The organism is Streptomyces sioyaensis, from assembly GCF_004122735.1.
Taxonomy (GTDB): Bacteria; Actinomycetota; Actinomycetes; order Streptomycetales; family Streptomycetaceae; genus Streptomyces; species Streptomyces sioyaensis.
The window spans coordinates 1-57,095 of sequence record NZ_SDIF01000036.1 but is presented as its reverse complement, the minus strand read 5'-3'; the positions used below and the strand labels follow the sequence as shown (position 1 = coordinate 57,095).

48 protein-coding genes, 1 tRNA gene and 3 pseudogenes (1 of these 52 running past the window's edge) are annotated in these 57,095 nt (G+C 71.7%); 25 read left to right on the top strand and 27 right to left on the bottom strand.

Annotated elements, in window-relative coordinates:
• The 8 genes and pseudogenes from EST54_RS35440 to EST54_RS15290 form a co-directional block, all read right to left on the bottom strand.
• Window positions 1-977 (bottom strand): annotated as a pseudogene (locus tag EST54_RS35440) (FAD-dependent oxidoreductase); its annotated part reaches 184 nt to the left of the window's first position; the annotation flags it as partial.
• A 111-nt stretch (window positions 978-1,088) separates the two neighbouring features.
• Window positions 1,089-3,161 (bottom strand): annotated as a pseudogene (locus tag EST54_RS35435) (molybdopterin oxidoreductase family protein); the annotation flags it as partial.
• Window positions 3,154-4,533, bottom strand: coding sequence for an MFS transporter (locus tag EST54_RS15305; protein ID WP_244942525.1), 1,380 nt, complete (start codon window positions 4,531-4,533; stop codon window positions 3,154-3,156). The gene EST54_RS15305 and the pseudogene EST54_RS35435, both read right to left, overlap by 8 nt.
• A 77-nt stretch (window positions 4,534-4,610) precedes the next feature.
• Window positions 4,611-5,435 (bottom strand): PAS domain-containing protein, encoded by an 825-nt coding sequence (locus tag EST54_RS35430; RefSeq protein ID WP_239013161.1) that lies wholly within the window; start codon window positions 5,433-5,435, stop codon window positions 4,611-4,613.
• 196 nt (window positions 5,436-5,631) lie between these two features.
• Window positions 5,632-6,363 (bottom strand): SDR family oxidoreductase, encoded by a 732-nt coding sequence (locus EST54_RS15300; protein ID WP_161989289.1) that lies wholly within the window; start codon window positions 6,361-6,363, stop codon window positions 5,632-5,634.
• Window positions 6,360-6,791, bottom strand: a complete 432-nt coding sequence (locus tag EST54_RS34265) for a hypothetical protein (protein ID WP_161989288.1) — start codon at window positions 6,789-6,791, stop codon at window positions 6,360-6,362. The genes EST54_RS15300 and EST54_RS34265 overlap by 4 nt, the downstream gene beginning before the upstream one ends.
• Before the next feature lie 19 nt (window positions 6,792-6,810).
• Window positions 6,811-7,128: a cupin domain-containing protein gene (locus EST54_RS15295; protein WP_129248167.1), complete on the bottom strand. Its 318-nt coding sequence runs from the start codon at window positions 7,126-7,128 to the stop codon at window positions 6,811-6,813.
• Between the two features lie 273 nt (window positions 7,129-7,401).
• Window positions 7,402-8,187 carry a methyltransferase domain-containing protein gene (locus EST54_RS15290; protein WP_244942524.1) on the bottom strand — a complete coding sequence of 262 codons (786 nt, stop codon included), beginning with the start codon at window positions 8,185-8,187 and terminating at the stop codon, window positions 7,402-7,404.
• Between the two features lie 249 nt (window positions 8,188-8,436).
• On the opposite strand from EST54_RS15290, the gene EST54_RS15285 reads away from it, so the two are divergent.
• Window positions 8,437-10,332 (top strand): helix-turn-helix domain-containing protein, encoded by a 1,896-nt coding sequence (locus EST54_RS15285; protein WP_161989287.1) that lies wholly within the window; start codon window positions 8,437-8,439, stop codon window positions 10,330-10,332.
• A 41-nt stretch (window positions 10,333-10,373) separates the two neighbouring features.
• Here the strand turns inward: EST54_RS15285 and EST54_RS15280 are convergent, their stop codons facing one another.
• Window positions 10,374-11,486, bottom strand: coding sequence for an IS701 family transposase (locus EST54_RS15280; protein WP_129248165.1), 1,113 nt, complete (start codon window positions 11,484-11,486; stop codon window positions 10,374-10,376).
• A gap of 259 nt (window positions 11,487-11,745) precedes the next feature.
• On the opposite strand from EST54_RS15280, the gene ilvA reads away from it, so the two are divergent.
• Window positions 11,746-12,996 carry a threonine ammonia-lyase IlvA gene (gene ilvA / locus EST54_RS15275; RefSeq protein ID WP_129248164.1) on the top strand — a complete coding sequence of 417 codons (1,251 nt, stop codon included), beginning with the start codon at window positions 11,746-11,748 and terminating at the stop codon, window positions 12,994-12,996.
• Window positions 12,997-13,058: 62 nt separating this feature from the next.
• Here the strand turns inward: ilvA and EST54_RS15270 are convergent, their stop codons facing one another.
• On the bottom strand, window positions 13,059-13,748 hold the full coding sequence (locus EST54_RS15270; protein ID WP_129248163.1) for a FadR/GntR family transcriptional regulator: 690 nt from the start codon (window positions 13,746-13,748) through the stop codon (window positions 13,059-13,061).
• A gap of 328 nt (window positions 13,749-14,076) precedes the next feature.
• Between EST54_RS15270 and leuA the strand changes: the two genes are divergently transcribed.
• From leuA to EST54_RS15250, 4 genes are all read left to right on the top strand, one after another.
• Window positions 14,077-15,873: a 2-isopropylmalate synthase gene (gene leuA, locus EST54_RS15265; protein ID WP_129248162.1), complete on the top strand. Its 1,797-nt coding sequence runs from the start codon at window positions 14,077-14,079 to the stop codon at window positions 15,871-15,873.
• Entirely contained in the window at window positions 15,870-16,670 is an 801-nt protein-coding gene (locus tag EST54_RS15260; RefSeq protein WP_129248161.1) for an ABC transporter ATP-binding protein, read from the top strand. Before leuA ends, EST54_RS15260 begins: the two co-directional genes overlap by 4 nt.
• A gap of 137 nt (window positions 16,671-16,807) precedes the next feature.
• Window positions 16,808-18,037, top strand: a complete 1,230-nt coding sequence (locus EST54_RS15255) for an MFS transporter (protein WP_129248160.1) — start codon at window positions 16,808-16,810, stop codon at window positions 18,035-18,037.
• Between the two features lie 85 nt (window positions 18,038-18,122).
• Window positions 18,123-19,010 carry a 2-hydroxy-3-oxopropionate reductase gene (locus EST54_RS15250; protein WP_129248159.1) on the top strand — a complete coding sequence of 296 codons (888 nt, stop codon included), beginning with the start codon at window positions 18,123-18,125 and terminating at the stop codon, window positions 19,008-19,010.
• Window positions 19,011-19,398: 388 nt separating this feature from the next.
• On the opposite strand, the gene EST54_RS15245 is transcribed toward EST54_RS15250, so the two are convergent.
• The 3 genes from EST54_RS15245 to EST54_RS15235 all read right to left on the bottom strand — a co-directional run bounded on the left by EST54_RS15245 (window position 19,399) and on the right by EST54_RS15235 (window position 21,479).
• A tRNA-Pro gene (locus tag EST54_RS15245) sits at window positions 19,399-19,472 on the bottom strand.
• Between the two features lie 12 nt (window positions 19,473-19,484).
• Window positions 19,485-20,213 (bottom strand): integral membrane regulator, encoded by a 729-nt coding sequence (locus EST54_RS15240; RefSeq protein ID WP_129248158.1) that lies wholly within the window; start codon window positions 20,211-20,213, stop codon window positions 19,485-19,487.
• Between the two features lie 339 nt (window positions 20,214-20,552).
• On the bottom strand, window positions 20,553-21,479 hold the full coding sequence (locus EST54_RS15235) for a metallophosphoesterase (RefSeq protein WP_129248157.1): 927 nt from the start codon (window positions 21,477-21,479) through the stop codon (window positions 20,553-20,555).
• Between the two features lie 130 nt (window positions 21,480-21,609).
• On the opposite strand from EST54_RS15235, the gene EST54_RS15230 reads away from it, so the two are divergent.
• The gene (locus tag EST54_RS15230) at window positions 21,610-22,074 is read left to right on the top strand and encodes a GatB/YqeY domain-containing protein (protein ID WP_006604175.1); all 465 of its coding nucleotides are present in this window, start codon (window positions 21,610-21,612) and stop codon (window positions 22,072-22,074) included.
• A gap of 88 nt (window positions 22,075-22,162) precedes the next feature.
• On the opposite strand, the gene EST54_RS15225 is transcribed toward EST54_RS15230, so the two are convergent.
• The gene (locus tag EST54_RS15225; protein WP_129248156.1) at window positions 22,163-24,355 is read right to left on the bottom strand and encodes a transglycosylase domain-containing protein; all 2,193 of its coding nucleotides are present in this window, start codon (window positions 24,353-24,355) and stop codon (window positions 22,163-22,165) included.
• Between the two features lie 382 nt (window positions 24,356-24,737).
• On the opposite strand from EST54_RS15225, the gene EST54_RS15220 reads away from it, so the two are divergent.
• On the top strand, window positions 24,738-25,079 hold the full coding sequence (locus EST54_RS15220) for a WhiB family transcriptional regulator (protein ID WP_006604173.1): 342 nt from the start codon (window positions 24,738-24,740) through the stop codon (window positions 25,077-25,079).
• A 230-nt stretch (window positions 25,080-25,309) separates the two neighbouring features.
• Here EST54_RS15220 and EST54_RS15215 read toward each other — a convergent pair whose 3' ends face one another.
• Both EST54_RS15215 and EST54_RS15210 read right to left on the bottom strand, forming a co-directional pair.
• A complete protein-coding gene (locus EST54_RS15215; RefSeq protein ID WP_129248155.1) occupies window positions 25,310-26,689 on the bottom strand; it encodes an ArsA family ATPase in 1,380 nt (459 codons plus the stop codon).
• Entirely contained in the window at window positions 26,686-27,684 is a 999-nt protein-coding gene (locus tag EST54_RS15210; RefSeq protein ID WP_129248154.1) for an ArsA family ATPase, read from the bottom strand. Before EST54_RS15210 ends, EST54_RS15215 begins: the two co-directional genes overlap by 4 nt.
• Window positions 27,685-27,893: 209 nt before the next feature.
• On the opposite strand from EST54_RS15210, the gene EST54_RS15205 reads away from it, so the two are divergent.
• From EST54_RS15205 to EST54_RS15190, 4 genes are all read left to right on the top strand, one after another.
• Complete coding sequence (locus EST54_RS15205; protein ID WP_003975360.1) at window positions 27,894-28,055, top strand: DUF4177 domain-containing protein; 162 nt, start codon at window positions 27,894-27,896, stop codon at window positions 28,053-28,055.
• Entirely contained in the window at window positions 28,052-28,516 is a 465-nt protein-coding gene (locus EST54_RS15200) for a RidA family protein (protein WP_129248153.1), read from the top strand. Before EST54_RS15205 ends, EST54_RS15200 begins: the two co-directional genes overlap by 4 nt.
• 124 nt (window positions 28,517-28,640) lie before the next feature.
• Window positions 28,641-29,582, top strand: a complete 942-nt coding sequence (locus EST54_RS15195; RefSeq protein ID WP_129248152.1) for an NUDIX hydrolase — start codon at window positions 28,641-28,643, stop codon at window positions 29,580-29,582.
• Window positions 29,579-30,415: an MBL fold metallo-hydrolase gene (locus tag EST54_RS15190; RefSeq protein ID WP_129248151.1), complete on the top strand. Its 837-nt coding sequence runs from the start codon at window positions 29,579-29,581 to the stop codon at window positions 30,413-30,415. Before EST54_RS15195 ends, EST54_RS15190 begins: the two co-directional genes overlap by 4 nt.
• Window positions 30,416-30,452: 37 nt before the next feature.
• Here EST54_RS15190 and EST54_RS15185 read toward each other — a convergent pair whose 3' ends face one another.
• A complete protein-coding gene (locus tag EST54_RS15185) occupies window positions 30,453-31,271 on the bottom strand; it encodes a nucleotidyltransferase family protein (protein WP_129248150.1) in 819 nt (272 codons plus the stop codon).
• Between the two features lie 191 nt (window positions 31,272-31,462).
• Window positions 31,463-32,137 (bottom strand): Crp/Fnr family transcriptional regulator, encoded by a 675-nt coding sequence (locus EST54_RS15180; protein ID WP_006604164.1) that lies wholly within the window; start codon window positions 32,135-32,137, stop codon window positions 31,463-31,465.
• Window positions 32,138-32,580: 443 nt separating this feature from the next.
• Here EST54_RS15180 and nth point away from each other — a divergent pair, with 443 nt between their 5' ends.
• The 3 genes from nth to EST54_RS15165 are packed head-to-tail and all read left to right on the top strand — an operon-like array spanning window position 32,581 to window position 35,634.
• Window positions 32,581-33,639 (top strand): endonuclease III, encoded by a 1,059-nt coding sequence (nth, locus tag EST54_RS15175; protein ID WP_129248149.1) that lies wholly within the window; start codon window positions 32,581-32,583, stop codon window positions 33,637-33,639.
• A 53-nt stretch (window positions 33,640-33,692) separates the two neighbouring features.
• Complete coding sequence (locus EST54_RS15170) at window positions 33,693-34,421, top strand: NUDIX hydrolase (RefSeq protein ID WP_174857444.1); 729 nt, start codon at window positions 33,693-33,695, stop codon at window positions 34,419-34,421.
• Window positions 34,422-34,434: 13 nt separating this feature from the next.
• A complete protein-coding gene (locus EST54_RS15165) occupies window positions 34,435-35,634 on the top strand; it encodes a MarP family serine protease (RefSeq protein ID WP_129248148.1) in 1,200 nt (399 codons plus the stop codon).
• A 66-nt stretch (window positions 35,635-35,700) separates the two neighbouring features.
• Here EST54_RS15165 and EST54_RS35425 read toward each other — a convergent pair whose 3' ends face one another.
• The 7 genes from EST54_RS35425 to EST54_RS15130 form a co-directional block, all read right to left on the bottom strand.
• Entirely contained in the window at window positions 35,701-35,898 is a 198-nt protein-coding gene (locus EST54_RS35425) for a hypothetical protein (RefSeq protein ID WP_129248147.1), read from the bottom strand.
• A 244-nt stretch (window positions 35,899-36,142) separates the two neighbouring features.
• Entirely contained in the window at window positions 36,143-37,081 is a 939-nt protein-coding gene (locus EST54_RS15155; RefSeq protein WP_129248146.1) for an alpha/beta fold hydrolase, read from the bottom strand.
• The gene (locus tag EST54_RS15150; protein WP_129248145.1) at window positions 37,078-37,536 is read right to left on the bottom strand and encodes a phage holin family protein; all 459 of its coding nucleotides are present in this window, start codon (window positions 37,534-37,536) and stop codon (window positions 37,078-37,080) included. The genes EST54_RS15155 and EST54_RS15150 overlap by 4 nt, the downstream gene beginning before the upstream one ends.
• A gap of 44 nt (window positions 37,537-37,580) precedes the next feature.
• Window positions 37,581-38,975 (bottom strand): Na+/H+ antiporter NhaA, encoded by a 1,395-nt coding sequence (nhaA, locus tag EST54_RS15145; RefSeq protein WP_129248144.1) that lies wholly within the window; start codon window positions 38,973-38,975, stop codon window positions 37,581-37,583.
• 306 nt (window positions 38,976-39,281) lie between these two features.
• Window positions 39,282-41,246 carry an acetate--CoA ligase gene (gene acs / locus EST54_RS15140; protein ID WP_129248143.1) on the bottom strand — a complete coding sequence of 655 codons (1,965 nt, stop codon included), beginning with the start codon at window positions 41,244-41,246 and terminating at the stop codon, window positions 39,282-39,284.
• 148 nt (window positions 41,247-41,394) lie between these two features.
• Window positions 41,395-43,731 carry a SulP family inorganic anion transporter gene (locus EST54_RS15135; protein WP_129248142.1) on the bottom strand — a complete coding sequence of 779 codons (2,337 nt, stop codon included), beginning with the start codon at window positions 43,729-43,731 and terminating at the stop codon, window positions 41,395-41,397.
• A 556-nt stretch (window positions 43,732-44,287) separates the two neighbouring features.
• On the bottom strand, window positions 44,288-45,274 hold the full coding sequence (locus EST54_RS15130; protein WP_129248141.1) for an ATP-binding protein: 987 nt from the start codon (window positions 45,272-45,274) through the stop codon (window positions 44,288-44,290).
• A gap of 101 nt (window positions 45,275-45,375) precedes the next feature.
• On the opposite strand from EST54_RS15130, the gene EST54_RS15125 reads away from it, so the two are divergent.
• On the top strand, window positions 45,376-46,233 hold the full coding sequence (locus tag EST54_RS15125) for a Fic family protein (RefSeq protein ID WP_129248140.1): 858 nt from the start codon (window positions 45,376-45,378) through the stop codon (window positions 46,231-46,233).
• Window positions 46,234-46,591: 358 nt separating this feature from the next.
• On the opposite strand, the gene EST54_RS15120 is transcribed toward EST54_RS15125, so the two are convergent.
• Window positions 46,592-47,494: an HAD family hydrolase gene (locus tag EST54_RS15120; protein WP_129248176.1), complete on the bottom strand. Its 903-nt coding sequence runs from the start codon at window positions 47,492-47,494 to the stop codon at window positions 46,592-46,594.
• A gap of 457 nt (window positions 47,495-47,951) precedes the next feature.
• On the opposite strand from EST54_RS15120, the gene ssd reads away from it, so the two are divergent.
• From ssd to EST54_RS15085, 7 genes and pseudogenes are all read left to right on the top strand, one after another.
• Complete coding sequence (gene ssd, locus EST54_RS15115; protein WP_129248139.1) at window positions 47,952-49,154, top strand: septum site-determining protein Ssd; 1,203 nt, start codon at window positions 47,952-47,954, stop codon at window positions 49,152-49,154.
• Window positions 49,151-50,317: a TadA family conjugal transfer-associated ATPase gene (locus EST54_RS15110; protein ID WP_129248138.1), complete on the top strand. Its 1,167-nt coding sequence runs from the start codon at window positions 49,151-49,153 to the stop codon at window positions 50,315-50,317. Before ssd ends, EST54_RS15110 begins: the two co-directional genes overlap by 4 nt.
• A gap of 23 nt (window positions 50,318-50,340) precedes the next feature.
• Window positions 50,341-51,255, top strand: coding sequence for a type II secretion system F family protein (locus EST54_RS15105; protein ID WP_129248175.1), 915 nt, complete (start codon window positions 50,341-50,343; stop codon window positions 51,253-51,255).
• A gap of 275 nt (window positions 51,256-51,530) precedes the next feature.
• A complete protein-coding gene (locus EST54_RS35420) occupies window positions 51,531-52,091 on the top strand; it encodes a type II secretion system F family protein (RefSeq protein ID WP_307825481.1) in 561 nt (186 codons plus the stop codon).
• A 307-nt stretch (window positions 52,092-52,398) separates the two neighbouring features.
• Window positions 52,399-52,605, top strand: a complete 207-nt coding sequence (locus EST54_RS15095; protein WP_239013157.1) for a DUF4244 domain-containing protein — start codon at window positions 52,399-52,401, stop codon at window positions 52,603-52,605.
• Window positions 52,592-52,987, top strand: coding sequence for a TadE family type IV pilus minor pilin (locus EST54_RS15090; protein ID WP_239013156.1), 396 nt, complete (start codon window positions 52,592-52,594; stop codon window positions 52,985-52,987). The genes EST54_RS15095 and EST54_RS15090 overlap by 14 nt, the downstream gene beginning before the upstream one ends.
• Window positions 52,965-53,285: pseudogene (locus EST54_RS15085) on the top strand (Rv3654c family TadE-like protein); the annotation flags it as partial. The gene EST54_RS15090 and the pseudogene EST54_RS15085, both read left to right, overlap by 23 nt.
• Before the next feature lie 93 nt (window positions 53,286-53,378).
• On the opposite strand, the gene EST54_RS15080 reads toward EST54_RS15085, so the two are convergent.
• Entirely contained in the window at window positions 53,379-55,742 is a 2,364-nt protein-coding gene (locus EST54_RS15080) for a DEAD/DEAH box helicase (RefSeq protein ID WP_239013155.1), read from the bottom strand.
• Window positions 55,743-55,904: 162 nt separating this feature from the next.
• Here EST54_RS15080 and bldG point away from each other — a divergent pair, with 162 nt between their 5' ends.
• Window positions 55,905-56,246, top strand: coding sequence for an anti-sigma factor antagonist BldG (gene bldG / locus EST54_RS15075; protein WP_129248135.1), 342 nt, complete (start codon window positions 55,905-55,907; stop codon window positions 56,244-56,246).
• A gap of 111 nt (window positions 56,247-56,357) precedes the next feature.
• Window positions 56,358-56,792: an ATP-binding protein gene (locus EST54_RS15070; RefSeq protein ID WP_006604143.1), complete on the top strand. Its 435-nt coding sequence runs from the start codon at window positions 56,358-56,360 to the stop codon at window positions 56,790-56,792.
• Window positions 56,793-57,095 lie beyond the last annotated feature (303 nt).

The following is a 57,095-nucleotide window of genomic DNA, read 5'->3' as shown; positions in this document are numbered from 1 at the left end:
CGGGGATCGGCGGTGCGGCAGTGCCGGTCGACCAGGAAACCGCCGCGCTCGCCCCGCGCGAGGCCGGCCTGCCCCGCGAGGTCGTCCGCCGGGACGATGCCCGCCGAGAACACGACCAGGTCCGCCTCCAGGACGCTTCCGTCGTCGAGCGCGACGGACCGCACCCCGCCGTCCGGACCGGCCGTGATGCGCGTGACGCCGGTCCCGCAGTGCAGGCGCAGCCCCACATCGGTCAACTGCCGGGCCATGTCCCGGCTTTCGGCCTCGTCGAGCTGCGCCGCCAGGACGCGCGGCGCGCGCTCCACGACATGCGGGCGCATGCCGAGGCCCTGGAGCGCGCTCGCGGCCTCCAGGCCGAGGACACCGCCGCCGATCACCACGCACGGCCGGTCCTCGCCCGCCGCGGCGCGGATCGCGTCGAGGTCCTCGAAGGTCCGGTAGACGAAGCAGCCGGCGCTGTCCCGGCCCGGCACCGGCGGGACGAAGGGGCGCGAGCCGGTCGCGAGGACCAGCGCGTCGTAGCCGAGCACGTCGCCGGCCGCGGTGCGCACCGTGCGTGCCGCGGGATCCACGGCGACGGCGGGACACCCCGGACGCAGCTCGACCAGGGGGTCGGCGAGCAGATCGGCGTCCACCAGGCTGAGGTCCTCGGCGCTCTTGCCGTCCAGATAGGACGAGAGGGAGACCCGGTCGTAGGCAGGACGGCCCTCCTCGGCCAGGACGACCACGCGCCACCGGCCCGTCCGGTCGCGCGAGCGCAGCGTCGCGAGCAGCCGCTGGCCGACCATGCCGTGACCGATCACGACCAGGGTGCCGGGGCCCTCCGCGGGGCCGGGGAACGGGACCGCGGGGGACACGGCCGGCTCCGGCGGCGGCGCGGACCCGTCGAGCTGCCCGATGATGTCCCGCACGTCCAGCACGCACCCGCCGCATCCGGTGGTGGCCCGCGTGGCGGCGGCGAGGCCCGCGACGTCGCGCGCCCCCGCGTGCCACGCCTCCTCCAGCTGCCGCCGCGACACGTTGTTGCACAGACACACCGGGGCCTCCGTGCGCGGGGCCGCCGCCGGCCGCTCGTCCGCGCCCGCGCAGGGCTCCACGCGGACGGCGCTGAGCTTGAACTCGGGCATGCCGCTGCGCGGGTCGAGGGCGGCGCCGGTCAGCAGGTTGGCCCGGCCGTCCCCGGCGTAGTGGAAGGGCGCGAACACCGTGTCCGGGCGCAGGTCGGCCACCAGGCGGGCGCGGGCCAGCATGCTGCCGCGCGGTGAGGTGACCCGGGCGGTCTCCCCGTCGCGCACGCCGAGGCGGGCCGCGGTGTCGGGGTGCAGCTCGACGAACGGCTCCGGCGCGGCGTCGCGCAGCGGGCGCACCCGCCGCGTCTGCGCCCCCGACTGATAGTGCGCGAGAACCCGGCCGGTGGTGGCCCGCAGCGGATAGCCGGGGCTCGGCTCCTCGCCCGGCGGCCCGGCGACGACCGGGGTGAACCGCGCCCTGCCGTCCGGGTGCCCGAAGCCGTCGAGGAACATCCGGGGCGTGCCGGGGTGCCCGTCCTCGGGGCAGGGCCAGTGCAGGGTCTGACCGGCATCGAGACGGTCGTAGCTGATGCCCGCGTAGTCGGCGGTTCCTCCCTGGGAAGCGCGGCGCAGCTCGTCGAAGACCGCGCGGGGCGCGCGCGGGTAGTCCCCGCCGGGGGCGTCGAGGCGTACGGCCAGGCCGTGCAGGACGTCCAGATCGCTGCGTACGCCGCTCGGCGGGTCGAGCAGCCGGCGGCGGCGCAGCACCCGTCCGTCCAGGCCGGTCAGGGTGCCCTCCTCCTCGGCCCACTGGGTCACCGGCAGGACCACATCGGCGAGTTGGGCCGTCTCGGACGGCACGAAGTCCGCGACCACGAGCAGGTCGAGGGCGGCCAGGCGGGCGCCGATGTGCGCCGCGTTCGGCGCGGAGACGACCGGGTTGGTGCCGAAGACCAGGAGCGCGCGCGGCCCGTCGGCGGTGCCGATCGAGTCGAGCAGTTCGTAGGCGCTCGGCCCCGGGCCCGGAAGCCGCTCGGCCTCGGTGCGCCACACCGAGGCCAGGTGGCGACGCGCCCGCGGGTCCGTGATCGAACGGTAGCCGGGCAGCTGGTCGGCCTTCTGCCCCATCTCGCGTCCGCCCTGCCCGTTGCCCTGCCCGGTCAGGCAGCCGAAACCGCTGCCCTCCGTGCCGGGCAGCCCCAGGGCGAGGGCGAGGTTGATGAACGCCGAGACGGTGTCGGTGCCGTCGCGGTGCTGTTCGGAGCCGCGCCCGGTCAGGACGTAGCCGCGGCGCGCCCCGGCGAGCAGACGGACCGCCTGCCGCAGCGTGGCCTCGGGCACCCCCGTGACCTCGGCCACCCGCTCGGGCGTCCAGGCCGCGGCGATCTCCCGGGCCGCGGCGAAACCGGTGGTGCGCGCGCCGATGTACGCCAGGTCCGCGTGCCCCTCGGTGACCGCGAGGTGCAACAGGCCGAGGGCGAGCGGGAGATCGGTGCCGGGGGCGGGCTGGAGATGGACGGCGGCGCGCCGGGCCGTCGGCGTGCGCCGGGGGTCCACCACGATCAGCTCGGGCCGTTCCAGGTGGCGCATGAGCGGCGGCATGGTCTCCGCCGGGTTCGCCCCGGCGAGCAGGACCACGTCCGCCTGCCCGAGGTCGGTCACCGGGAAGGGCAGACCGCGGTCCACGCCGAAGGCGCCGATGGAGGCGGCCGCCGCGGAGGACATGCAAAACCGCCCGTTGTAGTCGATCCGGCTGGTCCCGAGGGCCACCCGGGCGAACTTCCCGAGCAGGTAGGCCTTTTCGTTGGTGAGGCCCCCGCCGCCCAGTACGGCCACCGCGTCCGGCCCGTGGGCCGTGCGCAGCGCGCGCAGCGTCGCCGCGACCCGGTCGAGGGCCTCGTCCCAGCTCGCGGGCCGGGGCTCCGCCTTCCCGTCGCGCACCCAGGGGTGGCGCAGCCGGTCGGTGACGTTCAGGAGCTCGGGCGCCGTCCAGCCCTTCTGGCACAGGCTGCCCTGGTTGACGGGGAAGTCGGGGTGCGGCCTGACCTCCGGTGCCCCGTCCCCGTCCCGGCGCAGCAGGGTGGCGCACTGCAGGGCGCAGTACGGGCAGTGGGTCGCCACCTCCCCCGCAGGGTGACCGTGCTCAGACATGGCTGCCTTCCCGACGCGCGGCGACCGGGCCGGACGCGGCCTGCGGAGTGCGCCGCAGGAAGACCGCCCAGGTCACGGCCATGCACAGGGCGTAGTAGCCGAGGAAGGCGCAGAACGCGGGGGCACCGGTACCCGTGCCGGAGTGGTACGAGAGGCGGAAGGCCGCGTTGACGCCGGCGCCGCCGAGCGCCCCGACGGTCCCGGCGATGGCGATGACCGCACCCGACAGGCGGCGCGCCCGGGCGAAGGCGGGGGGAGCGTCGTGGCCGGCCAGGATCGCCTGCTCCGCCCGGTGGTTGAAGACGGCCGGGATCATCTTGTACGTGGAGCCGTTGCCCAGGCCGCTCAGGACGAAGAGGGCGATGAACCCGGTGGTGAACAGGGCGAAGGAGTGCCGCGCCGAGGCAATCAGGAGCAGTACGGTGCCCGCCGCCATGGCGAGGAAGTTCCAGAAGGTGACCACCGCTCCGCCGACCCGGTCCGCGAGCAGGCCGCCGAGCGGACGGGCGAACGAACCGAGCAGCGGCCCGAGGAACGTGAACGAGACGGCCTCCAGCGGCGTGGAGCCGAATTCGTACTGCAGGACCAGGCCGAAGGCGAACGCGTACCCGATGAAGGAGCCGAAGGTGCCAATGTAGAGCAGGGAGATCCACCATGTGGCGCGGTCGGCGGCGGCCTCCCGTTGCGCGCCCCGCTCGGTGCGCACCCCGGCGACGTTGTCCATCCGCAGGAAGGCGAGGAGGCTGATGACGACGATCAGCGGCAGATAGGCGGCCACGACGTACGCGGGGTGGGTGTCGCCCGCCACCGAGATGACCAGCAGGCCGAGGAGCTGGACCACGGCGACACCGACATTGCCGCCGCCCGCGTTCAGACCCAGCGCCCAGCCCTGGTGACGCAGCGGAAAGAACGCCGTGATGTTGGTCATGGACGAGGCGAAGTTGCCGCCTCCGACGCCGGTCAGCGCCCCGATCACCAGAAAGACCCAGAGATCGGTGCCGGGGCGCTGCACGAAGTACAGCGCGAGCAGGGCCGGTATGAGCAGGAGCGCGGTGGCGAACACCGTCCAGTTGCGGCCGCCGAAGCGCGTCACCGCGTAGCTGTAGGGCAGACGCAACGCCGCGCCCACCACGGTCGGGATGATCACGAGGAGGAACTTCTGCCCGGGGTCGAAGCCGAGACCGATCTGTGGAGTCATGAACAGAACGAGGACCGACCACAGGCTCCACACCGAGAAGCCGACGTGCTCGGAGGCGATCGACACGGCGAGGTTGCGTCGGGCGACGCGCTTCCCGCCGTCCCGCCAGGCCACCTCGTCCTCAGGGTCCCAGTCGGAGATCCACCGTCCCCGGACCGCTGGTTGCGCTGCCACTGCCCACTCCTGGAAGTCGAAAGCCGGTTGGACCCGCCGGGGCGGCCGTGTCCGGCACGGCCGCCCCGGTGACGAGGTCAGAAGGCGAGGTCGAGCGCGGTCACCCGGTCGCGCTTCCGGCCCGGCTCGTTGTCGGGGAAGACGAAGCAGCGGGTGTTCTTGAGCGTTCCGCCCTCGACGTTGGCGGTGGAGAAGATGACGACCGGCACGCGCTCCCCCTTGTTCAGGAAGTCCGCACGGAAGTCGATGATCGGGGCGTCGTCGTCCCAGCGGCCGAGGAAGTCCTCGACGATCTCCTTGTCGGCGTAGATCTGCCGGATGTGGTGGCCCACGTAGCTGTCCGGGGCCTCGGTCGCGCCGACGATCGCGATGTCCTTCCAGTTGGCGTGGGCGACGGTGCCGTCCTCCTCGATCAGGTGGATGGCGACGGGGCAGTGGTCGTAGTACGCCCTGACCAGCGGAACGGCGTCCTCGGTCACGGGCGTGTAGTCCGCGTCGGGCGCGTCGACCCGGGCGATCCATGCCGTAGCGGTCGTCGCCTCCTGCGGGGCCGGCTTGGGGGAGGGGGTGGGGTAGGTCGTCGTGGGGCGCAGCGCCCAGAAGCCGTAGACGGTCCCGTCGGCCTCGCCGAAGCCCAGGTTGGCGTAGCCCTGCGGGAAGTCGGCGTGGGAGAAGGGGACTTCGCGGTTCTCGACGACGGAACGCGAGGCCAGCAGAGCCTGGTAGTCCTCGACGCCGAGGGCCGCGGCGACCTCCGCACCGGGCGCGGAGGCGTCCGGGAGGAGCTGCTTGGCGGCCTTGTTGGCCAGCACCACGCGGCCTTCGCCGTCGGTGACCACCATGCCGGGCGAGGCCCAGTTGAACAGGTCGACGAGCTGCGGGGCGGAGGGGTATGCGGACATGCGTAACCTCACTTGGTCGGGGTGGCGGAGTTCTTTCCGGAGTGCTGTGACTGTCTAATTCCGAGCGAAATCCGAGAGAAAGCCGAGGGAAAACGGCACACGGAATTCGCCGGACGATGTGGAGGCAAAGCCTCCGGCAAGCCCAAAGGGGAGAATCTTCCGGGAAGTTGCAGCCCTTCGGCTTGCAAGCTTTTGGTCAGACAACCTTGCGGCTGTAGTTGAATACCTGGCCCGTGGGACCGTTCGCCGGGAATTCGGCGAGGTCGACAACCCATCGAGCGACGGTGCTCGCGGGCTTCAGCCAGTCGGTTTGATATCCGGAGTTCAGGAGGCCCAGGAAGCGTTCACCGGCGTTCCCCCGCTCTCCCATGCCGCCGACGGTCATGGCGGTGGCAACCGGCCCGGGGCGCACCTCGTTGGCGACGACGCGGTCGTCCGCGAACTCCACGGAACATGCCCGCATCAGCGAGGTCAGGGCCGCCTTGCTCGCCGCGTACGGCCATCGGGACGGCTCGCGGCCATTGGCGGTGCTGGACCCGATGAAGGTCAGCGAACCGCCGCCCCGGCCGCGCAGGAACGGCACCGTGGCCTGCACGAGGTGCAGCGCGGTGGCGACGTTCGAGGCGTAGGCGTCCGCGGCCGACTCCCAGGTCGCCTCCGCCAGCGGGGACGGCGCCGGTGAGGCACCGGAGTTGAGGACGACGGCGCACAGCCCCGCGGTGACCTCCGCGCCGAGGCCGGCGAGAGCGGACCGTACGGCGTCCCCGTCCCGCAGATCGGCACGGAGGTCCAGGTACTCGCCGTGTGCGGCGAGTTCTGCATTGCCGCGGCGGGACAGGCCGACGACCGAGTAGCCGCGGCGCAGGAACTCCTCGGCGACCGCCGCTCCGATACCGGCGGACGTGCCGGAGACCACTGCGCTCTTCATACGGCCTTGCCCCCGACGCTCAGCGCGACGACCCGGGCCAGCAGCCGCATCGCCGCGGACCATTCGACCGGGGTGAGGCCGAGCGTGCCGTTCGGGTCGTACCGGGCGGACAGGAAGCCCGCGTCGCCCGCCGCGCCCTCGATCCGGACGTGGAACGAGGGGGCGTCCGCGGTGGCTTCCGCCGTGCGCTCGGAGGCCTCCGGTGTCGTGCGCAGCGAGACCCCGTCGCATTCGAGGCAGGCGTCGTCGCTGAAGTGGCGGCGGATCAGTTCGAAGGAGATCTCCAGGCGCCGACGGGGTTCCGGCTCCTCAGCGACCCGCTGGAGCAGGGCGCTCGCGGCCTCCAGAACCCGGTCGAGCCGGCGCTTTCCCTGGACGTACTCGAAGACGACGGACACCTGCCCGGCGGGGATGCTCTGCGTACTCACCTGCCTGCACCTCCGCAGCTCAGTCGAACCGCAGGGCGGACGGCACCAGCGAACCCGGCACGAGGTCGAGCCGTCCAGGAGCCGACAGCTCGTACAGGACCGCCCCCTCGTCGCCGACCTGGACGAGGGTGTGGCGCTGCCCGGCCGGAATGAACGCCACGTCCCCGGCCGTCAGTTCGTACTCGGTGCCCTCCGCGACGAAGTGCACCGTCCCCGACGTGACGACGACCCACTGTTCGTTCTCGTGCCAGTGCGGCGTGGTGTCGGTACGGCCCGGCCGCTCGGCGACGACGCGCATGCAGGACATCTTGCTGCCGACCGCGAGACGCCTCGCCATTTTCGTTTCGTCCGGCGGCAATTCTTCGCGCCCGGTCCAGTCGATCTTCACGATCTGCTGCCTTTCTCGGGGATTCTCAAGAAGTTTCCCGCGAAAAGACGGACCGCCCGTTCGGTGTCGCCCTGTGCACTGCGGGAGCAACAGGAACGCTACGGGGATCCGGCCGGACGGCGGTGAATCGTCTTTGTGATCCGTCAACTCCCGTCATGTGCAGCAGATGTGACAGAGAATCCGAAAATCGATTGCGCGCCGGGCGGCCCGGCGTTCTCCCGCTCACAGCGCGGGCGTCACCTCAAGGAGAAGGTGCTCCACCGGATCCTCGCCCTCCCGCACCTCCTGTGAGCGGCGCACCAGCAGCGAACGCCCGCACGACGCGGCGAGGCGTCGCAGCAGGGGCAGGTCGCCGCGGCTGCTGAAGTGCAGCAGAACGGCCCCGCCGGGCGTGGTCCAGTTCCCGGCCTCCGCCAGGAAACGCCGGTGTGCGGCGTATCCGGGATCGACGAAGGCCTGCTCGCAGTCGTTGCGGTAGACGTAGTCCCCGGGGGCCAGCACGTAGTTGGAGCTCCAGAAGACCGTGTCGAAGCGCTCCGCCGGCGGCAGGGCGGCGAACAGGTCGCTGTGCACGGCCCGGACCCGGTCGCCCACCCCGTGCCGTGCGATGTTCAGGCCGGTGTTCCGTACGGCGTGCTCATTGATGTCGGCCGCCACCACCCGGTCGTATCCGCTCAGCGCGGCGAGGACGGAGACGACGCCGGCGCCGGAGCCGATCTCCAGCATGCGGCCCCGGCTCACGGGCGCGGGGCCTGCGCCGAGGGGAGCGGACGGCGCGGACAGGCCGAGGAAATCCAGGGCGAGTTCGGTGCTCGGCGAGAGGTCCGGGGCGAAGACCTCGTCGAGCAGATCCCAGTCGCGGCCGCGCAGGGTGAAGACCCGGGGCAGATCCTGATGCGTGCGCGCGGCCTCGCACCGTGCGAGGGAGCGCACATGGCTGCGCGTGGGCGAGGCGGGCAGTCCCGTAGGCGCGGTGGACAGCTCGTCTGCGGTGGTCGTCTCGGACACAGGAACCTCCGGAACAGTGGGGGCGGAACCGTGGCGGATCTGCCACGTCCTTCACCATCCCGGCACCGGAACTTCCGGGGGGAGGGGCCCAGACAACCGCTCGCGCTCCGGAAGGAGTGGTCACGACACTGTTTCCGAGCGATCTCGAACCGGTCAATTCGCCAGGTGAGACGGGGGTGGACACAGCGTGCGGGAGATCTAGGATCGGCGGACAAGATCGACTGGCCAGAAACGGGGACGCGAGTTGACATGAGGGAGCCCACCGACCTCGACGCTTCGACCTATCTGGAGCTCCTCGCGAGCGAGGCCGCGCCCTCCGCTTTCAGCAGACCGGTTGCTGCTGCACGGGCGGCAGGCGCCCCGGACGAGACGGTGGCCTCGCTGAGGAGAGCGGAGCGCCTCGCGGAGGACGTGCGCAGCCTGTTCGAGAAGCGACGACGGCGGACCGCCGACCTCTCCGTCCTTCTCGACACCGCACGGGACCTGCTGGGCGCCGACGATGTCGAGACGGTGCTGAGAGTCGTCACCCGCAGGATGCGCACGCTGCTCAGCCTCGACATGTCGTACATCGGCCTGCGTGACCCCGCGTCGGGCGGGAACGTGGTGCGGGCGGCCGACGGGCACACCTCGGGGCTCACCCTGGGCTTCCGGATCCCCGACGACGGGGGCCTGGGCGCCTCGGCCAGTTCACACGACGCCCCGTTCAGCACCGCCGACTACCTCGCCGACCCGGACATCCGGCACTCGCCGGACATCGACCGGGTGGTCCAGGCGGAGGGGCTGCGGGCGGTCATCGCCGTGCCGCTGCGCCATCCCGACGGCTCCTCCCTGGGCCTGCTCTACGCGGGGAGCCGCGAGGTGCGCCACTTCGGGTCCGACGAGAACGCGCTGGCCGGCGAGTTCGGCCAGCTCGTCGCGGGGGCCATCGGCAAGAGCCTGAAGCTTCAGCAGATCCAGGCGGAGGTCGACGAACTCCGCGCCGACGTGCGCCGGGCCGAGGACGAACGCGAGGGCGTCTGGCGGCTCAGGGACAGCCAGCGCACCCTGCTGGAACTCGTCCTCGCCAAGGCCGACATCGAACGGTTTCTCGCGCTGGTGGGGCAACTGCTGGGCGGCACCGTGTGGTTCGAGGACCGGGCCAGCGGTGAGTCGTCCGGCGCCGCCCGCCAGGGGGCGGGGCCGGCCCCCGCGGTCCCGACGGGGGACGGGTACAAGGACGAAGCCGTGGCCGAGGAGGGCGACGGCCGCTGGGTCTGCGCCGTACGGGGAGCCGTCGAGTACGGCCGGCTGCTGCTGAGCCGCAAGGACCCGCTCACCGACCTCGAAATCCCCGTCCTGCGCAGCTGCGCGCAGGCGCTGGCGGTCTTATTGCAGAGTCAGGCGGCCGACCCGGAACAGCGGGACCACTTCCTGGACGCGCTGCTCGCGGCCCAGCCCGGCGTCACCCAGCTCGCGATGAAGCGCACCCAGAGCCTCGGGATCGATCTGCGCCGCCCGCACGTCGTGGCCGTGGCCCGGCCGGAGGGCGGCCTGACCGATCAGGACCTGGCCTGGGCGACCGTGCACGCACGGGTGGAAGGCGGACTCAAGAGCCACCGCGGAGATCACGTGGTGCTGCTCCTGCCGGGAGCCGACCCGTCCGCCGTGGCCCAGAGCGTGGCGGACTCCTACCTCTCCGCCACCGGGCAGGTGATCACCGTCGGCGCGGCGGGGCCCGGAACGGACCCCGCCGCGTCTCCCGGTCTGTACAAGCAGGCCATCCGCTGCCTCGACACACTGACCGTGCTCGGGGCGACCGGCCGCGCCGCCTCCCCGAAGGACCTCGGCTTTCTGGAACTTCTCCTTGCCGATGAGCGGGACGTGGAAGGCTTCATCGGCTCGGTCATCGGCCCGCTCCTGGAGTACGACGGACGGCGCTCCGCGGACCTGGTCACGACGCTGGAGGCGTACTACGCCGCCAACGGCAGCCCGACCCGCGCCGGAGAGCACCTGTTCGTGCACGCCAACACCGTCGCCCGGCGCCTGGAGCGGATCGGCGAGCTGCTCGGGGAGCGATGGCAGGAACCGGCCGGAGCCCTGGAGGTGCAACTGGCGCTGCGGCTGCACCGGGTGCGCGAGTCGCTGGGGACCGCGGACACCCCCTAGGCCCTGATCCACCGGACAGACCCTAGGGGTGACGGCCGGCGTCACATGGCGAGCGGGAGCGGCTGCTGCTCCGCCGGGGTCAGCAACGGGCGGTCGTGCCCGGTCAGGACCCGTACGGCGTGTGTCACCGACACCATGGTCATGTGCCGGTGCCAGCCGCTGAACGACCGGCCGCCGTAGTCGCGCAGCCCCGACCCGTCGACCTCGGCGAGTTGGCCGGTCACCTCACCCAGGAGCGCGGCGAGGCGCAACAGGGCGGGGGCGGAGCCCGGCAGATCGGTGAGCCAGCAGCGGCTCAGTCCCGCCCGCGCCTCGTCCCACTCGCCGATCAGGGTCAGCGGCCTCGGCTCGCCGTCCGGGCCGGACGCGGGCCGGGGCATCGCGGTCCCCGGCACCCGCACCTGGACGGTGGCCGCGGTCCGCTGCGGGACGGACGGGTTCACCGGGCGCCGTAGCCGCCGGGTCCAGGCCAGGAGCTCGTGCACCGACACCGGCGACGACGTGGTGCTTCGCCGGGACTGCTCGACGGCGGTCACCGTGGCGGCGCCGCTGATCCGCGCGAGCAGGGGAACGCGGGCGAGGGAGAAGCCGTCGAGCAGTGCGGGCAGCGACGTATGGCGGGCGTCGATGACGACGGGCCGGGGGGAGCCGGAGCGCTGGGACGCCAGGCTCGTGAAGGCCGCCGCCGGCGACTCCCGCTCGGGACCCGGCAGCTCCAGGTGCCAGTCCACCGGTGTCGCCATCGTCGCCGTGGCGTGCCACAGCCCGTACGCGAACTGCCCGTTGACGGTCTGGCCGAGCTCGGGAACGAACCGCCGGTGCACGCCCGCGGAGTCCTTGCCCGCCTTGCGCAGCACCAAGGGGTGTGCCACATAAGCCAGTTGGGGCGCATACCGTTCCACGACGCCGGCCAGCGCCGCGCGCACGGGTTCCCAGTCCCAGCGCGAGTGCGCGATGAAGTGCTGGAAGCGCTGTTCCGCCGACGGGTCACCCAGGCACAGGGCGACGTTCCGGGCCGTTTTGCGGCTGGGTGTCACCGCCATGCCCCGCAGGAACTGCTCAGCGGTTCTGCGCTGATCGCACCTGGAGAGGGAAGCGAATACCTCGGAGCTGAGTTGTGCCAGGAAATCTGCGCTTCTGTGTATGTGATGCATAAGGATCGCCGTGCTCCCGTCTTTCGTTGAAGACGCCCCCGGGGCCACACAAAGCGTCGTCGGTCCGGGCGACCGGCCGTAAGGTGCCTGAGCTCCCGACTTCGGCGAGGACGCGGTGGGGTGGGCAGCGGACCGTTGTGCCCTCGTCTCATCCCTTCGGGCACCGGCGGCGCGGACGTGGTGACGGGGCTACACGTGGCACGTGTCCGCATCGTGGTCGTCGAAATGCCCGTCCAGTACAGCGAGTTACCATCCCGAGATGTCAGCCAAGTTGAACGCGGCGGGTATCGAACAGGCGGCACGGCGGCTGGCGCCGGTGGTGCGCCGCACCGCGCTGGAGGAGAACCCGCGGCTGTCCGCTCTGCTCGGAAACCGGGTTCTGCTGAAGCGGGAAGACAGCCAGATCTGCCGCTCGTACAAGGTGCGCGGCGCCTTCAACCTCATCTCCTCGCTCACCGACGAGGAGCTGCGGCGCGGCGTCGTCTGCGCCAGCGCGGGCAACCACGGCCAGGGCGTCGCCTTCGCCTGCAGCCGGCTCGGCATCCGCGGCCGGGTGTTCGTCCCGTCCAACACTCCGCGCCAGAAGCGGGAGCGCATCGAGGCGTTCGGTGGTGACGCCGTCGAGCTCGTGGTCGTCGGCAGTACCTACGACGAGGCCAGCGCCGCCGCACACTGGGACAGCGAGCACACCGGCGCGGTGTACGTCCATCCCTTCGACGACGTGCGGACCATGGAGGGCCAGGGCACGGTCGCCCGGGAGATCACGCAGCAGGCCGACGGTGCCGTGGACACCGTGGTGGTGCCCGTCGGGGGTGGTGGCCTCATCAGCGGCATCGCCGTATGGCTGCGCGCGCACTCGCCGCGCACCCGTATCGTCGGCGCCGAACCGGCCGGCGCCGCCAGCATGCGGGCCGCCCTGGAGCACGGCGGGCCCGTGGCGCTGCCCGAGCTCGACTCGTTCGTCGACGGGGCGGCCGTGGGCAAGGTGGGCGCGCAGGCGTTCCCGCTGGTGAGGGACTTGGTGGACGAGATCGTCACGGTCGACGAGGGTGCGTTGTGCACCGAGATGCTCGACCTCTACCAGACCGACGGAATCATCGCCGAACCCGCCGGAGCGCTGGCGAGCGCGGCGGCCCGGCAGGTCCTGCCGGGGGCGGGGCCGGGCACGGTGGCGTGCGTCGTCTCCGGCGGCAACAACGACGTGAGCCGCTATGCCGAGGTGGTGGAGCGCTCCCTGGCGCATGTGGGCCTGCGCCACTACTTCCTCGTGACGTTCCCCCAACAACCGGGTGCGCTACGGCACTTCCTCGACGAGGTGCTCGCCAAGGGGGAGGACATCGTCGCCTTCGAGTACGTCAAGAAGAACAACCGGGAGACGGGTCCGGCCCTCGTCGGCATCGAACTGGAGCGTGCGCAGGACCTCGACAGCCTGCTCCAGCGCATGCAGGACAGCCCGCTGACGATAGACAGGATCTCGCCGGGATCCCCCTGGTTCTCCTTCTTCCTGTGAGCCGTCCGTGAGCTCTCCCTGAGCCCGCCGTGAGTGCGCTGAGCCCGCCGTGAGCGCGCTGTTCAGAGGCGCTGGAGGCGGGCCAGGGTCTGCTCCAGCTCGGCCTGGAGGGTGCTGCTGGCGGTATCGGCGTCACCGCGCTCGATGGCCCGCACCAGCGCCTCATGGGCCTCGTCCCCGTGATTCGGCTCGTGGGCCCGCAGATCGAGGATGTCCAGCAGGTCGATCAGCCCGTTGCGCAGCGCGGGGGTGAATTCGACGAACAGGTCGGTGAGGACGGGGTTGTGGGCGCCCGCGACGACTGCCGCGTGCAGGGCGATGTCCGCGTCGACGAAGGCCGCGTCCTCGCCGGCGGCCGCGTCCCGGCGGGCGTCCAGCGCCGTCCGCATGGCCGCGAGGTCGACCTTGGTACGGCGCTGCGCGGACAGCCGCGCGGCCTGCACCTCGATCAGCATGCGGACTTCGTAGATATCGGTGACCGCGGCGTGCCGCAGCCGGGTGGCCCAGTCCTCCTCGGGCTCGGTGGCGATGACGAACACGCCGGCCCCCTGACGCGCCTGGAGCAGGCCGGCACCGGCCAGCGCGCGCAAGGCTTCGCGCACCGTGGAGCGGCCCACGCCGAGGGTCTTGGCCAGGGCGGTTTCGGCAGGGAGCTTGGTCCCGACCGGCCACTGCCCGTCGGTGATCTGGTCGCGTAGGTGCTGGGTGGCCTGTTCGACCAGAGGGCTGGGGCGGAGAGCGCCGAGCGGCATTCCGCTATCACCTCTCAGGTTGTCTGACGATTTTCCGGTGAGTGTACTCGGCGTAACACCGCGCCCAGGCCGACGGGAGGCGCCGTGCACGCCGAACCGGCCCTCTGTGCAGCGACGTTGACGGTGGGACACCTGCGGACGCCCGCACTCCGCCCGCTCAATCTCTCAGGTTGTCTGAGGAGTTGATGGCGGCTACTGTACCCGGCATGTGGCCGCACGAGCTCCTTCTTCTTGGCTGCCGCTGCGGGGCCTGACACGACCGGCACCCCGCAGCGGGGTATCAGGCTGTGCTGGTCGTCAGACGGCCGACCGAGAGACGTTCTGAAACATGGCTTCCTGCGAGACCACGACGTTCCCCACGCTGCGCACGCCCTCCGGTGACCTTCCGGCGGACGCGCCGGGGTGGAATCCGCAGCGACCGAGCGCGATGCCGCACCACCGCTATCAGCCCGTGCACGACCGCGTCGCCCTGCCCCTGGTGGACCGGACCTGGCCGTCCCGCCGGATCGAGCGGCCCCCGCTGTGGGTGCCGGTCGACCTGCGCGACGGCAACCAGGCGCTGGCCGAGCCGATGGACACCGCGCGCAAGCGCCGGATGTTCGACCTCCTGGTCGCCATGGGGTTCAAGGAGATCGAGGTCGGCTACCCCTCCGCCAGCCGGACCGACTTCGACTTCGTACGCCACCTGGCCACCAGCGGGGCGGTCCCCGAGGACGTGACCGTCTCCGTCTTCACGGCGGCCCGCCGCGACCTCATCGACCGGACGATCGCCTCGATCGAGGGCCTCCCGCGCACCGTCGTCCACCTGTACACGGCCACCGCGCCCACCTGGCGGGAGGTGGTCCTGGACCGGTCCCGCGCCGAGGTGCACGGGCTGATCGAGGACGCGGCCACCTATCTGATGCGGCGGGCCGAGGAACGGCCGGGGGCGGACATCCGGTTCGAGTTCTCCCCCGAGGTGTTCAACCTCACGGAGCCGGACTTCGTCCTGGAGGTCTGCAACAGCGTGACCGAGCTGTGGGAGGCCTGCCCGGACCGGCCGGTGATCCACAATCTGCCGGCGACGGTGGAGGTGGCGACGCCCAACGTGTACGCGGACCAGATCGAGTACATGGACCGCCACCTGGCGCGGCGTGCGTCGGTGATCCTGTCCGTCCACCCGCACAACGACCGCGGCACCGGCGTGGCCTGCGCGGAGCTCGCCGTGCTGGCCGGCGCGCAGCGGGTGGAGGGCTGCCTGTTCGGCAACGGCGAGCGGACCGGGAACGTCGACCTGGTCACCCTGGCCCTGAACCTGTACGCGCAGGGCGTGAACCCCATGATCGACTTTTCCGACATCGATGCGGTCCGCGACGTGGTGGAGCACTGCACCCGGCTGCCGGTCCACCCGCGTCACCCCTACGGCGGCGCGCTCGTGCACACCGCCTTCTCCGGCACGCATCAGGACGCCATCGCCAAGGGCATGGCCCAGCACGCCAAGCAGGCCGCCGAGCAGGGCGTCCGTGCGGAAGAGGCCGCATGGGCGGTGCCGTATCTGCCCATCGATCCGGGTGACATCGGCCGCACGTACGAGGAAGTCATCCGCATCAACTCCCAGTCCGGCAAGGGCGGCATCGCCCACCTGCTCCGCACCCATCACGGCCTGGATCTGCCGAAGGCGATGCGCCCGGACTTCTCCCGCACGGTGCAGGAGACGTCCGATGCCGGCGGTCAGGAACTGTCGCACAAGGATCTGTGGGAGCTCTTCCGCACCACCTACATCGCTCCTGCCGAGGACGGCCCGGTCAAGCTGGTCTCCTGGAGCACCGCGGAAACCGGCCCCGGCGCGCACCGGTTCGCCTGCACGCTGGACCTCGACGGCCGGGAGCGCCACTGCCAGGGATCCGGAAACGGACCGCTGTCGGCCCTCACCGATGCCCTGGGTACGGCCGGGATCGCGGTCGACATCCTCACCTACGCCGAGCACGCCACCACCACCGGACCGGGCAGCCACGCCATCTCCTACGCCGAGTGCCGCGTGCGGGACACCACGTGTTGGGGCGCGGGCCTGGACACCTCCCTCCTGGCCGCCTCGGTGCACGCCGTCATGGCCGCCGTCAACCGCGCCGAACGGAGCCGACCGTGAACGCCACCGCCGTACTCCAGGCAGACCACGTCGATCTCGTCCGCGACGGTCAGGCGATCCTGCAAGAGGTCTCGCTGACCGTGCGGCCCGGCGAGCACTGGGCGCTGCTCGGCGCCAACGGCGCCGGCAAGAGCAGCCTGCTCAGCCTGCTGGGCGCCCTCGCGCACCCCACCCGGGGCACGGTGCAGGTCCTGGGCCATGAGCTGGGCCGGGTCGACATGCGCCAACTGCGCTCCTACGTCGGCCACGTGGACCCACGGCATGCGCTGCGCTCGCCCTTGAAGGTCCAGGACGTCGTGCTGACCGGGCTGACCAACACCATCGAACGGGTGCCCCGTTGGAGCCCGACGGCCGAGCAGGTGGCGACGGCCGACCGCCTGATCGCTCTGCTCGGCCTCAGCGACCGCCACGGTGCGCGGTGGCCGACCCTTTCCCAGGGCGAAAGGGGCCGGACTTTGATCGCGCGGGCGCTGATGCCCAGTCCGCGGCTGCTGCTGCTCGACGAGCCCGCCACCGGACTGGATGTCGCGGGCCGGGAGCAGCTCATCGAACGGATCGACACGCTGCAGCACACCTACCCGGAGCTGGCATCGGTCCTGGTCACCCACCACTTGGAGGAGCTTCCGCCGGGCACGACGCATGTGCTGCTGCTGCGCGACGGACGCGCCCTGGCCTCCGGGCCGGTCGATGAGGTCCTGACCAGCGACCAGGTCAGCAAGTGCTTCGACCACCCGATCCGTCTCACCCGCGCCGACGGGCGGTGGAGCGTGCGGACGAACCGCCCGGCCCGACCGTAACCCCGCCGACAGGTGACGTGAGGCGGTGCGCCGACCGGCACGGCACCGCCTCACCCCCGTCGCCGTCGACCGTCCAACCTGCCTGGCCCGCAAGGGCTTGGCTTCACACCGCGGAGAAGGAGAGCAGACGTTTCAGCATGAAAAAAGGACAACTCGGCTTCCTGGCCGGTACGCACATGGTCAACGACCTCTATCAGGGCGCGATCCCCGCGATGCTGCCGTTCCTGATGTCCCAGCGTCACTACAGCTACGCGGCGGTCTCCGGGCTGGCGTTCGCGGCGAGCGGCGTCTCCAGCCTGTTCCAGCCCCTGTTCGGCGTGCTCTCCGACCGCAAGACACGGTCCTGGCTGGTGCCGACCGGGTTCTGCACCGCGGCATTAGGAGTGATGGCGGCCGGGCTCTCCGGGAACTACCTCGTCACCTGGTTGTGTGTGGCGCTGGCAGGCATCGGCATCGCGGCCTACCACCCGCCCGCGACCAGCCAGGCCCGGGCCGCCGGCGGATCCTCGCAGAAGGCCATGAGCATCTTCTCCGTCGGCGGAACCATCGGCGGTGCCCTCGCGCCGACGCTGGTCACCCTCGTCATCGGGGGAGTGGGGTTCGCCGGAAGCTATCTGCTGGCGATCCCTGCCCTGGTCACGGCCCTGCTGTGGGGACTCAAGGGGTCCTGGATGCGAGCGCGGGGCCACACACCGGCCGCTCCGCTGGTCACCGGCGCCTCGGGCAAGGCAGGCTCGGCCGCCAACGGACGGACGGATGACTGGCGTTCCTTTGCCCGCCTGGTGGCCGTCGTCGCCGGATGGTCCATTCCGTACGTCACGGTGACGGCGATGGTGTCGCTGCACGCGCAGCGCGATCTGGGCCAGTCCGCGGCGGCGGGCGCCGTCGTCCTCAGCACCTACACCGCGTGCGGCGCGGTCGGTACCTTGCTGGGCGGCTGGGTGGGTGACCGCTACGGCCGGATGACCTCGGTGCGGGTCGGCTACCTCGTGGCGCTTCCCGCCCTGCTGGGCATCGCCTGGGCCCCGGCGTTCCCGGTCCTGGTGCTGTGCGCGGGGGTGTTCGGCGTGGCACTGTTCCTGCCGTTCGCCGCTCAAGTCACCCTCGCTCAGGACTACTTGCCCAATCGTCCCGGTACGGCGAGTGGGCTGACCCTGGGACTGGCGATGGCGGCGGGCGGCCTGTGCTCCCCGGCGTTCGGCTGGCTCGCCGACGCGAATGGCCTGCCCGCCGTCTTCTACGCACTGCTCGCGGTCTTCGTGGTTCCGGTCGTCATGGCCCTCCGGCTGCCCGAACGCACCCTGAACGTGCCCGACGTGCCCGCCACGCCACCGGCCGAACCCGCACGCACCCACGAGGTGCAGTAGGGCACCCCGTCGGCCGGCCGAGACCTGGAACAGCTCCTCCTGTCTTGACCCCTGGTTTTCCTGTACACCCCTGCGAAGGATTTCTATGTCGAAGACGATCGGTTTCATCGGCCTGGGCACCATGGGCAGTCCGATGGCAGTCAATCTCGCCAAGGCCGGGCACACCGTGCACGGCTGGAACCGCAGCGACGGGAGGAGCGGTCCCCTTCTGGCGGCCGGCGGGCGGGCCGCGGCGTCGATCCGCGAAGCGGTCCGCGAGGCCGACGTGGTCATCACCATGCTTCCGGACTCTCCCCAGGTCGAGGAGGTCTCCTACGGCCCTGACGGAATCCTGGCCCACGCCCGGCGGGGGGCGCTGGTGATCGACATGTCGACCATCGCCCCACGGACCTCGACAGAGCTGGCCCGCAAGGCCGCCGAGCAGGGAATCCGGGTCCTGGACGCTCCGGTCGCGGGCGGCGAAGCCGGCGCGATCGACGGCGTCCTCTCGATCATGGTCGGCGGGGAGGCCGCCGATTTCGAGGAAGCGAAGCCCGTCTTCGAAGCCCTCGGCAGGACCATCGTGCACTGCGGGCCGCACGGCATCGGCCAGACCGTGAAGGCGGCCAACCAGCTGATCCTCGCGGTGAACATCCAGGCCTGTGCCGAAGCGGTGGTCTTCCTGGAGAAGTCGGGCGTGAAGCTCGAAGCGGCCCTCGACGTCCTGGGCGGCGGCCTCGCCGGTTCCCACGTCCTCACCCGTAAGAAGAACAACTTCCTGAGACGTGACTACACGCCCAGCTTCACGATGGGCCTCCACTCCAAGGACATGGGAATCGTCTCCGACACCGCCCGCGCCATCGGCGCCGTCCTCCCCCTCGCCAGCATCGCCGCACAGCTCATCGGCTCCGCCGTGGCCCGCGGCGACGCGGACCTCGACCACTCCGCCCTGCTCCGCGGCGTGGAACTCCTCAGCGGGTACGACGCGCAGTAGCGACAAGCGCCCTCGCGGAAAAGGCCGTTGGCCACCCGCGAGGGCCGTCCCTCGTGCCGTACGGCCCAGGTCCGGTCGTGCCCCACCGGCGGTATCGAGATCGGCGGCCGCAAGCGGCCCTCGGGGTGGGGTGCGCCGACGGGTTCGTCGGGTCCACTAACGGGTTCGTCGGGTCCATGAGCAGTCCCCGGGCGCGAGTTGACGGCCGGATCGGCGAACGCGCGGACGCGGGCCACTGCATGAGATGCGCCCCACACCTTTCCGGCGATCGCATGCGGGGAGACCCCGACCAAGATCGTCTCCCAGCTCTCTCCCAAACGATCTCCGGGAACGGGTCAGGGGCCCGACCCGCTGAGCGGATCAGGCCCCTGACCTGGTGTTCCTTCAGTCGGGGTGGCGGGATTTGAACCCACGACCTCTTCGTCCCGAACGAAGCGCGCTGCCAAGCTGCGCTACACCCCGAAGCAACGAGCTCTACTTTAGCGGACCGATCCCCGTAGGTGAAATCCGGTTCCTGCGGAGCCGGGGAGCGGGCCTGACCTGGTCGATCCCGATGACGATCAAGGGCAGAAGGAAGCCGGCCAGGCCGATGGTGAGCGCGGGGGCGGCGCCGGGGGAAGGGGCGCCGGCGGCCGCGGGGAAGGCGAAGGTGAAGGCGAGGAAGAGCAGGGGGTAGGCCGGCCACTGCCAGGCGCAGGCCGGGCGGAAGCCGCGGGGGGCCGTCAGCAGGAGCCAGTCGGCGAGGGCGGCCAAGGGGGTGACGGCGTAGAGGAGCTGGTGGGAAAGGGCTTGGGTGACGGTGGGGGCGGTGACGTGCGGCAGGGCGAAGGCGGTGGAGTCGGCGGCGGGGAAGGCGTAGTGGAGGAGGGCGGGGAGGAAGAGGAAGGGGAGCAGCGCGCCGGTGAGGCGCGGGCTCAGGGCGCGGCGGCCGGTCCAGGCGCGGTGGGCGGAGCAGGCGAAGACCAGAGCGGCGACGAGGTTGGCCTGCACGGTGAAGCGGGTCAGCAGAGCGGCCGGGGCGGCGGCCCCGCCGGCCGCGAGGAGCAGGCCGGTCAGGGCGGCCGCCGCGATGAGGGCGCGGAAGGCGGCCGCCAGGGGGCGGCGGATCGTGGGGGCGACGGCTGCCGCCGGGGTACGGGCGGCGGCGCCGGCCGGGCCGGTGGCGTGGCGCGTGGACTGCGAGGTCCGGGTGGGGTCGGACATTCCTCCACGGTACGGCGATGATCAATGAGCGGGGGAGTCCCCATCCGGCAAAACTCCGGTCCCAGGGAGCGCGTGGCCGGTTCCGGCACCTCGGCGAGGAGGCGGCAGATCGAGCAGGGCCATAGATCCCGGCCCCCGGACCGCCTCAGCTCCTCGACTGCCGCGGCCCCGGACCGCGTCAGCCCGTCGCCTTCCTCAGTCCCCCGACCGTGTCAGCCCCTCGGCCGTGTCCGCGCCGCCTCGGCCTCGGCCCCTGACGACCGCCACCCGCGCCCCCGCCGGGTCGTTCCCCGAACATCCCCAGGCCGGCCCCTTGAGCCGGACCGTCAGCCCGGCCCCTCAGCCCCGCTCCGTCAGCGTCAGCAGGGTCGCCTCCGGGGGGCAGGCGAAGCGGACCGGGGTGTAGCGGTTGGTGCCGCAGCCGGCGGAGACGTGGAGGAAGGAGGTGTGGTCGCCGGCGGTGTGGGTGGACAGGCCCTTCACCCGGTCGGTGTCGATGTCGCAGTTGGTGACGAGGGCGCCGTAGAAGGGGATGCAGAGCTGGCCGCCGTGGGTATGGCCGGCAAGGATCAGGGGGTAGCCGTCCGCGGTGAAGGCGTCCAGGGAGCGCAGATAAGGGGCGTGGACGACGGCCAGGGAGAGGTCGGCGCCGGATTCCGGGCCGCCGGCCACCTCGGCGTAGCGGTCACGCTTGATGTGCGGGTCGTCCAGGCCGGTCAGGGCGATCTCGATGCCCTCCAGCTTGAGGCGGCCGCGGGAATTGGACAGGCCGACCCAGCCGGCCGCGTCGAACGCGTCGCGCAGGTCCTCCCACGGGTTGTGGACCGCGCCCACCACGGGCGCGTTGCCGTTGAGGCCGTGCCGGCCCTGGGCCCGCTCGATCAGATAGCGGGCGGGGTTGCGCAGCTTGGGTCCGTAGTAGTCGTTGGAGCCGAAGACGTAGGCACCGGGGAACTCCATCAGCGGGCCCAGCGCGTCCAGCGTCTCGGGGACGCCTTCCGTGTCGGAGAGGTTGTCGCCCGTGTTGATGACGAAGTCGGGGCGCAACCCGGCGAGCGACTGCAGCCAGCGCTGCTTCTTGCGCTGTCCGCTGACCATGTGGATGTCGGAGACCTGCAGGACGCGCAACGGCCGCATGCCACGGGGCAGTACGGGCACGGTGACGCGTCGGAGGCGGAAGGAGCGGACTTCGAAGCCGGCGGCATAGGCCAGGCCGGCCGCGCCGACTGCGGTCAGGGTCAGGGGTACTCCGTATCGCGCGCGCATGCATCCATCGTCGCAGAGTCACGGGGGTGGGTGCAGCGCACGGGCGGGCGGGGTCCGCCGGGTGGGGTACGCGGTTGCCCGGGAGGAAATGGCGCGGCGGTTGTCGGCGGGTGGGGGCATACTCGACGGCATGACCACGCTCAAGTCCAAGCTGCAGGACGACCTCACCGTTGCGATCAAGGCGCGCGACGAGCTGCGTTCCTCCACCCTCCGTCTCACGCTGACCGCGATCCAGAAGGAGGAGGTCGCGGGCACCGCGGCGCGCGAGCTGTCCGACGGCGAGGTCGAGAAGATCATCGCGCGGGAGGCGAAGAAGCGCCGGGAGGCCGCGGACGCCTTTTCCCAGGGCGGCCGGGCCGAGCAGGCCGAGCGGGAGCGCGCCGAGGGCGAGGTGCTCGCGGACTATCTGCCCAAGCAGCTGACCGATGACGAGCTGGAGCAGCTGGTCGCGGCCGCCGTGGCGGAGGCCAAGGCCGGTGGTGCCGAGGGCCCGCGGGCGATGGGTGCCGTCATGAAGATCGTCAACCCGCAGGTGGCGGGCCGTGCCGAGGGCGGCCGGGTCGCCGCGGTGGTGAAGAAGCTGCTGGCCGGCTGAGCGGCCGCGGCGGTTCCGCCGGAAAGCCGAGGGGCGCCTCCGTGGTGGAGGCGCCCCTCGGTCGTTGCCGTACGGGTCAACCGGCCGGCTACCAGCCGCCGTTACCGCCGCCCAGAATGTCCGGGAAGCCGGGAATGCTCCAGCCGCCGCCGGGCTTCTTGCCGTGGCCGCGGCCGGGCTTGTGCTTGCCGGGCTGCTTGTCGCCGTCGTCGCCCGGGCTCTTGTCCTTGGCGGGGTCGTCGATCGGGACGGTGGGCAAGCCGGGCGCGGGCCGGCCGTCCAGGGCGCCGGTCATCGCGTCCCGCCAGATGGGGCCGGGGGTGTCGGCGCCGTAGACCTTGTCGTGGGGGACGCCGCCGATGGTGATGTCGTACATCTTGCGCTTGTGCTGCGGGTCGCCGACCCAGACCGCACCGGCCGCGTTCGGGGTGTAGCCGACGAACCAGGCGGCGTAGCGGCTGTCGCTGGTGCCGGTCTTGCCGGCGCTGTCCCGTCCCCTGAGGCCGGCTTCCCTGCCGGTGCCGTCCTCGACCACGCCCTTGAGCAGGGTGTTGATCGTGTCCGCGGTCTTCTTGGACATCGCGCTGCGGCAGCTGGTCTGCGGGACCTTCAGCTCCCGGCCCCGCGCGTCGGTGATCGACTCGATGGCGACGGGGGAGCAGTACTCACCGCCGTTGGCGAAGGCGGCGTAACCGGCGGCCATGGTCAGCGGCGACATCTCCTGCACGCCGAGCGTCATCGACGGCACCTGCTGCAGCGGCTTTCCGTCCGCCCGCTCGATGCCCATCTTCTGAGCCATCTTCACCGCGGGGCAGATGCCCATATCGCTGATCAGCTGCACGAAGTAGGTGTTGACCGACTTCGCGGTCGCCTCCTTCATGCCGTACGGGCCGACCTCTTCCTTGTTCTCGTTCTGGGTGCTGTCGGTGCCCTGCCACTCGCCGTCACAGGTCTGGACCGGGCTCGGATACGGCATCCGGTACGGCGAGGGGTACTCCTGCTCGGGGCTGGTCCCCTGCTCCAGCGCGGCCGCCGCGATCACCGGTTTGAAGGTCGAGCCGGGCTGGTAGCCGGCGCCGCCGCCCATGCGGTGATCGACCGAGAGGTTGATCACGGTCTGGTTCTCGCCGAAGCCGTACGGGCGGGACTGGCCCATGCCGAGGATCTTGCCGGTGCCCGGTTCGACGATGGTGGCGGCGCCGGCCACCGGGTCGTCGTCGTAGACGTGATCGCCGAGCGACGCCTGGATCGACTTCTGGGTCTGCGGATCGAGGGTGGTGCGGATGGTCATGCCGCCCTCGTTCCAGCGCTCCGCACGGATCTTCCGGGTCTTCCCGAAGGACCGGTCACCGAGGAAGACCTTGCGGATGTAGTCGCAGAAGAAGCCGGCGCCGTCGCTGGCGGTGATGCAGCCGTTCTTGGGGCGGCTGACCGCCAGCTTGATCGGCTTCTTGGCGGCCGCGTCGGCCTGCGCCTGGGTGACGTCCTTGAGGTCGGCCATCCGCTGCAGGACGGTGTTGCGCCGCCGGGTGGCTTCCTGCGGGTCGTTGACCGGGTCGTAGCGGCTGGGCGACTGGACGAGGCCGGCCAGCAGCGCCGACTCCTCCAGATTCAGGTCCTTGGCGTGCTTGCTGAAGTAGCGCTGGGCGGCCGCTTCGATGCCGTAGGCCTGCTGCCCGAAGAACGTGATGTTGAGGTAGTTCTGCAGGATCTTCTGCTTGCCGAGCTCCTTCTCGACCTGGATCGCGTACTTGAGCTCTTTGATCTTGCGGCCGATGGTCTGCTGGGTGGCCTGCGCGACCTTGTCCGGGTCGTCGCCCGCCTCCTCGATGAAGACGTTCTTCACATACTGCTGGGTCAGCGTCGAGGCGCCCTGGGAGACACCGCCCGACTGGGCATTCTTGTTGACCGCCCGCAGGATGCCCTTCAGGTCGACGGCACCGTGCTCGTAGAAGCGCGCGTCCTCGATCGCCACGATCGCCTTCTGGATGTACGGCGACATGTCCTTGAGGCCGACGACCGTGCGGTCACGCGAGTAGACCTTGGCGATTTCGCCGCCGTTGGCGTCCAGAATCCTGGTCCGCTGGCTGAGCTGCGGTGTCTTGAGGTTCGCCGGGATGTTGTCGAAACCCTCGACCGATCCCTTGGCGGTGAGGCCGAGGGCCCCGGCTGCCGGGAGCGCGAGACCGGCGAGTACCGCTCCGGCCAGGACGCTGACACCGAGGAACTTGGCGGCCTGCTGCGTCTTGGACAGACCTCCGCCATCGCGCTTCTTAGGCATGAGGGCACCCTACGTTCTCAATCCGCCGGACAGGGGTGCACCTGTTCGTTTAGCCTGTTCTCGGCTGCCCAGCTGAACGGTTACGCGTGAGTTCGTCAACCCCCACTCCTCGCGGACCGCACCCCCACGTGTCCGTGTATGACGACAAAAATCCCGTGCCAGGGCGGTGAAGTGTCCCGCCTTGTGCCCAAAATGCCGTATGCCCTGCGGTCACTCCGTTGGGTGATCTGCCGCATACGCATAGTCCGTTCGGGCCATTCAAGATTGGGCCCGAAGGGGGTGTTGCGCCCTGTCTGCCTTCCGTAACGTCCTCAACTGGCAACGGTGAATATGCCGCTTGCCGCCGTGGGGGAGCCTCGATTCGGGAGAGGACGGCGCCAGCATGAGCTGGGTAACCGACTGGAGTGCACAGGCAGCCTGCCGCACTACCGATCCGGATGAACTGTTCGTTCAAGGGGCGGCGCAGAACCGCGCCAAGGCGGTGTGCACCGGATGCCCGGTGCGCACGGAGTGCCTGGCCGACGCCCTGGACAACCGGGTGGAGTTCGGCGTGTGGGGCGGGATGACCGAACGCGAGCGGAGGGCGCTGCTGCGTCGCCGCCCGACCGTGACGTCATGGCGCAGGCTGCTGGAGACAGCGCGTACGGAATACGAGCGCAGCACGGGCATCCTGTCCGTGGACTGTGAGGACGAGATGTTCGACGAGTTCGCCGCGGTCGGGTAGCCGCGGGTCCGGCCGGGAGAGCCCGGGAACATGGCCGAGAACGTTCGGCCGATGGCTCGGTCCGGTCGTTCCTACGCGGCGTGCCGGTCAGTGTCCTTGGTGCTCCCTGGAGTTGGGGGAGTCGAGAGGCCGGCGTGCGGTTGGTGCGCCCCTTGGATGTGCAGGCGAGGGGCGCCGTGTGGTGGGTGGGTGGCTGGGCTGTTGGGTGACTGGGCCGGCGTACTTACGGCTCAGTCGTCGGTGTCCGTGTCGTCGGTCTCCGTGAGGTTCAGCGCCAGGCGGTCGCCGATGGCGCGCAGTCCCGCGAGGTCATGAACATCGCCGGGCAGTGCGGCGACCTGCGCCACCGGTACCTCGGGATGCAGTGCGGTGAAGCGGTCCCGCGTGCGCCGTTCGCGCGCGAGGACCTGCATGCGTTCGGCATGCAGTCGGAGCAGCCCGGCGGCCAGTTGCGCTGCCGAGGCCGAGGTGGGTGTCACATGCTCCGCCGCGGCGGGGGAGGGGCCGCCGGCGGTACGTGATCCAGCCTTCCCGCCGTCGAGATCCACAATGCCGCCGGTTTCAAGATTATTTTCTGCGCGGGCGGCGGCCGGCGCGTCGGTGTCGTCCCCGGCGTCCGTGCCGGCATCCGCATGGGTGTCCTCCGCCCGCTGGTCGGTCAGGGCCTCCGCGGCGGCCAGTGCGCGCTCGGCGCTGAGTTGGGACGCGCCGCTGCCGTGCACGCGGTTCAGCACCAGGCCGGCCAGCGGCATCTGCTCGGCGGCCAGCCGCTCGACGAAGTACGCCGCCTCACGCAGCGCGTCCCGCTCCGGCGCGGCCACCACGAGGAACGCCGTGCCGGGCGCCTGCAGCAGCCGGTAGGTGGCGTCCGCGCGGGTGCGGAAGCCGCCGAACATGGTGTCCATCGCGGCCACGAAGGTCTGCACATCGCGCAGGAGTTGGCCGCCCATGAGCTTGCTGAGGGTGCCGGTCATCATCGACATGCCGACGTTGAGGAACTTCATGCCGGCCCGGCCGCCGACCTTCGCCGGCGCCATCAGTACCCGGATGAACTTGCCGTCCAGGAAGGAACCGAGGCGCTTGGGCGCGTCCAGGAAGTCCAGCGCGGAGCGGCTCGGCGGGGTGTCGACGATGATCAGGTCCCACTCGTCGTTCGCGCGGAGCTGGCCGAGCTTCTCCATGGCCATGTACTCCTGCGTGCCCGCGAAACCGGCCGACAGGGACTGGTAGAAGGGGTTCTCCAGGATCGCGCGGGCCCGGTCGGCATCCGCATGGCCCTCGACGATCTCGTCGAAGGTGCGCTTCATGTCCAGCATCATCGCGTGGAGTTCGCCGCCCGCGGACTCGTCGACGCCCTTGACCTGGCGCGGGACGTTGTCCAGCTCGGAGATGCCCATGGACTGGGCCAGCCGCCGGGCCGGGTCGATGGTCAGCACGACGACCCTGCGGCCGCGTTCGGCGGCGCGTACGCCCAGGGCCGCGGCGGTCGTGGTCTTGCCGACTCCGCCCGAGCCGCAGCACACCACGATGCGGGTGTGCGGGTCGTCGAGCAGTGTGTCGACCTCGAGCCGCGGGGCCGAGGCGTCCAGCGTCGTGTTGTCCGCGGTCATATGGGCCCCTGTTTCCGCAGGTCTCTCGCCAGGTGGTAGAGCCCGGCGAGGTCCACTCCCTCGGGGAGCAGCTCCAACTCGTAGGTGGGCAGGCCGATTGCGGTCAGTTCGGCGTGCTCGGCGCGCTCCAGCTCGACCCGCTCGGCGTGTTCGCGCGCCTGCTCCAGCAGGGGGTCGATCAGCCGGTCCGCCAGGCCGCCGCGGCGGGCGCCGCCCAGACCGGCCTGGGACAGCGCCTTGGCGACGCCCGTACGGGCCCCGCGGGCGGCGATGTCGAGGTCGCCGTTGTCCAGCAGCGCCGGGCGGGTCATGTTGATGACGATGCCGCCCACGGGGATGCCGGCGGCGCGCAGTTCCTCGACGCCGTCCGCGGTCTCCTGGACCGGCATCTCCTCCAGGAGCGTCACCAGATGCACCGCGGTCTCCGGTGACTTCAGGACGCGCATCACGGCCTGCGCCTGATTGTGGATCGGGCCGATCTTCGCCAGGCCGGCCACCTCGTCGTTGACGTTCAGGAAGCGGGTGATGCGGCCGGTCGGCGGGGCGTCCATCACCACGGCGTCGTAGACGAACCTGCCGTTCTTGTCCTTGCGGCGGACGGCTTCGCACGCCTTGCCGGTCAACAGGACGTCCCGCAGGCCCGGCGCGATGGTCGTGGCGAAGTCGATCGCGCCGAGCTTCTTCAGCGCCCGGCCCGCGCTGCCGAGTTTGTAGAACATCTGGAGGTAGTCCAGGAGGGCGCGTTCGGCGTCGATGGCGAGGGCGTGGACCTCGCCGCCCGCGCGTCTCCCGCTGTCCGACGCCGGAGCCACCGCGATCTTGCGTTCCTCGTAGGGAAGCGCTTCGGTTTCGAACAGCTGGGCAATGCCCTGCCGGCCCTCGACCTCGACCAGGAGGGTACGCCGTCCCTCGGTGGCCAGGGCGAGGGCGAGGGCGGCGGCGACCGTGGTCTTTCCGGTGCCGCCCTTGCCGCTGACGACATGGAGCCTGCTCACGCCAAGGAGCCTAACCAGTCCGCGTCCCGGCTACGCCAGGGATGGCGCCTGGGACACCCCGGAGATCTGCCCGCGGTGCGTCAGGGACGGGTCAGGGATGTGCCGTAGGGGCCGGATGACCGGGCACGTCGACGCCGCGTGGGACGGGTGGTGGCGGCCTGCGGCGGACGGCGTCCACCGCCGCCGTGGACAGGCATTACGCTCGCCCCATGACCAAGTGGGAATACGCGACCGTGCCGCTGCTGGTGCACGCGACGAAGCAGATTCTGGACACCTGGGGCGAGGACGGCTGGGAGCTGGTCCAGGTCGTGCCGGGCCCGAACAACCCCGAACAGCTGGTGGCCTACCTGAAGCGGGAGAAGCAGGCGTGAGTGCGGTAGAAGACAAGATCGCGGCGCTCGGTCTCGCGCTGCCGCAGGTCGTGCCGCCGCTGGCCGCGTACCAGCCCGCGGTGCGCTCCGGCGCCTATGTGCACACCTCCGGCCAGCTGCCGATGGTGGACGGCGCGCTGCCGGCCACCGGCAAGGTCGGTGCCGAGATCAGCGCGGAGCAGGCCAAGGAGCTCGCCGCGACCTGTGCGCTCAACGCGCTGGCCGCCGTGAAGTCCGTCATCGGCGACCTCGACAAGATCCAGCGGGTGGTGAAGGTCGTCGGCTTCGTGGCCTCCGCGCCGGACTTCACCGGTCAGCCGGGCGTGCTCAACGGCGCCAGCGAGCTGCTGGGCGAGATCCTCGGCGACAAGGGCGTGCACGCCCGGTCCGCGGTCGGCGTGGCGGTGCTGCCGCTCGACTCGCCGGTCGAGGTCGAGATCCAGGTGGAGATCGCCGAATAGACCCGTCGTGGAGGCGGTGACGTCCGCCCCGTGTGCCGTGCCCCGGAGGGCCCCGCGTCAGCAGGGGCCCTCCGGCGCGAAAGTGGCCCTCGAACATCCGCGCGCGAACGCATAGCATCCGGCCATGGCGTCCACGACCAATGGCCAGTGGTACCCGCCGGAGTGGCCGGACCGCATCCGGGCCCTCGCGAACGGCGAGCTGACCCCTGCCGCGCCCCGGAGGGCCGCGACCGTCCTGCTGTTGCGGGACTCCGCCGCCGGCGGCCCCGCCGTCCACATGCTGCGCAGACGCACCTCCATGGCCTTCGCCGGGGGTGCGTACGCCTATCCGGGAGGGTCGGTCGATCCGCGCGACGAACGCCCGGTGACCTGGGCCGGCCCCTCGCGCGCCCAGTGGGCGGTCCGCATGGGCGTCGATCCGGCCACCGCACAGACCATCGTCTGCGCGGCGGTCCGTGAGACGTTCGAGGAGGCGGGCGTGCTGCTCGCCGGTGCCTCGGCCGACACGGTCGTCGCCGACACCACGGGCGAGGACTGGGAGGCGGACCGCGCCGCCCTGGTCGCCCACGAGTTGTCCTTCGCCGACTTCCTGGGCCGCCGCGGCCTGGTCCTGCGCTCCGACCTGCTGGGCGCCTGGGCCCGCTGGATCACCCCGGAGTTCGAACCGCGGCGCTACGACACCTGGTTCTTCGTCGCTGCGCTCCCCGAGGGCCAGCGGACGCGCAACGCCTCCACGGAGGCCGACCGCACGGTGTGGATCCGGCCCACGGAGGCAGCCGACGGATACGACCGCGGCGAGCTGCTGATGATGCCGCCGACCATCGCGACGCTGCGCGGGCTCCAGCCGTACGCCTCCGTCGCGGACGCGCTGGCCGCCGCGGAGGCCCAGGACCTGACGCCGGTGCTGGCCCGGGCCCGCCTCGTGGGCGGCGAGATCGAGCTGAGCTGGCCGGGACACGACGAATTCACCAAGCGCATCGCGCAGACGGGCACCGGAACCGGTGCTCCGAGGGAGGCCGACGGCCCCTCGGACCGCCCCGGCCCCTCGGGAGGGACCCCCGCATGACCGATCCGACCGCTCTTCCCGGCCGGCCGCGCGGCGGGGTGCTCTCCGGGCCGGCCACCGCGCGCGCCCACTGCGTGCTGGCCCCGAACCCGTCGCCGATGACGCTGGACGGCACCAACACCTGGATCGTCGCCGAACCGGACTCCGACCTCGCCATCGTCATCGACCCCGGGCCGCTCGACGAGGGCCACCTCCAGGCCGTCATCGACCTCGCTGAGCAGGCCGGCAAGCGCATCGCGCTGACCCTGCTGACCCACGGTCACCCGGACCACGCCGACGGCGCCGCCCGCTTCGCCGAGCTGACCCGTTCGGCCGTACGGGCGCTCGACCCGGCGCTGCGCCTGGGTGAGGAGGGGCTCGACGCGGGCGATGTCATCACCACCGGAGGCCTGGAGCTGCGCGTGGTGCCCACACCGGGCCACACCGCGGACTCGCTCTCCTTCCACCTCCCGGCCGATCGTGCGGTCCTCACCGGCGACACGATCCTGGGGCGTGGCACCACGGTGGTCGCACACCCCGACGGTCGGCTGGGCGACTATCTGGACTCGCTGCGCCGGCTGCGCTCGCTCACCGTCGACGACGGGGTGGCGACGGTCCTGCCGGGCCACGGGCCGGTGCTGAACGATGCCCAGGGGGCCGTGGAGTTCTATCTGGCGCACCGCGCACACCGGCTCGCCCAGGTGGAGACCGCCGTCGAGGCCGGCCACCGTACGCCCGAGGAGGTCGTCGCGAGCGTGTACGCCGACGTCGACCGCTCCCTGTGGCCGGCCGCCGAGCTGTCGGTCCGGGCGCAGCTGGACTACCTGGGCGAACACGGACTGATCGACTGCTGACGCCGCGGGTGTGCCTCCCCGACGGCGAGAGGCTCCGTCAGCGGTCCTCCGGGCGGGGCGCCTTCGCCCCGTGGACGGCCAGATATTCGTCGGCCAGCCAGGGGGCGAGGCCAAAGAGCAGCTCGTCCAGCAGCTCCGGGTGGGCAGCGGGCGCCCGGGCGGCGCGGGCGGCGGCGCGCATCTGCCCGGCGTGCGCTGGGTAGTAGCGGGCGAACACCTCCGCGGACTCGGCGAGGTCACTGGTCCAGCCGCCCCAGCGCGGCATGACCAGAGTGAACCCGGTCCGTACGAGCCGGCGCGTCACGCCCCGGGTCAGCCGGGTGCGCTCGGCTTCCGTGGTGGCCGCCGCGACCCGCTCGCGCAGACCGGGCAGGCTGCGGAAGAGATCGCCGTTGGTCTCCCGGGCGAGGAGCGAGGTGGGGCGGTAGCGGGGCAGCCGGGCGGCGAGATCCGGGCCGCTGAGCGGGGTGCACAGGCAGGCCACGAACCATCCCAGGTCGTGACGTTCCCGCTCGCTCAGCAGGCGGGCCGTGCTGAACAGCAGGATCCCCGCACCGTTGAGCTGCGGAAAGGCGGTGTCGAGCCGGTCCTCGACGGCGCGGGCGGCGGCCTGGTCGGCATCGGTGGGCTCCTCCCGCAGGGCGAGCAGCGCATCGAGGTCGGAGACTCCGGGGACCGCGGTGCCGCGCGGGATGCTGCCGAAGAGATAGCTGCTGTGCAGGCGCTCCGGGCCGAAGTGCGCGCCGAGCCGGGCACCGAGCTCCGCCACGACGGGCACGAACCGCGCGGACACCCGGTCCAGGGACCCTTCCCGTACGAAGCAGCCGTCCTCGTCCAGCCCGGTGCCGTTGGTCATGACGGCACTATGGCGAAGAGGCGGGCGGCGCCGCGAGTGGTTGACGGGCGGCGGGGCGCGGCGAGTGGATCTCGGGCCCGGCTCCGAGCGGACGGTGGCTCCGCGGCGCCGCGACGGCCCAGGGGGCGCCGTCGGCCATGACGAAGGGCCCCGCCGGAGCGGGGCCCTTCCCAGGCAGTACGTGCGCCGGGTCAGCGCGAGCGCTTGGCCAGCCGCTCGACGTCCAGCAGGATCACGGCGCGCGCCTCCAGGCGCAGCCAGCCGCGGCCCGCGAAGTCGGCGAGCGCCTTGTTGACCGTCTCACGGGAGGCGCCCACCAGCTGGGCCAGCTCCTCCTGCGTCAGGTCGTGCACCACGTGGATGCCCTCCTCGGACTGCACACCGAAGCGGCGAGACAGATCCAGCAGGGCGCGGGCCACCCGGCCCGGCACATCCGAGAAGACCAGGTCGGACATCTGGTCATTGGTCTTGCGCAGCCGGCGGGCGACCGCCCGCAGCAGCGCCGTGGCGACCTCGGGGCGGGCATTCAGCCAGGGCTGGAGGTCGCCGTGGCCCAGGCCGAGGAGCTTGACCTCGGTGAGGGCGGAGGCGGTGGCCGTGCGCGGGCCCGGGTCGAAGAGCGAGAGCTCCCCGATCAGCTCGCCGGGGCCGAGCACGGCGAGCATGTTTTCCCGGCCGTCGGGGGAGGTGCGGTGCAGCTTCACCTTGCCCTCGGTGACCACATACAGGCGGTCGCCGGGGTCCCCTTCGTGGAACAGGGCGTCGCCGCGGGCGAGCGTGACCTCTCCCATCGAGGCGCGCAGCTCGGCCGCCTGCTCGTCATCGAGCGCCGCGAAGAGCGGTGCGCGCCGCAGAACGTCGTCCACGAGTTCTCTCCTTGTCGACATGCTCCGGGGGACTGTGGTCCCCATCATGCCGGAATGCAAAACAGTGCGATCAATCACAAGTTTGCCGGACCGGTGCCCCGAGCCATAAGGCAGGGGGCCGATTGGAGTCACGAATCCCGGCGATCAAGCCGGATGTCAGTGGCTGGCCTTACTCTGGCCGAGTGTCCAATACGCCGGTGAGAGCAGAGGACTGGGGGGCCGGGCGGGTGAGCGCAGGGCGTGATTCCGCTGTGGGCGAACAGCCGTCCGGTCGCGCCTTGAGTTCGGATAAACGTAACAAATCGACTCCCGGGGAGTCGGCCGTCCGGAAGCGGCCCGTCCGGCAGCCCGGCGCGTCGAGACCGGCGGCACCGGACACCACCGCACCGACCGCCGCGGAAAAGAGCCCGGCGGGCAAGACCTCGGCAGGGAAGAAGGCCGCCGTGAACGAAACCCCCGAGAAGCCGGCGGCCGCCAAGAAGGCCGTCACCAAGAAGGCCACGGCGAAGAAGGCCGTCGCGAAGAAGGCCGCGCCTGCCGCCGGGCAGGCCCCCGCCCGGACGACCGCGGCCAAGAAGACCACGGCCAAGACGGCCGCCAAGAAGACGGCCGCCAAGAAGACGGCCGCCAAGAAGACGGCCGCCAAGAAGACGGCCGCCAAGAAGACGGCGGCCAAGAAGACCGCCGCCAAGCAGGCCCCCGCCAAGAAGACCCCCGCCCGCAAGCCCGAGTCCCGGGTCGCGATGGTGCGCCGGGCCCGCCGGATCAACCGTGAGCTGGCCGAGCTGTATCCGTACGCCCACCCCGAGCTGGACTTCACCAACCCCTTCGAGCTGCTGGTCGCCACGGTCCTGTCCGCGCAGACCACCGACCTGAGGGTCAACCAGACCACCCCGCGCCTGTTCGCGGTCTGCCCGACGCCCGAGGACATGGCCGCCATCGACCCGGAGCGGCTGGAGGAGCTGATCCGGCCGACCGGCTTCTTCCGGGCCAAGGCGAAGTCGCTGCTGGGCCTGTCCGCGGCGCTGCGCGACCGCTTCGGCGGCGAGGTGCCGGGCCGCCTGGAGGACCTCGTCACCCTCCCCGGGGTCGGCCGCAAGACCGCCAATGTGGTGCTGGGCAACGCCTTCGGCGTCCCCGGAATCACCGTCGACACGCACTTCGGCCGCCTCGCCCGCCGCTTCGGCTGGACCACCGCGGAGGACGCCGAGAAGGTCGAGGCGGACGTCGCCGGGATCTTCCCCAAGAGCGAGTGGACGATGCTCTCGCACCGCGTCGTCTTCCACGGGCGCCGCGTCTGCCACTCCCGCAAGCCCGCCTGCGGCGCCTGCGCCATCGCCCCGCTGTGCCCCGCGTACGGCGAGGGCGAGACGGACCCGGAGAAGGCGAAGAAGCTGCTCAAGTACGAGCTGGGGGGCCAGCCGGGGCAGCGGCTGAAGCCACCGGCCGACTATCCGGGGCAGCCCGCGCCCCCCATGGCGCCCCCGGCGGCCGCCTCGTGACGGCAGCCGTCCAGAGGTGACCGACGATCGACGCCAGGCCTGAGGGGGCGCGGATGAGAAGTGCACGGGAGCAGTGGTACGACGAGGAGGCGGGCATGCGCGGCGCGGAGCCCGGTCGAAAGATCACGGTCTCCGCCGACGGCCTGCCCGAGTGGCTGGCCCCGGTGGCCCGCGCGGCCGACACGATCCAGCCGCGCCAGCTCAGCCGCTTTCTGCCGCCGGAGAGCGGCGGCCGGCAGTCCGCGGTCCTGATCCTCTTCGGCCATGGCCCCCGCGGCCCCGAGCTGCTCCTGATGGAGCGCGCCGGCACCCTGCGCTCCCATGCCGGCCAGCCCTCCTTCCCGGGCGGTGCCCTCGACCCGGAGGACGGTGACGCCGACGGGCCCGGCCCGGTGCGGGCGGCGCTGCGCGAGGCCCAGGAGGAGACCGGCCTCGATCCGGCCGGCGTCCAGGTCTTCGGGGTGCTGCCGCGGCTCTACATCCCCGTCAGCGGCTTCGTGGTGACACCCGTGTTGGGGTGGTGGCGCCGGCCGAGTCCGGTCGGCGCGGTCGATCAGGCGGAGACCGCCCGGGTGTTCACGGTTCCCGTGGCGGATCTCACGGACCCTGCCCATCGGGTGACGTCGCGCCATCCCAGCGGCCACACCGGGCCCGCCTTCCTTGTCGAGAATGCTCTGGTCTGGGGCTTTACGGCCGGAGTGATCGACCGGATCTTGCATTACGCGGGCTGGGAGATTCCGTGGGACCGTGACAAGGCGGTCCCACTCGACTGGCGCTCGTGAGACGGTGGCGAGCGTGAACGTCCTGGACATCCTGCTGCTGGTCGCGGCCGTGTGGTTCGCGATCGTCGGCTATCGGCAAGGTTTTGTCGTCGGCATCCTGTCCGTGATCGGCTTCCTCGGAGGCGGCCTGGTCGCGGTCTATCTGCTGCCCGTGATCTGGAACGAGATCACCGGTGATGCGACACCCGGCTCCTTCGCGGCCATCGCGGCGGTCGCCATCGTCATCGTGTGCGCATCCGTGGGCCAGGCGCTCACCACCCATCTGGGCAACAAACTGCGCCGCCACATCACCTGGTCACCCGCCAGAGCGCTGGACGCGACCGGCGGCGCGCTGGTCAACGTCCTGGCGATGCTGCTGGTCGCCTGGCTGATCGGCTCGGCGCTGGCCGGCACGTCCCTGCCGACCCTCGGCAAGGAGGTCCGCAACTCCAGGGTGCTGCAGGGCGTGTCCCGGGTCATGCCCCAGCAGGCCAGCACGTGGTTCGCCGACTTCTCCTCGGTCCTCGCCCAGAACGGCTTCCCGCAGGTCTTCACGCCGTTCTCCAACGAGCCGATCAACAATGTGCCCGCGCCCGACCCGAGGCTCGCCACCAGCCCGGTGGCGGCACAGGCCAGGCGCAGCATCGTCAAGGTCGTCGGTACGGCTCCCGGTTGCGGCAAGGTCCTCGAAGGCAGCGGCTTCGTCTTCGGCCGGCACCGCGTGATGACGAACGCCCATGTCGTCGGCGGGGTGCGCGAGCCGACCGTCCAGGTGGGCGGCGAGGGCCGCACGTACGACGCCAAGGTCGTGCTCTACGACTGGCAGCGCGATATCGCGGTCCTGGACGTGCCGTCGCTGAGCGCCCCGGCGCTGCGGTTCGCGGGCCCGGACGCGCGCAGCGGCAACAACGCCATCGTCGCCGGCTTCCCGGAGAACGGCGGCTATGACGTCCGCGCCGCCCGTATCCGCGGCCGTATCCAGGCGAACGGCCCGGACATCTACCACCGCGCCACGGTCCGCCGCGATGTCTACTCCCTCTACGCCACGGTCCGTCAGGGCAACTCCGGTGGCCCGCTGCTCACCCCTAAGGGCGAGGTCTACGGCGTCGTCTTCGCGAAGTCGCTGGACGATTCGCACACCGGCTACGCCCTGACCTCCGACGAGATCCGCTCGGACATCGTCAAGGGGCGTACGGCCGAGCAGCAGGTCGACAGCCAGGGCTGCGCGATCTGAGTCCGAGGGAGCGGCACGCCGGGGTGGGGAGCAGGGCTTCCCGCCCCGGCGGCGGGCCCGGATGCGTCAGGTACGGGGATGGCGTAGTCGCGCGCTCATCCAGCGCGCTCTGCGGCGCAGGATCCGCGGGATGCCCATCGGGTGCGCCGGGTCGGGGGACGGTCCGGACCCGAGGTCCGGTGTTCCCCTGTCCTGAGTACTCACTGCAGCGGCACTGCTGCGGCGGTTGCGTGCCACGTCACGGTAGTCGTGCGTCCAGCCCATACCTTCGACTCTGCCCGTGGCCCAAGGTCGGTAACCGCCTCGGGGACCGCCAATTGGCCTATGCGCCGGGCAATTGGCTGTTCGTCATACGAGCGTTCGAGACTGGCGCGGGAGTGCCCCGTTCAGCGGTTCGGGCGGCCCGCTCAGCGGTGCGCGGACGTGCGCACGAACGGTCCGGGAAGGCCGCCTCAACGGTGCGGCCCGGGGCGCGCGTTGCCCCGGGCCGCCGGCCGCACGCGGCTCGTCAGCGGTCCGGTTCCGGATCCTTCAGCCAGTTGATCAGCTCGGTGGAGAACGCCACCGGGTCCTCTTCGTGCGGGAAGTGCCCCAGCCCGTCGAACAGCCGCCAGCGGTACGGCGCCTCGACGTACTGACCGGAGCCGGCCGCGCTGCGGGTGCGCATCACCGGGTCGAGGGAGCCGTGCAGATGCAGCGTCGGCACGCGTACCGGCCGCTTCATCCGGCGATTGAACTGGATCCCGTCGGGGCGGGCCAGCGACCGCACCATCCAGCGGTACGGCTCGATCGAGCAGTGCGCCGTCGAGGGGATGCTCATCGCCCGCCGGTAGACCGCGAGCGCGTCCTCGTCCGGCAGCCGGGGGCCGGACCAGTCGCGGATCATCCGGCCCACCAGCTCCGCGTCGTCCGCCGTCAGCCGGCGTTCCGGCAGCCAGGGCCGCTGGAAGTTCCAGATGTGCGAACTCCGGGCGCTCTGCCGGACGTCGGCGAGCATCGCCGAGCGCCAGCGGCGCGGATGCGGCATGGAGGACACGGCCAGCCGGCGCACCAGCTTGGGCCGCATCACCGCCGCCGTCCAGGCGAGATAGCCGCCCAGGTCGTGCCCGACGAGTGCGGCGTCCGGCTCCCCCAGGGACCGTATGACGCCGGTGATGTCCAGGGCGAGGTTCGCCGGGTCGTAGCCGCGCGGAGTGCGGTCGCTGCCGCCGACGCCCCGCAGGTCCATCGCCACCGCGCGGAAGCCCGCCTGGGCAAGGGCCGGGAGCTGGTGCCGCCAGGTCCACCAGAACTGCGGAAAGCCGTGCAGGAGCAGCACCAGCGGGCCGTCGCCCATCTCCGCGATGTGGAAGCGGGCGCCGTTGGCCGCGACGTCACGGTGGGAGACTGCTTTCCCGCCGGGGACGTCGAGCCGTACGACCGAGGCCGTGCTGTCAGGGGCTGTCATACCGATGAGCGTGTCACAGACTCCAGCATCGGGTGTTCCACCGGCGCCACGCGCGGGTGCGGCTTGGCCTTCTGGAGCACCGCCGCGGTCTCCTTCGCGGAGCTGATGGAGCGCTCCGGCTTCTTGATCTTCTTCATCTTCGCCATCGCGAGGAGGGCCAGCAGCCCGGCGAGGACCAGGAAGGCACCGCCGACGATCAGGAAGGACCAGGCGAGCCCGAGGCCGAGGTTGTGGATGCCGTACGCCGCCGCGAAGCTCAGCACCGGCAGCGCGAACAGCGCCAGCGCGCCCGCCATCGAGAACGCGGCACCGCCGATGCCCGCCCGCTTGGCGTCCTGCCGGAACTCCGCCTTGGCCAGCGCGATCTCGTCGTGCAGCAGCGCGGACATCTCGGCCGTGGCCGTGGCCACCAGCTGTCCGAGGCTGCGTTCCGTGCCGTTGTCGGCTGCGCTCATCGCCGTCTCCCTCTTCTCGTCACCCGGAAGCAAAGCCTCTCAGATCATGCCGGATCATCGTCTTCGGCGTGCGTGCCGGAGGCCAGTTCGGCCAGCCGCCGGTGTTCCGCGGCCTTGGCTTCGTGGATGGCTGCCATCCGGAGATGGAATGCGGGCTGGTCGCGTTCGTAGATGTCCGGGATGCCGTCCTGATCCTCGTCCCGCTCCTCGTCCTCGCACAGCGCCTTGTACTTGGCGTTGCGGAGCTTGAGGAGGATGCCGGCGAAGACGGCCGCCAGCAGCGAGCCGATCAGTACCGATGCCTTGATCTCGTCGGTCAGGACCGGGTTTTCGGCGAAGGCGAGCTCGCCGATGAGCAGGGAGACGGTGAAGCCGATACCGGCCAGGGAGGCGACGGCGAAGACGTCCGGCCACTTGAGGTCGGGGTTGAGCTGGGCCTTGGTGAAGCGGGCGGCGCACCAGGTGCCACCGAAGATGCCGAGCGTTTTGCCCACCACCAGGCCGAGCACGACCCCGAGCGTCTCCGGCCGGGTGAAGACCTCATGGATCGCGCCGCCGGACAGGGACACGCCCGCGGAGAAGAGCGCGAACAGCGGTACCGCGAAGCCCGCGGAGAGCGGGCGGACCAGGTGCTCGATGTGCTCGCCCGGGGAGTGCGTCTCGCCCTCGCGCCGGGTGCAGCGCAGCATCAGGCCCATCGCGACGCCGGCGATGGTGGCGTGTACCCCGCTGTTCTCCATCAGGGCCCAGATGACCACGGCGAGCGGGAGATAGACGTACCAGCCCTGGACGCCCCTGCGCAGCAGCACGTAGAAGAGCAGCAGGCCGGCGACGGAGAGCCCGAGCGCCAGGAAGTTGATCGTCGAGGTGAAGAAGACCGCGATGATCAGGATCGCGAAGAGATCGTCGACGACCGCGAGGGTGAGCAGAAAGGCGCGCAGCGCGGCGGGCAGGGAGGTGCCGATCACGGCCAGGACGGCGAGGGCGAAGGCGATATCGGTGGCGGTGGGGACCGCCCAGCCCTGCAGGGAGCCGCCGCCGAGGCTGTTGACCACGAAGTAGACGACCGCCGGCATCGCCATCCCGCAGATCGCGGCGATCACGGGGAGTGCGGCGGTGCGTGGGTCGCGCAGCTCGCCGGCGACCAGTTCGCGCTTGAGCTCGATGCCGGCCACGAAGAAGAAGATCGCGAGCAGCCCGTTGGCGGCCCAGTGCTGGATGGACAGATCCAGGCCCAGTGCGGACGGGCCGAGGTGGAATCCGCGGACTGCCTCGTAGCTTCCGCCGAGGGTGTTTGCCCAGATCAGGGCCGCTACGGCGGCGGCGAGGAGGAGGATGCCGCCGACGGTTTCGGCGCGCAGGGCGTCCGCGAGGTAGTTCCGCTCGGGCAGGGACATGCGTCCCAGGAATATGGAGCGGCGGTTGCTGGGCGCACTCACGGGGTGACCTCCGGCCTTCGGCAGCTGTGTACGGCTGTTGCAGTTGCCGACCAGACTTCCCGGCGCACCCTGAGTTTCTTGGCGTTTCCTTGACGCGGTTCCTACCCTACCGGCCGGGTGCGGGGCGCGGTCCGGTGGCCTTACTTTACGGGCAAAACGGTCGTCCGGCCGTCCGGCGGACGGGCCGCGGCCGGCCGTCTCTCCCCCCCCCGGCTGGGCCGGACGTCGGAGGGCGTGCGCCGGGTCCGGGCACGACGACGGGGGCGTCCGGCCGCACCGGCCGGACGCCCCCGTCGTCCGTTCCGCTCAGTCCTCGCTTGCCGCGCTCGGCAGCTTCGCCTGGATCAGGTCCATGACGGAGGAATCGGTCAGCGTGGTGACATCACCGAGGTCACGGTTCTCCGCGACATCGCGCAGCAGCCGCCGCATGATCTTGCCGGAGCGGGTCTTGGGCAGCTCCGCGACCGGCAGGATCCGCTTGGGCTTGGCGATCGGGCCGAGCTGCTGGGAGACATGCGCGCGCAGCTCCTCGACCAGGCCCTCGTCCTCCGCCGCACCGCCGCGCAGGATGACGAAGGCGCAGATGGCCTGGGTGGTCTGCGGGTCGGTGGCGCCGACGACCGCGGCCTCGGCCACCTTCGGATGCGACACCAGCGCCGACTCCACCTCGGTGGTGGAGATGTTGTGGCCGGACACCAGCATCACGTCATCCACCCGGCCGAGCAGCCAGATGTCGCCGTCCGTGTCCTTCTTGGCACCGTCACCGGCGAAGTACTTGCCCTCGAAGCGGGACCAGTACGTGTCGAGGTAGCGCTGGTCGTCGCCCCAGATCGTGCGGAGCATGGCCGGCCAGGGCTCGGTCAGCACGAGGTAGCCGCCGGCTCCGTCGGGGACCTCACGGGCGTCGTCGTCCACGACGGTCGCGGCGATACCGGGCAATGCCAGCTGGGCCGAGCCGGGCTTGGTCGCCGTGACGCCCGGCAGCGGGCTGAGCATCATCCCGCCCGTCTCGGTCTGCCACCAGGTGTCGACGATCGGCGTCGCGTCGGCCCCGATGTGCTTGCGGTACCACATCCATGCCTCGGGGTTGATCGGCTCGCCCACCGACCCGAGGACGCGCAGCGACGACAGATCGAACTTCGCCGGGATGTCGTCGCCCCACTTCATGCAGGCGCGGATCGCGGTCGGCGCGGTGTAGAGGATCGTCACGCCGTACTTCTGCACGATCTCCCACCAGCGGCCCTGGTGCGGGGTGTCGGGCGTGCCCTCGTAGAGCACCTCGGTGGCGCCGTTGGAGAGCGGGCCGTAGGTGATGTACGAGTGGCCGGTCACCCAGCCGACGTCGGCGGTGCACCAGAAGACGTCGGTCTCCGGCTTGAGGTCGAACACCGCGTGGTGGGTGTACGAGACCTGGGTGAGGTAGCCGCCGGTGGTGTGCAGGATGCCCTTGGGCTTACCCGTCGTGCCGGAGGTGTACAGGATGAACAGCGGGTGCTCGGCGTCGAAGGCCTCCGGCGTGTGCTGGTCGCTCTGCCGCTCGACGATGTCGTGCCACCACACGTCCCGGCCCTCGTGCCAGGCGACGTCCTCATGGCCCGTGCGGCGGACGACCAGAACGCTGCGGACGTTCTCCGTGCCGGGCCTGGTCAGCGCGTCGTCGACGGCGGGCTTGAGGGCGGACGGCTTGCCGCGGCGGAAGCCGCCGTCGGCGGTGATCACCACGCGGGCGTCGGCGTCGTTGATACGGGTGGCCAGCGCGTCCGCGGAGAAGCCGCCGAAGACGACGGAGTGCGGGGCGCCCAGGCGGGCGCAGGCCAGCATGGCGATGACCGCCTCCGGGATCATCGGCAGGTAGATGGCGACCCGGTCGCCGCTGCGCACCCCCAGCTCGGTCAGCGCATGGGCGGCCTTGGAGACCTCGCGCTGGAGCTCGGCGTAGGTGATCGAGCGGGTGTCGCCCGGCTCGCCTTCGAAGTGCAGGGCGACCCGGTCGCCCAGGCCGTTCTCCACATGGCGGTCCACGCAGTTGTAGGCGACATTGAGCTTGCCGTCGGCGAACCACTTGGCGAAGGGGGCGTTGGACCAGTCGAGAGTCTGGGTGGGCGCGGTGTCCCAGGACAGTCTCTTGGCCTGCTCGGCCCAGAAGCCCAGCCGGTCTGCCGCGGCCTGCTCGTACGCGGCAGCCGTGACGTTGGCGTGCGCGGCCAGATCGGCGGGCGGTGCGAACCGCCGCTCCTCCTTGAGCAGGTTGGCAAGGCTTTCGTTGCTCACAACTTCTCCCATTCCCAGGGCGTCCGATGTGTCCCCAGGTCATAGCTCACCAGCCCGTGCCTGGCCTGACAAGGGCTGTGGAAAAAAATTGGTGTAGACCTCTGTGTGAAGGGTCCGTTCCTGGGAGATCGAGGGGGTGTTGCGCAGGTCAGACCGTCAGCGGCACAGGCCCGCCGCGCACCGCGCCGAACCGCCCGGTGGCCTCGTCGAGCACGTAGGTCTGGGCCTCGCCGACGTGAAAATACATACCGTGGAGGGTGAGTGAGCCCTCGGCCACCCGGCGGGCCACACAGGCATGCGCCCTCAGGTGGTCAAGCTGCTGCATGACGTTGACGAGCGCCAGCCGCTCCTGATCATCATCCACCGGCCGCTCACTCAGGGCGACTTCGCCCCGCCCCAGCCGCCCGATGCGCTGCATACGCGCCAGGCTCGGCCGGCCGTGCCGCAGCCAGCGGGCGAGCGGCGTCGGCTCGGCCTCCTCCGGGGCGGCGGCACCCAGCAGCGCCCCCATGGCACCGCACCCCGAATGCCCGCACACCGTGATCGAGCCGACCCGCAGCACCTCCACCGCGTACTCGACCGCCGCCCCGACGGAGTCGCAGGAGGCGTCCGAGCCGGGCGGCGGCATCAGATTGCCGACATTGCGCACGGTGAACAGATCGCCCGGACCGCTGGACGTGATCATGCTCGTGACCAGCCGGGAATCGGCGCAGGTCAGAAACAGCTGGGTGGGCCGCTGGCCCTCGCGCGCCAGCCGGGCCAGCTCCTCGCGGACGAGCGGAGCCGTATGACGCTGGAAGGCGCTGACCCCGCCCAGGAGTTGACTGCCGCTGTTCTCCGGGGTCGCCGCCCCGTCCGGGGCGGGCCGGGTGCAGTCATGGCCGCGCCAGGGCGTCCACGGCCGGCAGGAGTGCGCGCCGGCCGGCTTGGCGGGCGGCCGGCCCGAGCGGCCTCCGAGGGTCACCCGGCCGCCGTGCGCCCGATGGGCGGTGGCCCAGGACTGCAGTGCCTCGTAGGCGGCATGGTCCATGAACGAGCCGCACAGCTCGACGACGGCATCGGCGCGCGCCGGCACCTGGGCCAGCGCCCGGGTCAGCCGCGGCACCGCCAGAAACGTCAACTGCCCGCTGACACGTACCCGGTAGCCGTCGGGCTCCTCCGTCACCGTGACCCGGGTGCGGGTCAGCCGGCGCAGCGCCAGGAAGATCCCGACGGCGATGCCCGTCACTACACCCTGAAGTACGCCCAAGAGCACGACACCTCCCAACGTGGCGGCGTACACCGGGAATTCGCGGTGTCGCTGCACATGCCGGATGTGCGCGAAACTCACCATCTGCACGCCGACGACCATCACCAGCGCGGCGAGCGCGGCCAGCGGGATCGCCTCCAACGCCGCGGCCAGCAGGCCCGCGCACAGCAGCACCCACACGCCGTGCAGCACGGTGGCGCGGCGGGTGACCGCGCCGGCCCGCACATTGGCCGAGCCGCGCATCGCGCCCCCGGAGACCGGCAGCCCGCCCAGCAGCCCGGAGACGACATTGGCCACGCCCTGGCCGGCCAGCTCGCGGTTGAGCCGTGCGCGCCCTGCCGGCGCGCCGGGCCGCTCGGCCGCCAGCCGTTCGACGGCCACCGCCGACAGCATCGATTCCATGCCCGCGACCAGGGTGACGGTCAGTACCGCGGCGGCGAGGGCCGGCACGGATGCATCCGGCAGGGCGGGCAGCTCGGGCACCCGCCAGGACGGCAGCTCGACGCGCGGCACCGACGTCCCCGCGCCCACCGCTGTCGCCGCGAGCACGGCAGCCAGCGGCGCCGGCAGCATCCGCGCCCACCGCCCGGCGCGCCCCGGCAGGCGTCCCCAGCCGATGAGTACGGCCACGGTGACGGCGCCGATCAGCAGCGCGACGGCGTGCGGATGCGCAAACTGGCCGGGCAGCGCCGCGGCGTTGTCGAGCGCCGAGCCGTCGGGGCTGCCGCCGAGCACCACATGGAGCTGTCCGACGGCAATGGTGACCCCGATACCGGCCAGCAGGCCGTGCACCATCGCCGGGCTGACGGCCGAGATCGCCCGAGCCACGCGCAGCGCCCCCAGGGCGAGTTGGACGAGGCCGGCCAGGACGGTGACGGCGCAGGTGGCGCGCCAGCCGTAGCGCTGGACCAGGTCGGCGGTGACCGCCAGGAGGCCGGTCGCCGCGCCGGTCACCTGGAGCGGGGCGCCGCCGAGCAGGCCGGCGACGATACCGCCGACGGCGGCGGCGACCAGGCCGGCCTGGAGCGGGGCGCCGGTGGCCAGGGCGATGCCCAGGGACAGCGGGACGGCGAGAAGGAAGATCACGACCGAGGCGGAGAGATCCCGCCGCCAGGCGGCCCGGCCGGCCCGCTTCGCACGGGCGCCGGGCTCGGCCGCCGTACGGGGCTCGGGAGGGATCTCGGGGTGGTGTGGGGTGCGCGGCGGCTGCGGCGGCGACTTCTCGGTCTGCGACATTCCCGTCTCCTCCGGGGCGACGCGGTCGCGCGGGGCGCGATCGTGGGGCGGCGGTGTACTACGGCGGGACGCGAGCCGGCCCGGCGACCGTCGCTGTGGGCGACGGTCCGGTGACTCTCAAGCATCGGTAAATGAACCGTAATGACAGGTAAAGGCAAGGAGAAGACTTTGCGGGCAATTGCCGCAATCCTTCCCTCTATCGAGTGAAGGTGGCGACTGCCAACTTGCCCCTTTTGGAAAACCCTTCTTGACGTATGGAAGCTTGCGCCCAATTGTTCCGATTGATCACCCGGAAGGTGTGCACGGGCACCGGGAACGGGTGGCCGATGGCAGCCGCGGCAAGGGTGACGGCGTCACAGGCGGCGGCATCCAGGGCGGCGGCGGTGGCGCTGGCAACGGTGGCCGGCTGCTCCGCGGCGATACAGAACGGGCCGCCCCCGGGCGGGAGAAGGGGACGGGCGGTGCCCATGGTCCCCACCCGGACGGTCCGGTCCCGTCCGTACCGACCGGCAAACCGGCCGAGCCCCCCCCGCACCCGCCCGCGCCGCCTTGCAGGTCAGGCGGGCTGTGGGGCGGCAGTCCCCTCGAAGAGCACGAAGGAGGGGTCGACCTGGGCCGCCAGATCGACCCCGGTCTTCGCGTTGCCCCAGCTCTCCGCGTTCTTCAGGTGGAAGTGCACCATCTGGCGCGTGTAGCGCTCCCAGTCGCGGTGTCCGTAGGCGGCGTCGGCCGTGTCGTGGAGCGTCCGCAGGGCGCTGCGGTTGGTCTCCTCCAGGTGGGCGAAGCGGGCCGGGCGGCCCTTCTCCATGGCGCGCACCCAGTCGGAGTGGCCGACGGTCACCAGCAGGTCGTCGCCCACCTCGTCGCGCAGGAACGCCAGGTCCTCGGGACCCTGCACCTTGTTGCCGACGACCTTCAGGGGGACGCCGAAGTCCCGGGCGTACTCGCTGTACTGGCGGTAGACGGCGACGCCCTTACGGGTCGGCTCGGCGACCAGGAAGGTCATGTCGAAGCGGGTGAACATCCCGGAGGCGAAGGAGTCGGAACCGGCCGTCATGTCGACGACGACATACTCCTCGCGGCCGTCCACCAAGTGGTTCAGGCACAGCTCCACCGCGCCGACCTTGGAGTGGTAGCAGGCCACGCCCAGATCGGACTCGGTGAACGGGCCGGTCGCCATCAGTCGCACGGTGGTGTCGTCGAGCTCCACCGGCCTGGCGCAGGCGTCGTAGACGGGATTGTCCTCGTTCACCCGCAGCAGTCGTGAGCCCTCCCCGGGCGGGGTGGTCTTGATCATGGATTCGGAGGACGGGATGCGGGGGTTGCTGCCGCGCAAGTGGTCCTTGATCAGCGGGAGATGAGCGCCCATCGCGGGCAGCGCGGCGGCCTCCTTCTCGTCGAGTCCGAGGGCGGCGCCCAGATGCTGGTTGATGTCGGCGTCCACCGCGATCACGGGGACCCGGGCCGCGGCGAGATGCCGGATGAACAGGGAGGACAGGGTGGTCTTGCCGCTGCCGCCCTTGCCTACGAAAGCGATCTTCATGTTCACCAAGGGTAATCTTGGGCTGGCTGTGAGTGAGAGAGCCGCGTGAGGAAGACCACTCCTTCGAGGGGTACGGCCAGGTGGTGCGTAGGGTCGTAGTCATGGCTGGAATCTCCCGGGGGACTTCCCCCGCACCCCCCGAAGCGAGCGACGATCCGCTCGTGACCCTGGCCTCGCTCCCGGGAGTCACCGACTCCGTGGACTCCGTGCGCAAGGGCGTGGACCGGGTCTACGGGCACCGGATCATGCGACGCCGCAGCAACGAGGTCACCTCCGAGGCAGCCCTGCGCGGAGCGCGTGGTTCCGCGGCCCTTTCGGGGGCCGACTGGGCGCTCGAAGGGGTCCGGCGTCGCACCGACTTCGGCGTCGAGGGCGAGCCGCGGACGGTCGGCGCGGCCCTGCGGCTGACGGCCGAGTCCGGGCAGCTGCTCAGCGTGTGGCGGCAGTCGCCCCTGCGGGTGCTGGCGCGGCTGCATCTGGTGGCGGCCGGCGGCGAGTCGGCGGACGAGACGGTGGGGCGGCCCCGGCTGGCCGGCGAGCCGGTCGACGAGCCCCTCATCGAGCTGGCGCTGCCGGGCGCCGACGAGGTCGCCGGGCGGCTCGACGGGCTGTCGCGGATGCTCCTCGCGGGCACCGAGGCACCGGCCCTGGTGACCGCGGCAGTGGTGCACGGCGAGTTGCTCGCGCTGCGGCCGTTCGCCTCCTGCAATGGGCTGGTCGCGCGGGCCGCCGAGCGGATCGTGCTGGTCGGGAGCGGGCTGGACCCGAAGTCGATCTGCCCCGCCGAGGTCGGGCACGCCGAACTGGGCCGTGCGGCGTATGCCGCGGCCCTGGAGGGCTATGTCTCGGGCACCCCGGAGGGCGTCGCGGCGTGGATCGCGCACTGCGGACGTGCGGTGGAGCTGGGCGTGCGGGAGAGCACTGCTGTCTGTGAGGCGCTGCAGCGCGGCGCGGCATAAGGCGCGGCGGAAAGCCCGGGGAGGCGCCCGGGAATTCCGGAATCATTGCTTCATTCGCCCCTGAACAGGGATGCGGCGGTACCAATGGGTGGTACCGCCGCTGGCATGTCCGCCGGGTTACCATGCGTGCTCGAAAATGTGCCCATCAGGTCGGAATCTTCGTCCGGTTACCTGGTGTGGCTGGCCCGTAATCGACGGGTCGGCGTCGCGTGGGTGCCCGGCATTCATGCATCGGTCCGTGGGCCACTTCGTTAAAGGCGTTCCTCTCGGATGTCCTTGGTCTCGCGGGCCGTTAAGTCCTTTGTACTCCTAGGGTGAGTCAAGCGGAACCCTGCTTCGCAGATCTTTACGTTTGACGTCAAACGCGGTCGGTTCGGGTCATGGGGCCGCGGCCAATTGGGCCGATGCGCTTTGTGGTTTTCCGGCGGCTCGTGTACCAGACAAGCGTGGCGGTGGCGAGCGCCGCGCCCGCGGCGGCCATGACGGCGAGGGCCGGCCGGGAGGGCATCGACAGCGTCGGCAGCCGCTGCTTGAGCGGGACCGGGCGATTGAACGAGAGAACCGGCCAACCGCGCGCGGCCGCCTCACGCCGCAGCGCGCGGTCCGGATTGACCGCACACGGGTGACCGACCGCCGAAAGCATGGGGACGTCGGTCGCCGAATCGCTGTACGCATAACAGCGCTCCAGGTCGTAGCCCTCGGATTCGGCGAGCTCCCGGACGGCTTCCGCCTTGGTCGGGCCGTAGGCGTAATACTCCACCTCGCCGGTGAAGCGGCCGTCGTCGCCGACGACCATGCGGGTGGCCACCACCCGGTCCGCGCCCAGGAGTTCACCGATCGGTTCGACGACCTCGGCGCCCGAGGTGGAGACGATCACGACGTCCCGCCCCGCGGCGTGATGCTCCTCGATGAGTGAGGCCGCCTCGTCGTAAATGATGGGGTCGATCAGATCGTGCAGCGTCTCGGCGACGATCTCCCGTACCTGCGCCACGTCCCAGCCGCGGCACAGTGAGGAGAGATACTCCCGCATTCGCTCCATCTGATCGTGGTCGGCGCCGCCCGCCAGGAACACGAACTGGGCGTACGCAGTGCGCAGTACGGCCCGCCGATTGATCAGGCCGCCTTGGTAGAACGACTTGCTGAAGGTCAGCGTGCTCGACTTTGCAATGACGGTCTTGTCCAAGTCGAAGAACGCGGCAGTACGGGGACTCGAGTGAGGCACGGAGTGGTTTTCCACGGGGCGAGCATAGGCGCCCACCATTCGGCGTAAGGTGTGGCGCGTGGGTTTGCCTGAGAAGGCTGTCGGGTACACCATGGAAGTCACGGATCGTTCGCGACCGTGCTAACCCGGTCCGGCTCCTCCCCCCCCGAGTCGGCCGTGGGGACGACCCCCGCTCTCCCCCCCGGCGGGGGTCGTCGCATGTCCGGACGCATTTTCCGTCATCGGACGAGGATCCACTTCTCTCCCTGCCCATGCGGCGCCCTGGGGCACGGCGTTCACGATCCATTACGCACCGTAGTCGTCGAGATGCTCTGCGGAACGCTCTCTTGAGTACCGGAAGCAGCCCTTCCTCGCCGGAATAGGTGACAGGGATATTCACAGTCGCGGCGTTGTCCACAGATTTGCTTCAAGATCCACAAGATTTTTCCGATCGCTGCACCGTGAAAGTCCGCGAGTTCGCGGATGTGCGAGTTGCGTAGCGATAGGGGGACAGAACGTGGCCGGATTCGTGTCATCGGAACAACCGGTGGGAAGCGGCGGAGAGCGCGGTGGGCCGCTGATCATCACCGAGGACGAAAAACTCCTCGACGATCTTGTGCGGCTGTGCGCGGCGGCCGGTGCACTGCCCGAAGTGGCGCACGGGCTGCCGGCCCGCAAAGGGGAGTGGGAGGCGCCGCCCCTGGTGATCGTCGGCGCGGACTGCGCACGCCGGTTACGCGGCGCCGGACGACGGGCGGGCGTCGTACTGGCAGGCCGCGACGCGGACGACCCGGATCTGTGGCGCCAGGCCGTCGCTCTCGGGGCGGAGCGCGTGCTCGCGCTGCCCGAGGGGGAGCGCTGGCTGGTGGACCGGATCGCCGACGCCATCGAAGGCGTCGGGCCGCCGGCCCTGACCGTCGGCGTCATCGGCGGCCGCGGCGGTGCCGGAGCGAGCACCCTGGCCGGTGCGTTGGCCCTTACCGCTGCCCGGACGGGCCGGCGCACCCTGCTCGTCGACGGGGATCCGCTGGGCGGCGGGCTGGACGTCCTGCTGGGCGGGGAGAAGGAAAAGGGGCTGCGCTGGCCGGCCTTCGCCGAATCGCGCGGCCGGGTGGCCTGCGGCGCCCTGGCGGAGTCGCTGCCGCGGCTGCACTCGCTGCGGGTCCTCAGCTGGGACCGGGACTCCGATGTCGTCATCCCGCCGTCGGCCATGCACGCGGTCATGGCGGCGGCGCGCCGGCGCGGCGGCGTCGTGGTGGTGGACCTGCCGCGCAGGGTCGACGAGGCGGCCGCGGAGGCCCTGGCCCAGGTGGACATGGGGCTGCTGGTGGTCCCTACGGAGCTGCGCGCGGTCGCGGCCGCCCAGCGGGTGGCCTTCGGGGTGCGGCAGGTGCTCGGCGATCTGCGGGTGGTGGCCGGTGAGGCTCCCGGGCGCCATGGGCACGGCCTGCCGCCGGACGAGATCGCCCGTCTGATGGGGCTGCCCTTGGCAGGTGAAGTGCCGTGGGAGGCGGGGCTGTTGGCCGATCTCGCCCGCGGGGTACCGCCGGGGGCACAGCTGCGCGGTCCGCTGGCGCGGTTCTGCGCGGGCTTCTGGGAGCGGGTGGGGGAGAGCGGGGGCGACGGCGGCGGGCCGGGAGCCGGTGCGGGGCCAGGTCCGGTTCCGGAGCCGGACCGCGGGCCGGAGCAGGCGCCCTGCCGGGGCGGAGGCCGGACATGAGCCAGGGCCAGGACCTCTTGGAGGCGGTGCGCCGGCGGCTCGCCGAGGACGGGGCGGACCCGACGCCGGCACGGGTGGCGCTGGCGCTGCGCGAGCAGGGGCGGCTCCTGGGGGATGCCGAGGTGCTGGGCGTGGTGGCCGTGCTGCGCTCCGAAATGGTGGGCAGCGGCCCGCTGGAGCCGCTTCTGGCCGCGCCCGAGGTCACGGACGTCCTGGTCACCGCGCCGGACGAGGTGTGGGTGGACCGCGGCGGCGGGCTGGAGCGTACGGACGTCCGCTTCCGGGACGCGGCGGAGGTACGCAGACTCGCCCAGCGGCTGGCGGCGGTGGCAGGCCGGCGACTGGACGATGCCCGGCCATGGGTGGACGCCCGGCTGCCGGACGGCACCCGGCTGCACGCCGTGCTGCCCCCGGTGGCGGTCGCCGGGACCTGTCTGTCGCTGCGGGTCCTACGGCCGCGGGCCTTCGGCCTCGCGGAGCTGGTGGCGGCCGGCACGGTCCCGCCGGGCGGCGATCAACTGCTCCGCGCACTCCTGACGGCCAGGCTGTCCTTCCTGATCAGCGGCGGTACGGGCGCCGGCAAGACCACGTTGCTCAGCACACTCCTCGGCCTGGTCGGCCCGGACGAGCGGATCGTCCTGGCCGAGGACTCGGCGGAGCTGCGTCCGGACCACCCCCATGTGGTGCGGCTGGAGACCCGGCCGGCCAACCAGGAGGGTGTCGGCCGGGTGACGCTGCGGGACCTCGTACGGCAGGCGCTGCGGATGCGCCCGGACCGGCTGGTGGTCGGCGAGGTACGCGGCCCCGAGGTCACAGACCTGCTGGCGGCCCTCAATACGGGCCATGAGGGTGGCTGCGGCACGGTCCATGCCAATGCCGCAGCCGACGTCCCCGCGCGCCTGGAGGCCCTCGGCTCGACCGCGGGCCTGGACCGCGCCGCACTGCACAGCCAGCTGGCCGCCGCGGTCTCGGTCGTCCTGCATCTCGTACGCGACCGGAACGGCCGCCGCCGGATCGCCGAGGTCCATGTCCTGGAGCGGGACCGCGACGGCTTCGTGGTGACCGTCCCGGCCGCAGTCCAAAGCCCCGCCGGCTTCCGGGAAGCGCCCGGCTGGGGGCGGTTGATGCAGTTGTGCGAGCGGGGCGGGGGCGGGTTCCGGTGAGCGCGGCCGGCGGGGCGGCACTGATGGCCGCGGTGCTCTGCGCGGGAGCCGCGGGTCGGCTGGCCGGGGGCCGGCCGGACGACGTACGGCGGCGGGCCCGGGCGCTCGTGGGGAGCCACGGAGAGAGGGACGAGGAAGTGGGGTGGCGGGCCCGGCTGCGGGGCCAGGACGTGCGGAAGTGGTGCATACGGCGGGTGGTCGAGGGGGACGCGGGGCCGCGCTGGCGTGTGGGGCCCCTGGGGGACGTCGGGTGGGAGCTCTGGTGTCTGCCGGCCGGGCTGGTGCTGGGGGTGCTGGGCGGTTCCGCGCTTCCGCCCCTGGCTTCCGTGGCGGCTGCGTTCCTCGTCCGGCGGTGGCTGATCGCCCGTGGCGCGGTCCGTGCGCGCGACCGGCGGGCTGCCGCGGTGATCACGTTGTGCGCGGCGGTGGCGGGGGAGTTGCGGGCCGGGCGGCAGCCCGCCCAGGCACTGCTCGCCGCGGGGACGCCGGGTCTCGGAACGGCAGGTTCGGCGGTGACCGCGGCAGCTCGTTACGGAGGGGATGTCCCCCAGGCGTTGCGTGCGGCGGCGCGACTGCCGGGAGCCGAGGGGCTGACCGGAATGGCCGCGTGCTGGCAGGTGGCGGTGGAGGGCGGGGCGGGACTGGCCCGCGGGCTGGAGCGGATCGCGGCGGGGCTCAGCGCCCAGCGGGATCAACGCGACGAACTGCGGGCCCAGTTGGCGGGGCCCCGAGCCACCGCTCTGATGCTCGCCCTGTTGCCCGTGGGCGGGCTCCTGATGGGCAGTGCACTCGGCGCCGACCCGCTGCGGGTGCTGCTGCACACCCCGGCCGGGTGGGGCTGCCTGGTGATCGGCGGGCTCCTGGAATGGGGCGGAGTGGCCTGGACGGCTCGGATCGTCGCGGCTGCGGAAGGCACTCGGAGGAGGGGGCTGAGATGAGCGCAGAAGTTGTCCACAGGGTGGGGATGGCGGTCGCGGCCATGACGGTGATGCTCTGCGCTGTGGCGCTGCTGTGGGAGGTGCGCAGCGGGCGCGTCGTCAGGCGGCGGGTCTCGACGGTATGGGCGGCCGCTCGTCCGGATCGATCCGGCGGTCGCACGGCCCGGCCCAGGGCCTCGGCCGCGGTCCCGTGGCGCAGGCGAGCCACGAGGGCGAAGGGCGTTGCGCACGGTCGGCTGAGTGAGTGGGCCAGCTCCGCGGGAGCGGCTCTCTTCATGGTCATCCTCGTCGGTGGCATGGGCGGCGTCCTGGCAGGACTCGCCGTGGGCTTTGGAGCGCACCGCTGTCTGGCACGCCAACGAGGCGCGGAAGCGGCGCGATTGGCGGCCGCGGAAGTCCGCGCGGCACTGGCACCGGCCGGCGATCTGCTGGCGGCCTGCCTCGCGGCGGGAGCCGGGCCGCGCGAAGCGGCCGAGGCGGTGGCCCGGTCGCTCGACGGGCCCGTGGCGGACCGGCTGCGCCAGGTGGCGGCGGAACTCCGCCTGGGCGGTGAGCCGGCGGCCGTCTGGCCACGACTGGCCGAACTGCCCGGTGCGGAAGGGCTGGCGCGCTGTATGGAGCGTGCCGGGATATCCGGGGTACCGGCCGTCGAGTCGGCCTCCCGGACCGCCGCCGCGCTCCGTGCGGAGCAGGCCCGGGCGGTGGTGGCCCGGGGCCGGCGGGCCGGGGTGCTGGTCACCATGCCGCTGTCGGCGTGCTTCTTGCCGGCGTTCCTGGCGCTCGGCGTGGCGCCCGTACTGATCGGCCTGGCGAGCGGCCTGCTCGGGCGCAACTGAGCGGCGGACGCCGCGAGGTCGAAGCCGGCAGGTGAACAGCCGGTCCGTACGGACGGCGGCCGGGGACCGGCCACAGGAAGGGCGCCGGCTCACCGGTCAGGCCACCGGCTCATTGGCCGGGCCCACCGACTCACCGTCCAGGCCACCTGCGCTTCCTCAACTGCCCATCGGCAGACGACAGCCAACCAGCACATGACAGCCAACCAGCACATGACTAGCGGTGGGCAGACCGCCCGCGGAGCCGCGCAAATGACAACCAACCAGCAGAAGAGATCGATCAGCAGAAGACATCCAAAGGGGGATGGACATGGTTCGGAGGGGAACGGTCCGGCGGTGGTGGACGCGGCTGCGCATGATCGGGGCCGACGACCGGGGGATGACCACGGCGGAGTACGCCGTGGGGACGCTCGCGGCGTGTGCCTTGGCGGCGGCGCTCTACAAGGTCGTGACAAGCGGACCGGTGCAGGCGCTGCTCCGGTCGGTGATCGAGCGGGCGCTCAATGTCCCGTTCTGACGGCGGTGCCCCGGGCCCCCGGGCTCGGGGCGCCCCGCCGAGCGCCCGCGACGCCGGATTCGTGACGGCGGAGACCGCTGTGGTCCTCCCCGTACTCGTGGCGGTGGTGGCGGCGCTGATCTGGGGGCTGATGGCGGTCTGCGCCCGTATCGAATGCGTGGACGCGGCGCGGGCCGGGGCCCGTGCCGCGGCGCGGTCGGAACCACGGTCGGCGGCGATCTCGGCGGCGCGGGACGCGGCCCCGCGGGGTGCGCGGGTCGTGCTGTCGAGCGAGGGCGATCTGGTCCGCGTACGGGTCGAAGCCCAGCTGCCCGGCGTGGCGCGGCTGACCGTGCGGGTTCGAGGGGAGGCGGCGGCCCTTGCGGAGGACACGGTGCGGTGACGAGGGCTCGGCGACGGTCTGGACGGTCTTCGCGGCGGCGGCGCTGTGTGCGGTCTTCCTCGCCCTGATGGGGGTGGGCCAGGCCGTCACGGCGCGACACCGGGCGGGTGGCGCCGCGGACCTGGCAGCGCTGGCCGCGGCGGATCACGCCCTGCAGGGCTCGGCCGAGGCCTGCGCGGCGGCGCGTCGGGTGGCGACGGCGCAGCACACCCGCCTGGTGCGCTGCGCGGTGGACGGCTCGATCGCCGATGTCGCGGCCGAGGCGGGCAGCTCCCCCTTCACCTCCCGGGTGCGCGCCCGAGCCGGTCCGGCGGGGCGCCCTCCGCAGGGGCGGGCCGGGGCCAGGCCCGTCACGCCGTCCAAGGCACCGGCCATGCCGCCGCGGCGCCCGCTAGGCCTCCTTCGGCGCCCCGCGCAGCAGTTCGCCCAGGAGCCGAACGGCTCCCCGTTTGTGGAGCGGGTCGTTGCCGTTGCCGCACTTGGGGGACTGGATGCAGGAAGGGCACCCGGCCTCGCACTCGCAGGCGGCGATGGCGTCACGGGTGGCGGTGAGCCAGTCGGCGGCCGTGTGGAACGCGCGCTCGGCGAATCCGGCGCCGCCCGGGTGGCCGTCATAGACGAAGACGGTCGGCAGCAGGGTGTCCGGGTGCAGGGGCACGGAGACACCGCCGATGTCCCAGCGGTCACAGGTGGCGAAGAGCGGCAGCATGCCGATGGAGGCGTGTTCCGCGGCGTGCAGGGCGCCGCCCAGCTGCTCGGGATTGACCCGGGCGGCGTCGAGCTGGTCCTCGGTGACCGTCCACCACACCGCTCGCGTGCGCAGCGTACGCGGCGGCAGATCGAGCTTGGTCTCGCCCAGGACCTCGCCGGTGATCAGTTTCCGGCGCAGAAAGGAGACGACCTGATTGGTGACCTCGACGGAGCCGAAGCACAGCCGGGCCGCGCCCCAGGGAATCTCGGTGTCGGTCTCCAGGACGGAGATGGCGGTGGTGTCGCGCGCGGTCGTGGAATAGGGCGGGCTGGCTTCCTCGACGAGCGCCACATCGTCGTCCAGGTCGAGCTGTTGGACGACATAACTGCGCCCCTGGTGGAGATGGACCGCGCCGTCATGGACGGTGGTGTGCGCGGCGGCGGCATCCACGGTACCCAGCAGCCGCCCGGTGCCGGCCTCCACGACCTGCACCGGCGAGCCGCCCTGACCGCGGATGTCGGCGAGGTCGGCGGCCCGCTCGCGGCGCGTCCAGTGCCAGGCCTTGGCGCGCCGGCGCAGCAGGCCCGCGGCCTCCAACTGGGGCATCAGACCGGCCGCCGCGGTACCGAAGAGGGCGAAGTCCGCTTCGGCGAGCGGGATTTCGGAGGCGGCCGCGCACAGGTGCGGGGCGAGCACGTAGGGGTTGTCGGGGTCGAGGACGGTGGTCTCGACGGGCTGGTCGAAGAGCGCCTCGGGGTGGTGGACCAGATAGGTGTCCAGCGGGTCGTCACGGGCCACGAGCACGGCGAGCGCGCCCTGTCCGGAGCGGCCCGCCCGCCCGGCCTGCTGCCACAGCGAGGCCCGGGTCCCCGGATAGCCGGCGATGACCACGGCATCCAGTCCGGAGACGTCCACGCCCAGTTCGAGCGCGGTGGTGGCGGCCAGACCGAGCAGATCGCCGCTGTGCAGCGCCTGTTCCAGGGCGCGGCGCTCCTCGGGCAGATAGCCGCCCCGGTACGCGGCGACGCGTCCGGGCAGCGAACGGTCCACCTCCGCCAGCCGCTCCTGTGCGATCAGGGCGATCAGCTCCGCGCCGCGCCGGGAGCGGACGAAGGCGACCGTACGCACGGCCTGGACGGCGAGATCGGTGAGCAGGTCCGCGGTCTCGGCGGTGGCGGTGCGGCGGACCGGAGCGCCCTGCTCGCCGTGCAGTTCGGTCAGCGGCGGCTCCCACAGCGCGAAGACCAACTCGCCGCGCGGGGAGGTGTCCTCCGTGATTTCCACCACTGGCAGACCGGTGAGCCGGGTCGCGGCCTGCCCCGGCTCGGCGGCCGTCGCGGAGGCGAGCAGAAAGACCGGATCGGAGCCGTAACGGGCACAGAGCCGTCGCAGCCGGCGGACGATCTGTGCGACGTGCGAGCCGAAGACGCCGCGGTAGCTGTGGCATTCATCGATCACGACATAGCGCAGCGCACGCAGGAAGGAGGACCAGCGCGGGTGCGACGGCAGGATGCCGCTGTGCAGCATGTCGGGGTTGGTCAGCACGTAGTTGGCGTACTGGCGGACCCATTCGCGCTCCTCGACGGGGGTGTCACCGTCGTAGACCGCGGGCCGGACGGCCGTGCCCAGTGGGGCGGCCAGCTCGCGTACGGCGCGCCGCTGATCGGCCGCCAGCGCCTTCGTGGGGGCCAGATACAGGGCCGTGGCGCCCCTCCCGTTCGGGGCCTCGGAGCCGTCCAGGAGCGTGGAGAGGACCGGCGCGAGATACGCCAGCGACTTCCCCGACGCGGTCCCGGTGGCGACGACGACGGACTCGCCGCGCACCGCGTGTTCGGATGTCCGTGCCTGGTGGGCCCAGGGACGCTCGATTCCGGCCGACCGGATGGCGTCGATCACTTCCGGCCGGATCTGTTCCGGCCAGTCGGCATGGCTGCCGATGCGCGGGGGCAAGTGCTCCGTATGAGTGATGCGCGCAGCGCGGGTCGCGCCCCGGGCGAGACGTTCGAGAATCATGCCTGGGGAAGGGCGCGTGCCCGCATCCGGCGGGAGTGGATTGGAGGCCATCGGCACCGAGTGTGTCACCGGAGTGACGGACAATGCTCAAAGGGCGTCGTGCACGCCTGCCGGTAAGTGATTGAATGCCATCGCGGCTGCCAGATCCGCCCCTACCGTCGGTGGGGAGGCCCCAGGGGGGCGACCGCTCGATAGCAAGGTGCTGGAGGATCCGTGGACCTGTCCCTGTCGACCCGGACCGTTGGCGACCGTACGGTCGTCGAGGTCGGTGGCGAGATTGATGTATACACCGCGCCCAAGCTGCGTGAGCAGCTGGTCGAGCTTGTGAACGACGGAAGCTACCACCTCGTGGTGGACATGGAACGTGTCGACTTCCTGGACTCCACTGGGCTCGGCGTGCTGGTCGGCGGGCTCAAGCGGGTGCGTGCCCATGAGGGCTCGCTGCGCCTGGTCTGCAACCAGGAGCGCATTCTCAAGATCTTCCGTTTCACCGGTCTGACCAAGGTGTTCCCGATTCACACCTCGGTCGACGAAGCCGTCTCCGCCACCGACTGACGGTTTCGCCGGTCCCCCGCGCCGTCAGGCGCGGGGGGAGGAAGCAGTGGGGGGTACCGGACGCAGTGTCCGGCCCCCTGCGTCGCACGCCCGCATAACGAGGGGGATGGCATGGCCACCGTCGAACTTCGCTTCAGCGCCCTTCCCGAGCATGTCCGCACCGCGCGTCTGGTCGCGGCTGCCGTGGCACGGCGCGCCGGGGTGGACGAGGCCGTGCTGGACGAGGTGCGGCTCGCCGTCGGTGAGGCGTGCAGCCGGGCGGTGGGGCTGCACGAGAGCCATGACATCAACTCGCCGGTGCGGGTCCTGCTGATCGAGGACGAGAAGAAGTTCTCGATCGAGGTGGGCGATGGAGTGAACGGCGACTCCGGTGCGCACGGCACCGACCAGGCCGAGGGCGCCGCGGAGAGCGACGCCGAGGGCGAGGACGAGATGGGCCTCGCGGTCATCAGCGGGCTGGTCGACGACGTCGAGGTCACCACCGGCAAGGACGGCGGAATGATCCGCATGACTTGGCCCACGACGGCCGGAGCGGTCCTGCCGTAGGGCGGGTAGCGCCTTGGGCTCGTATCGCCCGGAGCGCCGGCACGGCTGGGGGACGACTCCAGGGGACGTCGGCGCCCTCGGCGCGCTCCGGCGACCGCTCCATCGTCCCGACCGCGCGCGGTAACGAGCCCCTCAGCCAGCCTGACGCCACAGTTCCCCGCGTTCACCCCGGCCCCGGCGCCGGCCAGGGCCCTGGCTCGCGTCTCAGGGCCCCCTGCCCCGGCTCCAGCCCGCCGCCCGATGATCTCTCTGTCGTACTGATCGTTCTCGCCGGCGCACTGATCGTCGCTGCTCAAGGATGCC

Coding starts and splice junctions, on each gene's coding strand:
- EST54_RS35430 (WP_239013161.1), bottom strand. CDS start 5,435: ATGTCCGCATACCCCTCCGCCCCGCAGCTCGTCGACCTGTTCAACTGG.
- EST54_RS15300 (WP_161989289.1), bottom strand. CDS start 6,363: ATGAAGAGCGCAGTGGTCTCCGGCACGTCCGCCGGTATCGGAGCGGCG.
- EST54_RS15295 (WP_129248167.1), bottom strand. CDS start 7,128: ATGGCGAGGCGTCTCGCGGTCGGCAGCAAGATGTCCTGCATGCGCGTC.
- EST54_RS15285 (WP_161989287.1), top strand. CDS start 8,437: ATGAGGGAGCCCACCGACCTCGACGCTTCGACCTATCTGGAGCTCCTC.
- EST54_RS15280 (WP_129248165.1), bottom strand. CDS start 11,486: ATGCATCACATACACAGAAGCGCAGATTTCCTGGCACAACTCAGCTCC.
- ilvA (WP_129248164.1), top strand. CDS start 11,746: ATGTCAGCCAAGTTGAACGCGGCGGGTATCGAACAGGCGGCACGGCGG.
- EST54_RS15270 (WP_129248163.1), bottom strand. CDS start 13,748: ATGCCGCTCGGCGCTCTCCGCCCCAGCCCTCTGGTCGAACAGGCCACC.
- leuA (WP_129248162.1), top strand. CDS start 14,077: ATGGCTTCCTGCGAGACCACGACGTTCCCCACGCTGCGCACGCCCTCC.
- EST54_RS15255 (WP_129248160.1), top strand. CDS start 16,808: ATGAAAAAAGGACAACTCGGCTTCCTGGCCGGTACGCACATGGTCAAC.
- EST54_RS15250 (WP_129248159.1), top strand. CDS start 18,123: ATGTCGAAGACGATCGGTTTCATCGGCCTGGGCACCATGGGCAGTCCG.
- EST54_RS15240 (WP_129248158.1), bottom strand. CDS start 20,213: ATGTCCGACCCCACCCGGACCTCGCAGTCCACGCGCCACGCCACCGGC.
- EST54_RS15235 (WP_129248157.1), bottom strand. CDS start 21,479: ATGCGCGCGCGATACGGAGTACCCCTGACCCTGACCGCAGTCGGCGCG.
- EST54_RS15230 (WP_006604175.1), top strand. CDS start 21,610: ATGACCACGCTCAAGTCCAAGCTGCAGGACGACCTCACCGTTGCGATC.
- EST54_RS15225 (WP_129248156.1), bottom strand. CDS start 24,355: ATGCCTAAGAAGCGCGATGGCGGAGGTCTGTCCAAGACGCAGCAGGCC.
- EST54_RS15220 (WP_006604173.1), top strand. CDS start 24,738: ATGAGCTGGGTAACCGACTGGAGTGCACAGGCAGCCTGCCGCACTACC.
- EST54_RS15215 (WP_129248155.1), bottom strand. CDS start 26,689: ATGACCGCGGACAACACGACGCTGGACGCCTCGGCCCCGCGGCTCGAG.
- EST54_RS15205 (WP_003975360.1), top strand. CDS start 27,894: ATGACCAAGTGGGAATACGCGACCGTGCCGCTGCTGGTGCACGCGACG.
- EST54_RS15195 (WP_129248152.1), top strand. CDS start 28,641: ATGGCGTCCACGACCAATGGCCAGTGGTACCCGCCGGAGTGGCCGGAC.
- EST54_RS15190 (WP_129248151.1), top strand. CDS start 29,579: ATGACCGATCCGACCGCTCTTCCCGGCCGGCCGCGCGGCGGGGTGCTC.
- EST54_RS15185 (WP_129248150.1), bottom strand. CDS start 31,271: ATGACCAACGGCACCGGGCTGGACGAGGACGGCTGCTTCGTACGGGAA.
- EST54_RS15170 (WP_174857444.1), top strand. CDS start 33,693: ATGAGAAGTGCACGGGAGCAGTGGTACGACGAGGAGGCGGGCATGCGC.
- EST54_RS35425 (WP_129248147.1), bottom strand. CDS start 35,898: ATGGGCTGGACGCACGACTACCGTGACGTGGCACGCAACCGCCGCAGC.
- EST54_RS15155 (WP_129248146.1), bottom strand. CDS start 37,081: ATGACAGCCCCTGACAGCACGGCCTCGGTCGTACGGCTCGACGTCCCC.
- EST54_RS15150 (WP_129248145.1), bottom strand. CDS start 37,536: ATGAGCGCAGCCGACAACGGCACGGAACGCAGCCTCGGACAGCTGGTG.
- EST54_RS15135 (WP_129248142.1), bottom strand. CDS start 43,731: ATGTCGCAGACCGAGAAGTCGCCGCCGCAGCCGCCGCGCACCCCACAC.
- EST54_RS15130 (WP_129248141.1), bottom strand. CDS start 45,274: ATGAAGATCGCTTTCGTAGGCAAGGGCGGCAGCGGCAAGACCACCCTG.
- EST54_RS15125 (WP_129248140.1), top strand. CDS start 45,376: ATGGCTGGAATCTCCCGGGGGACTTCCCCCGCACCCCCCGAAGCGAGC.
- EST54_RS15120 (WP_129248176.1), bottom strand. CDS start 47,494: ATGGTGGGCGCCTATGCTCGCCCCGTGGAAAACCACTCCGTGCCTCAC.
- EST54_RS15110 (WP_129248138.1), top strand. CDS start 49,151: ATGAGCCAGGGCCAGGACCTCTTGGAGGCGGTGCGCCGGCGGCTCGCC.
- EST54_RS15105 (WP_129248175.1), top strand. CDS start 50,341: ATGGCCGCGGTGCTCTGCGCGGGAGCCGCGGGTCGGCTGGCCGGGGGC.
- EST54_RS35420 (WP_307825481.1), top strand. CDS start 51,531: ATGGTCATCCTCGTCGGTGGCATGGGCGGCGTCCTGGCAGGACTCGCC.
- EST54_RS15095 (WP_239013157.1), top strand. CDS start 52,399: ATGGTTCGGAGGGGAACGGTCCGGCGGTGGTGGACGCGGCTGCGCATG.
- EST54_RS15090 (WP_239013156.1), top strand. CDS start 52,592: ATGTCCCGTTCTGACGGCGGTGCCCCGGGCCCCCGGGCTCGGGGCGCC.
- EST54_RS15080 (WP_239013155.1), bottom strand. CDS start 55,742: ATGGCCTCCAATCCACTCCCGCCGGATGCGGGCACGCGCCCTTCCCCA.
- EST54_RS15070 (WP_006604143.1), top strand. CDS start 56,358: ATGGCCACCGTCGAACTTCGCTTCAGCGCCCTTCCCGAGCATGTCCGC.